Raw genomic sequence first — 45,824 nt, forward strand, 5'->3', positions numbered from 1 at the left:
GGCAGCGCGTGCCGCGCGGGGCCGGCACCGGCGGCGGCTTCGTCGCCGGCGCGGCGCGCCCAGTCGGCGATGGCCGGATGCGCGTCGGCGAGCGTGCGCGTCAGCCCGAACAGGTCCGCGAGGTTCATCGCCTCGTCGAGCAGTGCGCGGCCGCCGCCCCCCGACTGTTCGAGCGCGAATGCGCTGAGCGCCATGATCTCGATGCGCGCCTGCCCCATGCTCATTTCGCGGGCCAGCACCGCGGCTTCGTCGAGCGCCGCGCTCGCGTCGTCCCAGCGGCGCGCGGCGAGCGCCGCGCCTGCATGCGCAGTCGCCTGCAGCAGCACGACGGGGCGTCGCCACAACGGCCCATGCGACGGAAACTCGGCCGCGGCGATCGCGTCGATCCGCTCGACGAGCGCATGGCAGGTCGCCTCGCGATAGCGCGCCGCATGGATGCGCACCTGCTCGGCGAGACTCGCGACCGACAGGCGCGGCAGGCGGCGCGCGACGCCCATTGCATCGAGCGCTTCGAGCAGGTCGATCGCGCGATGCTCGACGCCGCGCAGCAGCGCGATGCGCGCGGCGGTGCGATAGCCGAGCAGCACGGTATCGGGCGTGCCCGCATGTTCGAGCACGTCGAGCCGGTTCGCGAGCAGCGCGGCGGCCTGGTCGACGCGGTCGGCCTCGTACGCGAGCGCCGCGCACATCGCCGCGAGCATGCAGGTGAGCGGATGGCGGCGCCCGAGATCGGCTTCCGCGCGCGCCAGCGCCGGCGACAGCGCATCGTCGGCCAGCCGGACCTGGCCTTCGCGCAGGTAGCTCAGGCCCGTGATCAGCTCGCCCCAACGCGCGACATAGCCGAACCCGGCCGCCGTCTCGCCGCGCGGCGCGGCGTGCTGGAAGCGGCGCGCCTGCGCCGGTTCGCCGACGATGATCGCGCGTGCCGACAGCCGGTTCGCGTGCATTTGCGCGAGCCAGGTCGCCGCCGGCGGCGTGAAGTCGGCCCACGGTTCGAACAGCTCGACGAAGCGGTCGATTTCGTCGGCGTAATACGCGGCCGCGCTGAGGATCAGTGCGCATTCGTAGCGCATCGCCGCGGGCGTGCCGGGATCCGCGAGGATGCCCGCGATCTGGCGCTGTGCCTCGACATGACGCTCGCCGAGCGCCAGCGCCCATGCCACCGCGACGCGCAGCGTCGGACGCTTGTCGAGCTCCGCATCGGGCAGCAGCGCGAGCCAGTCGAGCACGTCGTTGATGCGGCCCTGCTTGATCGCATCCTCCAGACAGCGCTGCGCAAGCGCATATGCGACCTCGAACTGGCCGGCCGCATACGCGTGGCGGGCGGCTTCCTCGGTCATCCCGTGCGCGTCGAGCCAGGCGGCCGCACGTGCATGCAGCGCGCTGCGCTCGGTGTCCGGCCCCGCGGCCAGGCGGTCGCGCAGCGTGTCGCGCACGAGCGGATGCAGCCGGCACCAGTCCGAATCGTCCGACGCAATGAACAGCGGCGTGTCGCGGGCGAGCCGCGCGAGACGGTCGGGCGCGTCCGCGTCGTCGAGCAGCGCGGCGCACAGCGACGGATGCAGGCGATCGGCGACGCTCGTGCGGGTCAGGAACGCGGTGTCGTCGGCCGACAGGTTCGCGAGCAGCAGCTCGACCAGCCGGTCGCGCGTGCCGTCCACGCGGGCGGCGAGCGCGTCGACCGCCTGGCGCGGATCGGCCGAGCGCGCCATCGCGGCCATCGCGAGCTGCAGGCCGAGCGGCCAGCCGTCGACGCGTTCGAACAGCCGCGCGCACGCGTCGGCGTCGACCCGCTGCGCAAAGCGCGCGCCGACCAGCGCAATCGTCTCGTCGAGCGTGAAGCGTAGCCAGTCGGCGCCCGCGAGCGTGCATTGCCCGCCGGCGAGCAGGTCGCCGGCCACATGATCGAGCCCGCGCCGCGCGGCGACAACGACATGCAGGTTTTGCGGCGCGTTGTGCAGCACGTAGGTCAGCGCATCGAGGCCGGCGGGCGGCAGCCGCTCCGCATCGTCGACGATCAGCAGCGCATCGATCGACAGTTGCGCGACCTCGGCCAGCCACGCGGTCACGCCTTCCAGCGCGCGCGCCGCGTCGGCCGCGCCGACCGGGATCAGGCGCCCGAAGCCGGGCCGCGCGCAGCCGGTCCGCACTGCCTGCACGAGCCCCTGCAGCAACCGCGCCGCATCGTCGCGCTCGTCGGCCGACAGCCATACGACCGCGCGGCCGAGCGCGAGGGTTTCGCGGCGCCATTGCGCGAGCAGCGACGTCTTGCCGTAACCGGCCGGCGCCTGCACGAGCGTGACCGGCCGGCCGTCGAACGCGGGCGCGGCGAGGCTCAGCCGCGCGCGGGCCAGCAACTGCGCCGGCACGCGCGGCGCGGTCGTCTTCAGGATCAGTTCGGTGGGAGGCGCGTCGGCGCGATCGGGTGGGTGGGCCATCGGGGCTGCAGTCGGAATCCGGCGGTGCCGTGCGGGCCAGCGTCCGGGGTGGGCGTGGGGGAAGGATCGGCCGAACCGCGCTTGCGCGTCAATCCCCCCCGCGACGAGTGGGGCCGCGCCGGCACCGCGTCGATAGCATGGGTTCCGATGCATGACGAACACCACGAGGAGCCCACCCATGAACATCGTATCGACCGGCACGCGGCGCAGCGCGCTGCTCGTCGGATAAGCGGAGCGGCACGATGTACCGCCATCTGCTCGTGACGGTCGACGGCACGCCCGGCGGCATCGACGCGATCGGCCATGCGCTCGAACTGGCGCGTGCGGTCGGCGCCCGGGTCACGTTCATGCTGACCGGCGCCGCGCCGGACTCGCGTTTATCCGGAGCGCGGCTGCCGGAGCACGGTGCGAAAGTGGAAGCCGCCGCACGGGCGCAGGGGTTGTCCCATGTGATCGCGGGGGCCGGCCATCCGGGGGCCGGCGACGCAGCGCCCGGCGCGCTGGCGGCCGAACTCGGCTGCGACCTGATCGGCGTCGCGGCGCTGCCGCACGATGCCGATGCGGCGGCCTGCGTGCAACGGCAGCATCTGCTCGCGACGAGCGGCGTGCCGGTGCTCGTATGCACGTCGCGGCGATCGCCTGCCGAGGCGCGCGTGATGGCGCGTTGCCTCGATGCGCATCGCGCGGTCGGCGGGTTGCTGCATGCGCTGATGGCGTCCGGCGCGAACGTTGGCGTGGACGTGGATGCGCAGCGGCAAGCGGCCGACATGCAGGATGCGCTGGCGTCGCTCGCCACCCTGCAGCGCGCCCGTGTCGGCACGGCCGCCGAAGCGCGCCTCTTCGCGGCATTGCGCGTCCGCGCGGAGTGTGTCGCGGCCGAACTGGACGAACTCGACCGCCAGCGGCAGCGCGACGCGCAAGCGCTCGATGCGCTCATGCGGATCGCCGCGGACGGGCTGCCGTCGGCCGCGTTCGACACGGCGCTCGCCCGCTATGCGCACGGCGCGTTCGAGCAGATGGGGCGGATGGAAGGCGTGATTTTCCCGGCCGCGCGGCGCTATCTCGGCGACGCGGACTGGGCCGGACTGGATGAATCGCTGGCGGAGGGCGCAGCCGCGACGCCGCCACGCGCGAACGAACCGAACGAACCCGACGATGCGCGACGCGCATCCGACTGACACCCTACGGAGAACAACATGGCACATGCAGTGCGATTCCACGAAACCGGCGGACCCGAGGTCCTGCGCTGGGAAGCAGTCGACGTCGGCGACCCGGGCGCCGGCCAGGTGCGCCTGCGGCACGACGCGGTCGGCCTGAACTTCGCCGACACGTATTTCCGCAGCGGCCTGTATCCGGTGCCGCTGCCTGCCGGCCTCGGTGTCGAGGCAGCCGGGGTGGTCGAGGCCGTCGGCCCCGGCGTGACGAACGTCGCCGTCGGCGACCGCGTGACCTACACGGGCTTCCTGAACACGCTCGGCGCGTACAGCACCGAACGGCTGATCCCCGCCGCGCCGCTCGTGCGGCTGCCGGCCGGCATTTCGTGCGAAACGGCCGCGGCGATGACGATGCGCGGCCTGACGTCGGCCTACCTGCTGCGCCGCATCCACGCGTTCGCGCCGGGCGACACGATCCTGCTGCACGCGGCCGCCGGCGGCGTCGGGCTGATCGTGTCGCAATGGGCGAAGCTGCTCGGGCTCACGGTGATCGGCACGGTATCGAGCGAGCACAAGGCCGGGATCGCCCGCGCGCACGGCTGCGACCATACGATCGACTACAGCCGCGAGGACGTTGCGAAGCGCGTGCGTGAACTGACGGACGGCGCGGGCGTCGACGTCGTGTTCGACAGCGTCGGCAAGGACACCTTCGAAGGCTCGCTCGATTCGCTGAAGCGGCGCGGGCTGATGGTGTGCGTCGGCACCGCGTCGGGCCCGATCCCGCCGTTCGACCCGCAGCGCCTGGCGATGAAGGGCTCGCTGTACCTGACACGTCCAGCGCTGGCCGACTACATCGCCGATCCGGCCGAGAAGAACGACCTGGCCGGCGAACTGTTCGCGCACGTCGCGGCCGGCCGGATCCGGATCGAGATCAACCAACGCTACGCGCTGCAGGACGCCGCGCAGGCGCACCGCGATCTCGAATCGCGCAAGACGACCGGGTCGTCGGTGTTCATCGTCTGAGGAGACGCGCATGCGAGTCGAACCCCTGACCTGCGCGATCGGCGCGGAACTGCTGGACGTGAGCCTCGCCGACGCCGTGCACGACGACGGCCTGTTCGCCGAGATCCGCGCGCAACTGCTCCGGCATCGCGTGCTGTTCCTGCGCGACCAGGACATCACGCGCGCCGAGCACGTCGCGTTCGCGCGGCGCTTCGGCGAGCTCGAGGATCATCCGGTGGCCGGCAGCGATCCCGAGCACCCGGGGCTCGTGCGGATCTACAAGTCGCCCGACCAGCCGAACGACCGCTACGAGAATGCGTGGCACAGCGATGCGAGCTGGCGCGTGGCGCCGCCGTTCGGCTGCGTGCTGCGCTGCGTCGACGGTCCGCCGGTTGGCGGCGACACGATGTGGGCGAACATGGCGCTCGCCTACGAGCGCCTGCCGGAACACGTGAAGCAGCAGATCGACGACTTGCGCGCGCGCCACAGCATCGAGGCGAGCTTCGGCGCGGCGATGCCGATCGACAAGCGCCTCGCGCTGAAGGCGCAGTACCCGGACGCCGAGCACCCGGTCGTGCGCACGCATCCGGAAACGGGCGAGAAGGTGCTGTACGTGAACGCGTTCACCACGCATTTCACGAACTTCCACACGCCCGCGCGCGTGCGCTTTGGGCAGGACGCGAATCCCGGCGCCGGCCAGTTGCTGCAGTACCTGATCAGCCAGGCTTATATCCCCGAATACCAGGTGCGCTGGCGCTGGAGGAAGAACAGCGTCGCGATCTGGGACAACCGCAGCACCCAGCACTACGCGGTGATGGACTACCCGCCGTGCGTGCGCCAGATGGAGCGCGCGGGCATCGTCGGCGATGTGCCGTTCTGAGCGCGCCCGCACCGTAACCGATCTCTGAAAAACCCATGCAACGCGCCGGGCATCCCGCCCGGCGCGGCGGGATACGCGCGCCCGTACGCCCGAAATACAACGATTTCCACTGGAGGACGACATGCAATTTCTCGACGATTCGCTGCACCCGGAAAACCAGGACAAGGTGGTCATCACGGTCGCGCCGTATGGCCCCGAATGGATGCCCGCCGATTTTCCGGAAGACATTCCGGTGACGATGGACGAGCACGTACAGAAGGCCGTCGACTGCTACAACGCGGGGGCGACGGTGCTGCACATGCATGTGCGCGAACTCGACGGCAAGGGCAGCAAGCGGCTGTCGAAGTTCAACGAGCTGCTCGGCCGGTTGCGCGAGGCGGTGCCCGACATGATCCTGCAGGTGGGCGGTTCGATCTCGTTCGCACCGGAAGGCGAGGGGGCGGACGCGAAATGGCTGTCCGACGACACGCGCCACATGCTCGCCGAGCTGACGCCGAAGCCCGACCAGGTGACGATTGCGATCAACACCGTGCAGATGAACATCACCGAGCTGATGAACCGCCAGGATATCGCCGGCACGTCGCTGAACGAAGCCGCGTACTGGGACGCGTATCGCGAGATGACCGTGCCGGCCGGCCCCGGCTGGGTCGACGAACACCTGCGCCGCCTGCAGGCGGCCGGCATCCAGCCGCATTTCCAGCTCACCGGCATGCACGCGCTGGAAACGCTCGAACGGATCATCCGCCGCGGCGTCTATCGCGGCCCGCTGAACGTCACGTGGGTCGGCATCGGCGGCGGCTTCGACGGCCCGAATCCGTACAACTTCATGGAATTCGTGCGGCGCTGCCCGGACGGCGCGTGCATCACGCTCGAATCGCTGATGAAGAACGTGCTGCCGATCAACACGGTCGCGATGGCGCTGGGCCTGCATCCGCGTTGCGGGATCGAGGACACGATCATCGACCAGAAGGGCAACCGGATGACGTCGGTGCAGCAGGTCGAGCAGTGCGCACGGATCGCGCGCGAACTCGGCCGCGACATCGCCACCGGCAAGGAGGCGAAGGCGATCTACCGGATCGGCGTGCAGTACGACGGCATCGACGAGACGCTGGCGCACCTCGGGATGGCGCCGAATCGCCGGCCGGGCCAGGTGAACGTGCCGCTGCGGGCGGCCTGACGCACCGCGCATCCGGGCAGGCGGTCATCACGGCTGCCGCCCGCCGATCGTTGTGGCGTGGCACCCACCCCTGCGCAGCGCGCGGGGGCGGACTCCGGTCAACGGAGCGGGGCCACGCAAGCCGCGCCGGAGCACGACCGCTCCGGTGCCGGAGGAGACACGCATGCTGATCCATCATGTCGAGCCGTCGATGCAGGACGTCGCCGCCGCCGGCCGGCGCGCGCCCGCGTATGCGTGGCTCGTGTTCGGGCTGACCGTTGGCCTGCTGCTGTCGGACTACATGTCGCGGCAGGTGCTCAACGCCGTGTTCCCGCTGCTCAAGCACGCGTGGGCGCTGTCGGACACGCAGCTCGGTTCGCTGTCCGGCGTCGTCGCGCTGCTGGTCGGGCTGCTGACGTTTCCGCTGTCGGTGCTCGCCGACCGCTTCGGGCGCGTGCGCAGCATCGTGCTGATGGCCGCGTTGTGGAGCATCGCGACGCTTGGCTGCGCGCTGTCGACCAACTACACGGAGATGCTGGTCGCGCGCGGCCTCGTCGGGCTCGGCGAGGCCGCGTACGGCAGCGTCGGCGTCGCGCTGATCCTCAGCATCTTTCCGGCACGGCTGCGCGCGACGCTGACCGGCGCGTTCATGGCCGGTGGCGCGTTCGGCTCCGTGTTCGGGATGGCGCTCGGCGGGCTGGTCGGCGCGCATCTCGGCTGGCGCTGGTCGTTCGGCGTGATGGCCGCGCTCGGCATCGTGCTGCTCGTCGCGTATCGCTGCGTCGTGACCGAACGACGGCTCGCCGCCAATCGGATCGAACCGTGCCGGCGCGACGCCAATGCGCCGCGCGACTTGCGCGGCAGCGTGCGCGCGCTGATGTCGGGACTGTTCGCGTCGCGTTCGGTGATCTGCGCGTATCTCGGCAGCGGGCTGCACCTGTTCGTGCCGGGCGCGCTGTTCGCGTGGCTGCCGAGCTACCTGAACCGCTACTACGCGATGGCGCCCGACCGCGCGGCCGTGCTCGCGGCCGGCTTCGTGCTGGTCGCGGGTGTCGGGATGGTCGGCTGCGGGATCGTCACCGACCGCGTCGGCAAGATCGACGGCAAGCGCAAGTGGCTGACCGCGATCGCGTATTGCGTGCTGACGGGCGTCTGCCTCGCGATTGCGTTCCGGCTGCCGCCCGGGCCGCTGCAGCTCGCGCTGATCTGCGCGGGGATGCTGGTCGGTGCGGGCGCATCCGGTGCGTCGGGCGCGATGGTCGCGAACCTGACGCCGGCCGCGATCCACGCGTCGGCATTTGCGACGCTCACCCTCGCGAACAACCTGCTCGGCATGGCGCCGGGCCCGCTGCTGACGGGGTGGGTCGCCGATCGCGCCGGGCTCGTCGGCGCGCTGCAATGGATTCCTGTCGTGCCGCTCATGGCCGCGGTGCTGTTCGCGATCGGACGCGCGAGCTACGTGGCCGATCTCGCACGCGTCGAACGCGACCGGCGCGCGTCCCAACTTTCCTGAACGTTTCGGAGACTGCATGACCCTGACGACCGTACCCACCATCCTGATCGTGCCCGGCTTGCGCGATCACGTGGAAGACCACTGGCAGACGCACCTCGAACGACGCCTGCCGAACGCGCGCTCGGTCGCGCCGCTCGAAGCCGACAAGCTGAGCCGCGCCGCACGCGTCGCGGCGCTCGATGCGGCGCTGGCCGGGATCGACGGCCCCGTGATCCTGGTCGCGCACAGCGCGGGGGTGATGATCACGGTGCACTGGGCACGGCAGGCCACGCGCAAGATCCACGGCGCGCTGCTCGCGGCGCCCGCCGATCTCGAATCGCCGATGCCCGCCGGTTATCCGGCGTCCGATGCGATCGACGCGAACGGCTGGACGCCGATACCGACCGAACGGCTGCCGTTTCCGAGCATCGTCGCCGCGAGCCGCAACGATCCGCTTGCGCGTTTCGAGCGCGTTGAAGCGCTGGCGGCCGGGTGGGGCAGCAAGCTCGTCGATCTGGGGGAGGTCGGGCACCTGAACCCGGCGTCCGGGTATGGCGAGTGGCGGGATGCCGAGGGATTGATCGAAGAGGTGATTGCGCTCGGTGAAGGTAGTTCCAGCTTGAAGGCATGACCTTTCAGCGACGCGTGACAGCGTTGGGCCGTCTTCGGCAGTTTGTCGAGCGCTATGATTGAAAGCAACGTGGCCGCTGCGTCCGAATGGGGACAAGCGGCCGATTGCGATCAATTTTTATAGTGGGATGCTTCATGGTTCCCAAACGAAAGGTGCTGTACGGGGTTACCTTGAAACCCCGCACGATCATCCGTCCTACCAACGAAGTCAAAGCTTCGACTCAAGCCGAGAAAGACGACGTGCTTCGCTCGGCTCGAAAAGTCATATCCGAGCATCGGGATGTGCTGATTGCCTTGAAGAATCGTTGATTCCGGCGAGCGCGATCCCGGTCGGACGCCTGCCGAATCGGTTTCATGTGGGGAAACGTCTTGGAGATATGACGTCACAAGACAAAGCCTCATCCAACGCGGGTCAATCGATCCGCGTCGTTTGGTAACCAAATCGCCATCCGTCAGAAGGGCGTTTGTCAGGGAAAGTCCCGCCCCGCACGCCGTGGTTTTTTGTTGACCGACATCGTATAACGCCGTCATGATTTCCTGAAAAGAAAGGTCCCATCCACCGACCGAAGTGAGGAGACATGAACGCCACCAAGATCGCTCGCCGTGTCCGCCGGATCGCACTCGCCCTGGGCTTCACGCTGTCTGCCACAGCCGCCGTTGCCGCGCCCGTGTCGCTGAACATCGTCGATGTCGCGGGCAACCTGCAGCTCACGCAGAAGGCCATCGAGGCCTTCAAGGACAAGAACCCGAACCTCGTATCGAACGTCACGTTCACGAACGCGCCCGCGCCGCAGTTGCCGGGCAAGATCAAGGCGATGCAGGCGGCGGGGCGCTCTGACATCGACCTCGTGCTGACCGGCACCGACGCACTGGCTGCCGGCATCGAACAGAGCCTGTGGCTGAAGCTGCTGCCCGACGACGCGGCCGCGTTCCCCGGCGTGCTCGACAAATACGCACCCGGCCCGCGCAAGATGCAGGATCTCGCGCAGGGCTACGGCCTCGAAGTCACCTACATGCCGGCCGGCCCGTTGCTCGAATACAACCCGGCGAAAGTCGGTAACCCGCCGAAGACCCCCGATCAGCTCCTCGCATGGTGCAAGGCGCACCCGAACAAGCTGATCTATGCGCGCCCGGCGAACTCGGGCCCCGGCCGCACGTTCCTGATGGGGCTGCCGTACGTGCTCGGCGACAAGAATCCGCAGGATCCGATCAACGGCTGGGACAAGACCTGGGCGTTCCTCAAGGCGCTGAACGACTGCGTGCCGTACTACCCGGGCGGCACGTCGGCCGTGATGAAGGAGCTCGGCGAGGGCACGCGCGACATGACCGTGACCGTCACCGGCTGGGATCTCAACCCGCGCGCGCTCGGCATCGTGCCGGCCGAATTCAGGATCCAGGCGTTCGACAACATGACGTGGGTGAACGACGCGCACTACATGGTGATCCCGAAGGGCGTGCCGAAGGAAAAGCTCGACGTGCTGTTCAAGCTGATGAACTTCCTGCTCGAACCGGCGCAACAGGCGATGACCTACGACGACGGTTACTTCTATCCGGGCCCGGCGGTGAAGGGCGTGACGCTGGAGATGGCGCCCGCGCACAGCCAGGAAGTGGTCCGCAAGTTCGGCCGCCCCGAGTACGCGAAGCTGCTCGCGGATCGCCCGCACGTGCAGCCGCTCAGCGCGCAGGCGATGGTCGCCGCGTTCCAGAAGTGGGATCGCGAGATCGGATCGCAGAAGTCGAAGTGACGCATGGACCGGCGGGCGCCGCGGCGCCCGCGTCGATGGAGTTCGCGCAATGAAGCACAGTTTCGAACGGCTGCGGCTCGATGGCGTGTGCCGCAGCTTCACCAATGCGGAAGGTGCGCAGGTCGCCGCGCTGAACGGGCTCGATCTCGAGATCCGGCGCGGCGAGTTCATCGCGCTGCTCGGCCCGTCGGGCTGCGGCAAGTCGACCGCGCTCAACTGCATCGCGGGGCTGCAGCCGCTCACGCGCGGCGGCATCTGGCTCGACGACACGCGCATCGACGTGCTGCCGCCCGAGCGCCGCGGCTTCGGGATGGTGTTCCAGAACTACGCGCTGTTTCCGCACATGTCGGTGCTCGACAACGTCGGCTTCGGCCTCAAGATGCGCGGCGTGCCGAAACAGGAAACGCGGCGGCGCGCTCAGCAGGCGCTTGAGCTCGTGCAACTCGTCGGTCACGAGGGCAAGCTGCCCGGGCAGCTGTCGGGCGGGCAGCAGCAGCGCGTCGCGATCGCGCGCGCGATCGTGATCGAGCCACCGCTCGTGCTGATGGACGAACCGCTGTCGAACCTCGACACGAAGCTGCGCATCGAGATGCGCGCCGAGATCCGCCGCATCCACACGCAGCTCGAACGCGCGACGATCTACGTGACGCACGACCAGGACGAAGCGTTGTCGATGGCCGACCGCATCGTCGTGATGAAGGAAGGCGTCGTGCAGCAGGTCGCGACGCCGAAGGACGTCTACACGCGCCCGCACAACCTGCATGTCGCGCGTTTCATGGGCTATCGCAACGTGCTGCCGTTCACGCTCGAAGGGATGGCCGGCGACTACGTGACCGTCACAGCCGGTGGCGTTCGCGTCACGGGCGTGCCGATGGCCGGCTTCGACGCGAAGGAGGTCGTGGTCGCGCTGCGCCCCGACGACATCGAGCGCGCGGACGAACGCGGCGACAACACGTTCGACGCGACCGTCGAAACGGTCGAGTACGGCGGCCGCGATTCGCTGATCCGCGCGGTCACGCCGTTCGGCCCGATCTGGGCGCGCGTGGCCGGCGAATTCACGGAAGGCGAGCCGCTGCGGCTGCGCGTTGCGCCGTCGCGCACGCTCGTCTACCCCGGAGCGCCGACATGAGCGGCGTGACCGCCGCGCGGTTCCACCGGGAGGCCGCATGAGCACGCTCGCGTCCGGCACGCCGCGCGACGCGAAAGCCTGGCTCGTCACGCCCGCGCTCGCGTTCATCGTCGCGCTGTTCATCTATCCGTTCGCGTACGGTCTCGTGCTGTCGTTCCAGCCGATGAACGGCGGCGGCGCGCTCGCGAACTACGTGCAGTTCTTCACCGACACGGCGATGTGGCCGACCGTGCTCGTCACGCTGAAGCTCGCGGTGCCGGCGACGCTGCTCAACGTCGGCATCGCGGTGCCCGTCGCGTTCGCGCTGCGCCGCCATTCGCGGTACCAGAAGTTCGTCACGACGCTGCTCGTGATTCCCGTCACGCTCGGCACGGTGCTCGTCGCCGACGGGATGCTCACGTATTTCGGGCCGAACGGCTGGTTCCCGCAGGCGCTGCAGGGGCTGCACCTGTACACCGACGAAGTGCGCCTCACGCACAACTACTGGGGCGTGCTGCTGTCGCTGATCGTGTCGGGCTTTCCGTTCGCGTTCCTGCTGATGCTGTCGTACATCAGCGGCATCGACCCGACGCTCGCGCGCGCAGCGGCGACGCTCGGCGCAAACCCGTGGCAGCAGTTCCGGCAGATCTACCTGCCGCTGCTCGTGCCGGGGCTCACGATGGCCGCGTGCCTGTCGTTCGTGCAGGCATTCTCGGTATTCCCGTCGGCCGTGCTGCTCGGCGCGCCGGCCGGGCCCACGCGCGTGATCTCGATCGCGGCGGCGGAAGCCGCGTTCGAGAGCTACGACTATTCGCTCGCATCGGCGATTGCGATCGTGATGGGCTTCGTGCAGCTGCTGGTGGTCGCGTCGATGCTCGGCGCGCGCCGCTTCTTCTATACGGGCGCGGTGACGGGAGGCAAGGGCTGATGGCGACCGACAACCATGCCGCGCGCACCTGGCCGCCAAAGCACGACGCGCCCGATGCGCCCGGTGAGCGGCCCGTCGACGCGAGGAAACCGCAGAAGATGACAAGCAATCTCGCCGGCCGCGCATGGAAGGCGCTCGTCTGGGGGCTGATGGCGTTCTTCCTGCTGAACGTGATGCTGCTGATCGCGACCGTCGCGGTGAATTCGATCGCGACACGCTGGTTCGGCACGCCGCTGCCGCAGGGCTTCACGCTGCACTGGTATGCGAAGGCGTGGGAGGACTTCCAGCTCGCGAGCGTGCTGTGGGTGACCGTCGAGGTCGTCGGCGCGGTGGTGCTGCTGTCGATCGCGCTCGGCGTGCCGGCCGCGTATGCGCTGGCGCGCGTGCAGTTTCGCGGCAAGCGCTTCGCGCTGCTGGTGTTCCTGCTGCCGCTGATGGTGCCGCCCGTCACGTACGGGATCCCGATGGCCACCGTGATGTACAAGGTCGGGCTCGCGGGCACGCTGCCCGGCGTGATCCTCGCGAACCTCGTGCCGGCGCTGCCGTTCGTGATCCTCGTGATGACGCCGTTCATCGAGCAGATCGATCCGAATCTCGAAGCCGCCGCGCGCATCTTCGGCGCGAACACGTGGCGCTATTTCCGCTACGTGCTGCTGCCGCTGCTCGTGCCCGGCATGCTCGCGGCGGGGCTGCTGGTGCTGGTGCGCACGATCGGGATGTTCGAGCTGACCTTCTTCACCGCGGGGCCGAGCACGCAGACGCTCGTCGTCGCGCTGTATTACGCGGTGTTCTCGACCGGCGTGCGCGCGCCGCAGTCGATCGACGCGATGGCAATGATCTACATGGCCATCACGCTCGTATGGGTCGTGATCGCGCTGCAGTTCGTGAGCCCGACGCAGCTCGTCAGCCGCGTGAAGCAGGAGCGGCAGTAAGCGAGGGCGACACGCGATGCCGCTTGCGCATCCATGCAATTGGTTACAAATGGATACCGCGCACGACACGCGGACGTTGCAGACTACGCGGCGTTCACCCGATAACGGATAGCCATGAAGTTCCACACGCTGCTGACACTCGCCGGTGCATCGACGCTGCTGGCTGCCTGCAACCTGCTCCACGACGGCCCCGGCTCGAGCGACGTCGACGCCGCCGTGCGCCGCGCGCTCGAAGCGGAAAACCACGGCGGCCTGAACGCGCTGTTCGGCCAGCCGCTACCCGTCTCGGCCGATGTCGTGTCGGCGAAGCCCGACGGCGACTGCAAGAAGCTCGGCGATCGCACGTATTCGTGCGACGTCGTGGTCACGTGGCGCAATGCCGACTACAAACCATCGCGCGCGAACCTGACCTTCGTGAAGGCCGCCGACGGCTCGTGGCAGACGTCCGGCGTCGACGCGGCGATCGTGACGGGCACCGCGAAATCGCTGGTCGACGCGATCGGCAAGGCGTGGCCCGGCAATGCGGCGAGCGGGGCGTCGGCGCCGCAGTGACGCAAGCAGGCGGCGGGCGGGTCGTTTCCGTCCCGCGATGCGCGGGCCGCACGGTTCCTTCTGCTCGGCTGACGGCACGCCATCGACCGATTGCCGCGCGCACGTCGCGGCCTGCACCGGGGCGGGGGCGCGTCAGCGCCCGCGACTCGGCTGGCCGGACACGGTTGCCGTTGCCGGCAGCGCCGGACGGCCGGACGCAGCCGACCCACCGGCTTCCGCGCCGATCCCCGACGACTGCGCGATGCGTGCTTCGACCGCCTGGATATCTTCCGGATACTGGCCTTTCAGCGGCTTGTAGCCGGCCTGTTCGACCTGGCGCAACTGCGCGACGACTTCGGCGCGCGTGACAGGGCCATTGGCCGTCTGCGCAAAGGACACGGCGGGTGCCGCGATCGCGGCGGCGAGGGCGAGCAGGGAAAGGGCGGTTTTCATCTTCAGGATCTCCGAACAGGACAAGGGGGCCGGCACGGCGCGGACACCGCGACCGGTCGACTCATCTTGTTCGACCGGTGCTTAAGCGCGGATTAACGGAGAAAAAGGGCACGAGCATCGGATGCGCGCACGATTGAACGCATCCTCGGTATGCGGGCCGGGTTATAGGGAAAACCCTTATTTCGAGATATAATCACGGCCTAAGAGATAGGTCGAACCATGCCTGAACGTTTCCAAACCCTTGAAAAATTTGTGTTTTCCCTCGTCGTGATGTCGGCAGTCGTGTGCTCGGCGTTCCTCGCGTACGAGCGTCACCCCGAGATCAAGATCGCGCTGCACGAAGGCGAAGCACTGATGCGCGAGAGCGCCAAGTACTCGGTCATCTGCTCGCCGTCCAAGGTCGATCCTTGCGTCGAGATGTCCGCTTACTGAAATTTGCGTCGATAGCGGCGCGCTGCTATCGAAACGGACGTTTTCAGCATGCGTCCCGTTCAGTTTCAGACTGGCCCTACAGCGTTGGCGGTCCGGATTCCTTAAAGTAGAACCCATCAGGAATTCAGAAACCGGCCGCAAGATAGGGCGGATGCACGAACCCGTTACGTGCCGAGTCGCTGGCGTAAGCAGCCCCCGAATTCAGCCGGCCCCGCTTCGAGCCATCGAGCGGGGCCGTTCTGTTTGCGCGGTTCAAACACCGTCCGTCACGCCATCCACCACGCACGTCACACCACGTGCCGCGGCGTGCCGCCCACGAACGCGGCGACATTGTCCACGAGCTGATCGGCGAGCGCCTGCATCGCTTCATCGCTCGCCCACGCGACGTGCGGCGTCAGGATGAAGGCCGGATGCGACAGGATCGCGTGGAACGGATGCGCGGCCGGCAATGGCTCCTGCGTGACCACGTCGAACCCCGCGCCGGCGATCTGTCCCGACTGCAATGCGTCGACAAGCGCGCTTTCATCCACGAGGCCGCCGCGCGCGGTATTGATCAGCAACGGCCGGCGCGTCATCCGCGCGAACGCGGCCGCGTCGATCAGGTGCCGTGTCGCGGGCGTGAGCGGGCAGTGCAGCGTGATCACGTCGCTGTCGCGCAGCAGCGTGTCGAGCGGCACGTAGTCATCCCCCGACGCATCGCCGTGCGCCGCGAACCGCACCCGCATGCCGAGCGCTCGCGCGATGCCGGCCACCGCACGCCCGAGCCCGCCGTCGCCGACGATCCCGAGCGTCGAGCCGGCCAGGTCGCGAATCGGATGATCGAAAAAGCAGAACTGCCCGCTGTCGAGCCAGCGCCCCGCGCGCACCGCGTCGCGGTACGCAACGAGACTGCGGCGCAGCGCGAAGATCAGCGCGAACGTGTGCTCGGGCACCGTTCTGACCGCATACCCGCGAATGTTGCTCACGACGATGCCGCGCGCCGCGCACGCGTCGAGATCGACGATGTCGGTGCCCGTCGCGGCGATCGCGATCATCCGCAGGCGCCGCGCATCGGCGAGCGCTGTCGCATCGATCCGCACCTTGTTGGTCACGACGATGTCCGCGTCGCCGATGCGCGCGGCAATCTCGTGCGCGGCCGTCCGGTCGAACGTGCGCAACGCGTGCGGGAACGGGAACGGCTTAAGCGCGGTTTGCGGCGACAGCGTCGCGCGATCGAGAAACACGATCTTCGCGGGAGAGGAAACAGAAAACATGGCGGGTCTCGCTGGCAGGCGCCCGGCGGGCGCGGAACGGATTCGATTCTGCCGGCGGCGCGCGTAGCGTCGTTTGATCGTTGCGCGAGCGCGCTTTCCCGGATGGAAAGGCTGACGCACCGTGGACGTGAAGGGAAGCGATGCACGTCTTTCCGTTTCGGAAAGGCTGGTTGAGCATCGATCGATTTTCGCCGGACGCGAACGCCGTCATGATCGCCGTCATCGACAACGCGATTTCATCGGAGACAGCCATGACACGCCCCCTGGACGGCATCCGCGTGCTGGAACTCGGCCAACTGATCGCCGGGCCGTTCGCGGGCCGGATGCTCGCCGAATTCGGCGCCGACGTACTCAAGGTCGAGCCGCCCGGGCTCGGCGACCCGCTGCGCAAATGGCGGCTGCTGCATGAAGGCACGTCGGTCTGGTGGGCCGCGCAGTCGCGCAACAAGACCTCGCTCACGCTCGACCTGCGTACGCCCGAAGGGCAGGACGTCGTGCGCCGACTCGTCGCCGAGACCGACGTGCTGATCGAGAACTTCCGGCCCGGCACGCTCGAAGGCTGGGGGCTCGGCTGGGACGCGCTGTCCGCGATCAATCCCGGGCTCGTGATGCTGCGTGTGTCGGGCTTCGGGCAGACGGGCCCGTACCGGGACCGTCCCGGCTTCGGCGTGATCGCCGAGGCGATGGGCGGCCTGCGGCACCTGACCGGCGAGCCCGGTCGCACGCCGGTGCGCGTCGGCATCTCGCTCGGTGATTCGCTGTCGGCGCTGCACGGCGTGATCGGCGTGCTGCTCGCGCTGCGGCATCGCGAGCAACAGGGCGGCAAGGGGCAGGTTGTCGACGTCGCGCTGTACGAGTCGGTGTTCAACATGATGGAAAGCCTGCTGCCCGAATACTCGGCGTTCGGCGCCGTGCGCGAGGCGGCCGGCAGCAGCCTGCCCGGCATCGCGCCGACCAATGCGTACCGTTGCCGCGACGGCAAGTACGCGCTGATCGCCGGCAACGGCGACAGCATCTTCCGGCGCCTGATGGACTTGATCGGCCGGCCCGATCTCGGCAACGATCCCGCGCTCGCGCACAACGACGGGCGGGTCGCGCAGGTCGAACGCATCGACGCGGCGATCGGCGAATGGAGCGCGCAGCACGATCTCGACGCGGTGCTGGCCGCGCTGAACGAAGCGCGCATCCCGTCCGGGCGCATCTACGACGTGGCCGACATCGCGGCCGATCCGCATTACCGTGCGCGCGACATGCTCGTCGATGCCGCGCTGCCCGACGGCACGCCGGTGCTCGTGCCCGGCATCGTGCCGAAGCTCGGCGCGACGCCCGGACGCATCGAACACGCGGCGCCCGCGCTCGGCGCGGATACCGACGCGGTACTCGAATCGCTCGGCATCGATGCGGCGACGCGCGGCGACTGGCGCACGCGCGGCGTGATCTGAGAAGCGGAAACAGGAGAAGACAACATGAGCGGGCAACGCAAACGGCTCTACATCCACGAAGTCGCGACACGCGACGGCTTTCAGAACGAAGCGGCGTTCGTCGACACCGACGACAAGATCGCGCTCGTCGACGCGCTGAGCGCGTGCGGCTACGCGAAGATCGAGGTCACGTCGTTCACGTCGCCGAAGGCGATCCCCGCGTTGCGCGACGCGGAGGCCGTGATGCACGGCATCGCGCGCGCACCGGGTGTCGTCTATACGGTGCTCGTGCCGAACGTGCGTGGCGCCGAGCGCGCGCTGTCGTGCGGCGTCAACGAAGTGAATCTCGTGATGTCGATGAGCGAGAGCCACAACCGCGCGAACCTGCGGATGACGCGCGAACAATCGTTCACGCAGCTGCGCGACGTGATCGACGCGGTACGCGGCACGGGTGTCGCGATCAACGTGTCGCTGTCGACCGCGATGGGCTGCCCGATGGAAGGGGATGTCGCAGCCGAAGGCGTGCTCGCGTGGATGCAGCGCTTCGCGGATCTCGGCGTGCACGGCTTCACGCTGTGCGATACGACCGGCATGGCGTTTCCGTCGCAGGTGCGCGACCTGTCGGCACGGGCGCGCGAACGCTTCGCCGCGCTGCAGCTCACGCTGCACTTTCACAACACGCGCGGGATGGCGCTCGCGAACACGCTCGCGGCGCTCGACGCCGGGATCGACCGCTTCGACGCATCGCTCGGCGGGCTCGGCGGCTGCCCGTACGCGCCGGGCGCGACCGGCAACGCATGCACCGAGGAACTCGTGCACATGCTCGAGCTCGACGGCTACGATACGGGCATCGATCTCGCGGCCGTGCTGGCCGCGTCGGCACGGCTGCCCGCGCTGATCGGTCATGACGTGCCGAGCCAGATCCTGAAGGCCGGGCGCCGCTCGGACCTTCATCCGCCGCCGCGCGTGGACGCCGGCGACATGCCCGCGCAACGTGCTTTCTCATGAACGACCCACAGGAGCGAACCTCATGGCGCTGATTGACCACCTCGACCATCTCGTGCTGACCTGCGTCGATCCCGACCGGACGAAGCATTTCTACACCGAGGTGCTGCAGATGCAGCTCGAAACCTTCGGCGCCGGCCGGATCGCGTTCCGCTTCGGCAACCAGAAGATCAACCTGCATGTGCGCGGCGCGGAATTCGAACCGAAAGCGCATGTGCCGGTGCCCGGCGCGCTCGACCTGTGTTTCATCGCGTCGGTGCCGCTCGACGACGTGATTGCGCACCTGAAGCGCGTCGACTGGCCGATCGTCGAAGGGCCCGTCGAACGCACGGGCGCGACGCAGAAGATCCGGTCGGTCTACGTGCGCGATCCCGACCTGAACCTGATCGAGATCTCCGAGCTGATCTGACCGTCGGCGCGCGGCCGTGCCGAATCGTGCGGTCGCGCATGCGGCCCGGGTCGCGTCGATGCGGCCGCATGCCGCGCCGATCTCCCGCCGAAAGCGGACAGCCGGTTTCCGCGCTCGCCGATTCCGGATAGCCGGCCCGTGCCACGCTGCGGATAATGCACGCATCGGCGACTGAGAAGCCGCCTTCGCACCGGACGCGACGCTGGCGTCCGTGCTTCCGCAACCCGACCCAGGCGATTCCCGATGACGATCCTCTATCGCGGCATGGACCGCGCGGCGCTCGACGCCGCCTATCTGAACACGAAGGTGGTAGCCGATTTCCCCGCGTTGCTGGCGTCGATGCAGGCGCGCAGCGCGGCGCTCTATGAAGGTGCGTCCGGCCGGCGCGACCTGCGTTACGGTGCGCAACCCGCACAGCGTTTCGACTGGCTGTCGTGCGGCCAGCCCGATGCGCCGCTGTTCGTGTTCATTCACGGCGGCTACTGGCAGCACTGCGCGAAAGAGGATTTCGCTTACGCGGCAAGCGGGCCGCTCGCACGCGGCTTCGACGTGATACTCGCCGAATACACGCTCGCGCCGGTCGCGACGATGACCGACATCGTCGGCGAGATCGGTGCGCTGCTCGACTACCTGGCGAACGACCCCGACGGCCTCGGTACCGCGAAGCGGCCGATCCACCTGAGCGGCCATTCGGCGGGTGGCCACCTGACGGCCGTGCATCGTGCGCATTCGGCCGTCGTCTCCGCGCTCGCGATCAGTCCGCTCGTCGATCTCGAGCCGATCTCGCTGTGCTGCCTGAACGACAAGCTGCAGCTCAGCGCGCGTGAAGTCGATGCATACAGCCCGCTGCGCCATATCGGACCCGGCGTACCGACGGTCGTTGCGGTCGGCGACGCCGAGCTGCCCGAACTCGTCCGACAGGCACGCGACTACGCGACCGCATGCGAAGCAGCCGGCGAACGGATCGTCCACGTCGGGTTGCCCGGCATGAAGCACTTCGACGTGCTCGACGATCTCGCGAAGCCGGACGGTGCGATGCTCGCCGCCTTGCAGTCGCTCGCGTCGCGCTAGACGTGCCATTTCGCGCTCACACGGCCGGGCGTATGATCGGCGTCAGGCCGCCGCGCTGACGGCAAGCGCCGGCACGGCCTTCCCAGGAACCACGACATGGTGAACCCGCTTCATTTCGATCTGCAGTCGCTGCGCGTGTTCGCGCTCGTCGCCGAGCACGGCAGCCTGACGAAAGCGGCCGAACATGGCCAGCTCACGCTGTCCGCGGTCAGCAAGCGCATCGCCGAGCTCGAAAGCGTGACGGGCAGTGCGTTGTTCGTCCGGCATGCGCGCGGTGTCGAGCTGACGCCCGCGGGACGCGCGCTGCTCGACCATGCGGCGAAGGTGATCGAGCAGGTCAACCGGATGGCGCACGAGATGAGCGACTACGTCGCCGGCGTGCGCGGCCATATCCACGTGTGGACCAACACGTCCGCGATCGTCCAGTTCCTGCCCGCCGATCTCGCCGCGTTCCTCACCGACAATCCGGGTATCAAGGTCAGCCTCGAAGAGCGGCTGAGCCACGAGATCGTCGACGCGCTCGCATCCGGCAAGGCCGATCTCGGCGTGTTCGCCGACAACGTCCCGGCTCCCGGCATCGAACGGCGGCTGTACCGGCGCGACGAACTCGTGCTGCTCGTGCCGCGCACGCACCGGTTCGCGGCACGCGACAGCATTCGCTTCGCGGATACGCTCGACGAGGATTACGTCGGGCTCAGCGACGGCAGCTCGCTGCTCGCGCGCATGACCGACGCCGCGTTCGCGGTCGAGCGTTCGCTGAAGCTGCGAATCCAGGTATCGAATTTCGACGGCGTGAGCCGGATGATCGAGGCGGGGCTCGGCATCGGCATCCTGCCGCGCGATGCGGTGACCGGCGAGCGCGCGGCGCGGCTCGGGGTCGTGAAGCTCGACGATGCGTGGGCGACGAGAACGCTGTGGGTGGGGGTGAAGGCCGGCACCGTGCTGACGACCGATATCGCGAAGCTGTTCGATTTCATGTCGGCACGGTGAGGTGGGGCGACCAGCGGCACGATTGGCCCGGCGCACCGGCCACTGATCGGCCTGCGCCATCTACACGCTGCCGGACACGGAGCCGCGAACCACACCATCCCGTCGCAGAGACATTCCCGCAGGCATCCTCACATCCCGAGCGCCGCGATGACCTTCTTGCCGAATCCCGCGAACCGGTTCACCGGTTCGTTCGCGAAGACGAACCGGATATAGGCGCTGCCGTGTTGCCGCCCCCAGCCCGTCATCGCCGTCGCGCATACGTCCCGTTCGAGTAGCCGCTCCGACATCTGTTCACCCGTGAGACCGAAATCGGACACGCGCAGCAGCATCGACCAGCCGCCTGCAGGCATGCCGAACGGCAGACCGTAAAGCTCGGCGGCAATGGCATCGCGTCGGCGCTGCAGTTCCGCGACGTAATCGGGCAGGTCGATCGTCGAGTGCTCGAGCGCGATGGCGGCGGCCTCCTGCGCGATGCCGACCGGCACGACCACGTTCGCGAGCGACACCGCAACCAGATCGGGGATGAGCGCCTCCGGCGCCACGATCCAGCCCACCCGCCAGCCGATCATCCGCAACTCCTTCGATGCCGAGCCCACCGTGATCGTGCGCTCGGCCATGCCGGGCAGCCGAGCCGGATGAACGACCTTGCGCCCGTCGAACAACAACCGCTCCATCGCGCTGTCGACGATCAGCAGCAGGTCGTGCTGCACGCACAGCCCGGCGACGAAGACCCAGTCCTCCTCGTCGAGCACCGCGCCGGAAGGCATCGACGGGGACATCAACAGCATGGCGCGCGTCTTCGGGCCACACGCGGCGGACATCGCTGCGCGATCGAGTTTCCATTCCGCGCCCGGGTGAAAGCTGAACGGGATCTGCACGGGTGCGCCGCCGGCCAGCCGCACGCGGTTGAGCAGCCCCGCATAGGTCGGGTCGGTCAGAATGACCTCGTCACCGACTTCCAGCACGGCCAGCAGGACGTTCAGAATGCCGGACAGGCCGCCCGCCGCGACGATGACATTGTCGGTCCGGTAGTCCACCCCCGTCTGCACGGTGACGTGCGCCGCCACGCAGGCGCGCAGCCGGTCCTGGCCGACGAACGGTAGATACGAATTCGCGGCATCCTCGCTCGCCGCCGCGCGCGTCCGCGCGAGGACCTCCGCGTGCGGCGGGATATCCGTATCGAGATTCTCCAGCCGGAGCACGTCGCGGCCGGAGTGGTCCGCGATCGAGCCCATGCGGTCAACGCCGATGCCGGCGATCTCCTGAAGTCGGGCGGGGCGGCGGTGGCGCATGTCAGTCTCCCGATCTGTTACTATAGATAATAGATAATCTATTCTGATGGTGGTTGAGATGAGTGGCGATGTCAAGGACGATCGCTCGATCGCGGCGCATATCGCGCAGTCGATTGCCGCCCGGATCGTTTCGGGCGAGCTGGCGCCGGACGAGCGGCTCAAGCAGGACGAGTGGGCCGACGCGTTCAGTACGAGCCATGTCCCGGTCCGCGAGGCGTTCCGTCGGCTCGAGGCACAAGGCCTGGTCATCGCGGAGCCTCGGCGTGGCGTTCGCGTGGCGCCGCTCGATGTCGAGGCGGTCGCCGAGGTCTCCCGAATGCGGGCTGCACTCGAACCGCTCGCGCTCCGGTACGCGATTCCCCGCTACACGGAAGATGACCTGGCACGCGCCGCATCCTTTCTCGAGGCCGGCGCGCCGTCAGGAGACATCGCCGCGCTCGAGCGCATCAATCGAGGCTTTCATCAGGCGATCACCACGCCGTGCGGCATGCCGCGGGTCGTCTCCGTGATCGCGGATCTGCATCAGGCCAGCGCGCGCCATCTGTTTGCCGCGTGGAAATGGCTCGACTGGCGTGCGCGCTCCGACAACGAGCATGCCGAGATATTCGATGCGGCATGCGCCGGCCGGGTCGACGAAGCCTGCGAGCGCCTGGCCGCGCACATCGCAGATGCCGGCCAGGCATTGACTGATGCATTACGACACAAGGCGATCCCGGCGGAGCCGGATGCCTGATACTTGGCCAATCGCGCAACGATGGAGATGCACATGGTGTTTTTTGCCCGCTCCCGGATCGGCGTCACCGCATTCGAAAGTCTGTGGCGCGACAACAAAGCTCACCGCCTGTGGGTGGATGCGGGCGTACTGACTGAAGAAGAGATGGCTGCGCTTCGCTCTGCGGGAATGCCCGTCACGAATTTCAAAGGCCACGCTCGCGCGGGAGACGTCCATGAAATGGCGCAAGCTGTTGCCGTCATTCAAGCGCATCATCCTGCAGAGCCGATCTGGATCGAGGCTGCGTGAAACGCCAAGCCTTGCTCTCACAAGACGTCCGCTGAACGGTTTCACTCAGCGTCGGCCGGTTGCCGTCGCCCGGGCGCGGCGGCAGTCGAGGGCCATGCACCGTTAATCCTGACCTTTCATGATGCGGGGAGCGCGTTCCCGCGCCCCGCATCGAAACACGCTCAAACCGGATTGATCTCGTCCTGACTGCGCCGCGTAGTCAACGGTCCGAGCACACGCAGCGTGACGGCAACGATGCCAAGCGCAACCGAAATCACGCCGAACATCGCACCCGCGCCATAACTGCCGAGCACCGGCAGCAACACGAACGGCAATGCACCGCTGACGATCCGCGACAACGCATAGGTACTCCCGATCGCCGTCGAACGCACACGCGCCGGGAAAATCTCCGCCTGGTACACGTGATACGCGTTGCTGAACACGTTCGACGCGCAGGTCGTCAGGAACCCGAAGCCGACGATCAGCGCGGTATTGCCCGAATACGCGAAGCACAGCCCGAACACGGCGATCGACAGGATCGACACGATCACGAGCGTGCGGCGCTCGATCCAGTTGAGCAGCGGAATCGACAGCAGCGAGCCGACCGGATAGCCGATGAACGACAGCGCGATGAACAGCGTACTGTCCGTCACGTCGAAGCCGCGGCTCTTCACGACCGCGCCGGCCAGCGTGCCGAAGCCGTAGTAGCCGAAGCCCTGGAACAGGTGAAAGATCGCGAGCATCAGGTAGCGTGCGCCGTACGGTTCACGCCGCAGCAGCGCGATACGCTCGCCGAGCCCGAGCGGCCGTTGCGGCTCGACCGGTTCCGCGAACTGCTCGGGCACGCGCACGCCGGTGCCTTCGGCGAAGCGCCGCAATGCCGCATGCGCGTCAGCGGTGCGACCCTGCGCGAGCAGCCAGCGCGGGCTCTCCGGCAGCCGGTGCTGGACGAGCAGCACGTACACGGCGCCGAGGCTGCCGATCGCGAGGATGATGCGCCAGCCGGCCACACCGCCCACCTGCAGCGGGTTCAACCACAGCGCGAGGAACCCGACGAGCGGCACCGCGACATAGGAAGTCGTATAGGCCCACGCGGCGAGCCGCCCGCGCTTTTCCTTCGGCAGGATCTCGGACAGGAAGCTGTCGGCAACCGGATAGATCGCGCCGACGCCGATGCCGGTCAGGAACCGGCACGCGACGAGCATGTCGGCATTGACGGAAAACGCGCCGACCAGCGAGAACGCGCTGTACCACGTGAGCGTCAGCAGGAACGCCTTGCGCCGGCCAATGCGGTCGGCGAGGCTGCCGAGGCACATCGCGCCGACGAACATGCCGATGAATGCCGATGCCAGCAGCAGCTTGAAATCGGTGCTCTGGCGGCTCAGCCCGTATTCGTTCTGCAACGCGGAGCCGATCGTGCTGACGAGGAAGATCTCGTACATGTCGAAGAACAGCCCGATGCCGATCACCCAGACGACGAACCGGTGCAACGCGCCGACCGGCAGGTCGTCCATGAAATCGCCGAGCGTGACGCGGCGCGCGGGGAGGGCCGACGCATCGGCGCCGACGCCGGCGGCAGCGGCCGGCGGGCGGGCGGACGCGGGTCCGCCCGCGTTGCCGCCGAGATCGAGGGAATGGCTGTTCATCGTGTCTCCTGATTATCGATACGCCGTGGCGCGAGGCCCGGCCGTTCGCGACCGGCGCAATGCACCGGATCGCACGACGTGGCGGCAGGCACCGCAAGGCCAGTGAAAGGGCCGGAAAGGCGGGCTGTACCGATCGTCCGACACATGGTGGGCAAATCCGCGGCACGTGATAATTGCGGATGCTTCAAGCGTCCTTTCCCGAGCAGAAAGGGTGCGGCACACGCGGCAGCCGGCATGCGCGCGGCAGGCCCGTGCGGCCTGCGTGGCGCGCGTGAGCACACCGATTCCGGTCGCGCTTGCGCGCAACCGGCAGACCGGGAAAACCATGAGGCCGGTTGGCTGGCCGCCGGCGCGAAAACCACCGGCGGCCAGGCGCTCGTGCTCAGTCAGCCGGCACGAACGCCGTCCCGTAAAACACGCGCACGGGGTTGCCGCGCTCCAGCGCAAAGTGCTGCATCCGCCGCTGCCGGCGCGCATCGGACGCGTGACGGTCGGCTTCCTGCTGCAGCCGCACCTGCAGCAACTGCAGCGCCAGGCGCTTGTTCGCGTGCTGGCTGCGCTCGCTTTCCACGCGCACCGACAGGCCGGTCGCGACATGGGTCGCACGAATCGCGGAACTCGTCTTGTTCACGTGCTGGCCGCCCGGACCGCGTGCGCGCATCGCTTCGAACCGCACGTCGCCATCCGGCAGCGGCTGCGCGTCGGCACAGCGCGTGACGCCGATGAACCAGTTCTTGCGCGGATGGCGCAACCGGTACGGGCTCGCGCAGATCCATTGCAGCGTGCCCGTCCAGCGGTCCGCGAGCGCCTGCGCGGCGGCGCCGTCCAGACCGAGCAGCGCCGAGCGCAGCGTGCCGGGCCGTTCGCCCGGCTGCGCATCGAGCACCGTGACGACGACATGCTGCGCATCGGCTTCCGACTGCAGGCGCCGTAACGCATTGGCAGCGGCGAGCTGGCACTCCAGCGGGCCGTGCGCCGAAGAAATCTGCATCAGCATCGGCCAGCCTCCCCGGACGTCTTGTAGGTCAGCACCGGCGCGAGCCGCGCCAGCTTGCGCAGCAGGCCGGCCGCCTCGAGCGCGTCGACGACGCTGTCGATCGGCTTGTACGCCTGCGGCGCTTCCTCGTACAGCAGTTCGCGATCCTCGCAGATCACGTGGCTGCCGAGCGGCGTGCGCGTGAGCTGCGACGGCGTGAAGCGCCGTTCGAGGCGCCCCTTGCAGTCGCCGCGCGCCCACTTGCGGCCCGCACCGTGCGCCAGCGATGCCAGGCTGGCCGCATCGTCGGGCCGCACCGGCGCGACGAGGTAGCTGTAGTCGCCGCGCGACCCGGGAATGACGACCGGCCCCGCGTCGGCCGGCGTCGCGCCTTTGCGATGCAGCCAGCCCGGCTCGCCGTCGACGGTCGCGCGGCTGACCAGGTTGTGGTTCACGTCGAGCACGCACCGGCCGTCGGTGCGCCAGCGCGCCAGCATGCGTCGTGCGATCAGGTCGCGGTTTGCGACCGCGTAGCGCAACGCCGCATCGTGACGCGCGAGGTACGCCGTGCAGGCGGCAGCCGTGTCGTCGAGGCCGTTGTAGCCGTGCTCGCGCATGTGCTGCTCGAGGATCGACTGGCCGAAGCCGCGCGACCCGCTATGCACGAGCAGCAGCAGGCGATCGGGATCGAGACCGAGCGTCTCGACGGCATCGGTGTCGTACACCGCGTCGATCCGCTGCGCTTCCGCGAAATGATTGCCGCTGCCGATCGTGCCGAGCGACGCCGCGAACGCGTGATCCGCGAACCCGGCGGCCGCAACGAGCGGCTGCCAGCTTGCATCGGGCGTGGCGTCGATCGAGCCGAGCCGGCTCGCGAGCTTCGACGCGCTGACGCGCCGCGCATCGAGCGCGGTTTGCCACAGCGCTATTCCGCAGCCGATATCGCCGCCGATCAGCGCCGGATACAGCTGGCCCGTCGAGAAAAACGCGGCGCCCACCGGGTAGCCGCGTCCGGGGTGAAGATCGGGCATGCCGGCGACGCGCCGCATGCCGGGGAGGGTGGCAGCATGTTCGAGCTGCCGGATGGCCTCACCTTCGATCCAGGTGGTGGCGCAAGCGCACAACGTGATGCGCTCGCCCAGGTATTGCATGGAATTGCCCATGGAGGTTTCCGTTCGATGAAAAAGGAGAACGGCGGGCCATGGCGCAGGCAGCGCAACCATGCGCTGCCCGACATCGGAAGTCGGGAAGAGGGCGGCACGACCGGATCGGAACGACCCGGCTCATCGCCGCGATGGCGATGCGTGGTGCTGCTTGGCGTGAACGATGAAACGAACGGACGCGAAAAACCCGAACTACGACCCGCGACGGGAGGAGTGCTGGCGTGACGTCATGATTTTCTTCTCCTTGCGAGTGAGGGGTTGATCGGAATGGCGGCGACTCTAGCATGCACGCGACGGGCGCAGCAAGCGGGTCGCGCGGCGTTGCGCATCGAATCGCCACCCGATGTGGCGAAAAACATACACATAGGAATCCAGATCATTTCCTCGTCGATGGCGTGCAAGACGCGCTGCAGCAGGCATGCGACGGTTGCAGACAACCGCACCGGATGTACCCAACCACGCTTGACAGCGCAAAAGCCGTTTCGTAGCATCCGCCTGCTTCATCCCTGAACCCTCATCGAACCGGTGATCCAAGTGCCCGCAAACATTCGTCCCTTCGCCTGATACGCCGACGACTGCCGTCCCGGCTGCGTGTCGTCCTGCCCGTTTCCGTCTGCCTTGCTGCGCCGGAACACCGACTGCAGGCACGCGCCCGGACCCGCACTGACACCGCAACGCACACCCCATCGTTCGTTCACGTCGTCGGCTTTTTCCCTGTTTCCGGAGAAAGACCATGACGCTGGATTTTCGCGCCTACGCGCAATCGCTCGACCTCGCCCGCTACCCGCGCACGCCGCACCTCGAAGGCTCACGCCTGCAGGACGGCGACGAAGGTCACGACCACGTTCCCTATCGCACCCTCGCGGGCGCCCGTCTCGTCGTCGAGGAAAAGCTCGACGGTGCGAACACGGGCATCAGCTTCAGCCCGGCGGGCGAACTGCTGCTGCAGTCGCGCGGCCACTATCTGGCCGGCGGCGGCCGCGAGCGGCAGTTCGGTTTCGTGAAGACCTGGGCCGCCGCCCATGCGGGCTGGCTGCTCGACCGCCTTGGCGATCGCTACGTGATGTACGGCGAGACGATGAGCAAGAAGCACGCGGTGTTCTACGACGCGCTGCCGCATCACTTCTTCGAATTCGACGTGTTCGACCGCGCGACGGGCCGCTTCCTGTCGACGCCTGCGCGTCGCGTGCTGCTCGCCGACGGGCCCGTGCTGTCGGTGCCCGTGCTGTACGAAGGCATCGCGCCGGCACGGCTGGCGGACCTGAAGGCGCTGCTCGGCCCGTCACTCGCGAAGACGCCGGACTGGCGTCGTGCGTTCGAGGAAACGGTGCGACGGCAGGGGGTCGATCTCACGCGTGCATGGCAGCAGTGCGACAAGTCGGAGCGCTCCGAAGGGCTCTACGTGAAGGTCGAGACGGATGACACGACGACCGCGCGCCTGAAGTGGGTGCGCCACGATTTCGTGCAGGCCATTCTCGAATCGGCGCGCCACCACTCGGAGCAACCGTTCATCCCGAACCTGCTCGCGCCGGATGTCGACCTGTATGCGCCGCGCCCGACGGTAACGTGGGGATCGCGCCCCGCTGCGCACCCGGACCAATGAATGCGGAACGGCCGTGCGCCGTTTCGAGAGGAGTCTTGATCATGAAGTACGAACACCTGCAGGCACTCGTGCCTGCACCCGGCCGGCAGCCGGACTATCGCGCGTGTCTGGCGGCGTTTCCCGCGCTCGAGCATGCGAAATCGACCCCGCAGGAGCCCGCGCACCACGCCGAAGGCGACGTGTGGACGCATACGATGATGGTGATCGATGCACTGCTCGCGCTGCCCGAGTACCAGGCCGCGTCGCGCGCGGATCAGGAGATCGTGTTCCTGGCAGCGCTGCTGCACGACATCGCCAAGTACAGCACGACGGTCGTCGATCCCGTCACCGGTGCGATCGGCCATCCCGGCCACTCGCGCAAGGGCGCGATCGATGCACGGATCGCGCTGTGGGATGCCGGCGTGCCGTTCGCGGTGCGCGAAGCGATCTGCCGGATGATCGCCGCGCATCAGGTGCCGTTCTTCGCGATGAGCGGGTCGCGCCGTGGCACACCCGAGTTCATCGCACGCGAGCTGTCGTGGCAGGTCAGCCTGCCGCTGCTGTGCCTGCTCGCCGAAGCCGATATGCGCGGGCGCATCTGCAACGACACGCAGCGCGTGCTCGACAACATCGAACTGTTGCGCGAACTGGCGCGGGAAGAGGGCTGCTACGGCCAGCCGCGTGCGTTCGCCGATGCGCACACGGCGCTCAGCTACTTTCGCGGCGCGGACGTGCATCCCGACTATCCGCTGTTTCGCACGGCGGGCTCGCGGGTCGTCGTGATGTCGGGCCTGCCTGCGTCAGGCAAGAACACGTGGGTTGCGCGGCATCATCCGGGTCTGCCGGTCGTGTCGTTCGACGATGCGCGCGATGCATTGGGCCTGCGTCATGGGCAGAACGAGGGCGCCGTCGCGCACCATGCGGTCGACGCCGCGAAGGCGCTGTTGCGCGCGCAAAAACCGTTCGTGTGGAATGCGACGAACCTGTCGCCGCTGATGCGCAAGAAGACGCTCGACCTGCTGTATGCGTACGATGCCGACGTGACGCTCGTCTACCTCGAACAGCCGCGCGCGGAACTGTTGCGTCGCAACGCGCGACGCGACACGTCGCTGACGAACCGCGCGCTCGAGGCGATGCTGCTGCGTTGGGATCTGCCGCTGCCGACCGAAGCGCACGCGGTGCGGTACGAAGCCTGATGCGACAACGTCACGACACGAGCCGGCAGGCCGCAATTCATCGCGGCCTGCCGGCTCGCTTCATTTCAGCGACGGATTCTGCTGCGTCGCGCAAGCGCGCAGCGCGGTGACGAGATCGGTCTTGCCGAGCTTCTCGAACCGGTCGGCCATCTCCATCTGTGCGACCGGATCGCCTTCGCGCGCCGCACGCCAGCGCAGCGACGCGATCATCCCGCTCATGCCCTCGCCGGGCGTTTCGCCGTCGTAGCCCGACATCGCCTGCAGGACATCCGCGAGCTTGTTGTAGCCGGCCGGCACGTGATGAACGAGCAGCCATGCAATTGCCGGCTGCGCGCCTTCCCAATCCTCGTCGTCGAGCGAACTGCTCGCCAGGCGCGCGGCCGCACGCCACGAACCGAGCGATGCGGCCTTCGCGTACGCCTTGTCGGCGTCGGGGCCGCGCGGCGACGGCGCCGCGTCGAACGCGGCCTGCGCTTCGGCCGACGGCGGCGGTAATGCGAGCTTCGTGCATTGGAACGCACCTGCATCGGGTGCATTGCCGGGCAGGTCGGCCCAGCGCACTTGATCCTTCAGTGCGCGATCGAGCGTGGGCCGCACGTCGCTTTCCTTCATCGACGCGAACACCCAGTCGGTACGCACACGGCGTGCGGCGTCCCAGTCGCTTTCGGCGACGGCGTGTTGCGCGAAGGCCAGACAGGTGGCAACGCAACCGATCCGGAACAGGTTTCGGGCAGGGAATGTCATCGCCGATTCCGCCTTAACTCGCCACGATGATGAAGGTGGTGAGCGCGATCGGGAACAGCGCGAGGCCGAGCAGGCCCAACGCGCCATCGGCCGCCATCGCGATCGGCGACAACGCCAGCTTGGCGCCGCGGCCGACAGCCGTCAGCTTGTCCGTCACCGTGACCTCGTACGGACGATTGAACGCCTGCGGGACCGACGAAGGCGTGACGCCGTTCGGCAAATAGCGCTTGCCGCTGATCTTGCCTTCCGACTCCAGGTAGGCACCGTCCTTCTTGAAACCGTCCGCGAGCGCACGCTCGCGCACGTCGGAGCCGGGCGGCGCATCCGAGTAGTCCAGCCTCATCGTGTATTGACCGGTGATCGCGTCGCCGTGCGCCTCGAAATCGTTGAACGCCGTGTGAATCTTGGGGCGATAGGGCGCGTTGAGCACAGTCGCAAGGCTCGGCGGCATCTCGAAGATGTAGTGATACTTCTTGCCGAGCACGACGAGTTGCTTGCCGTCCGCGGTAATCAGGAAGGTCGACAAGGTTTCGTCGTATTTCGAATCCTCCATCCACGCCTTGGTGACGGGGCCGAAATTGGAGCAGCCGGCGAGCATGCCGGACGCCGCCACGGCGGGCAGCGCGAGAAACGTTCTTCTTTTCATGTGTGCTGGTTGGATTTGTTCGTTATTCAGCGGAACCGCTTGAATGTCGGGCGCTGCGTTCGATGAACGCGGCACCCTGACGGCCGATCATGCGGTTTCTTCGCCTGCGCATTGTAGGGCCAAAACGGCAAGCGCAGTACCCCCCGGGCAAAGCCCCGCGCCCGCGTGCGGTAGACTGCACGCTCGCTTGCCCACCGCCCACTACACGACCGCTCGCGCCCGCTGACACGCCATGGATCGAATCGATGCGATGAAGGTGTTCGTCGCCACGCTGGACGAGGGCAGCCTCGCGGGCGCGGGCCGGAAGCTCGGCCGGTCGCCGGCGGCGGTCAGCCGCGCGATCGCGTTCCTTGAAGAACACACGGGCACCGCGCTGCTGTACCGCACGACCCGGACGATCCGGCTCAGCGAGGCCGGCGAGCGCTACGCGGCCGCGTGCCGTCGCATCCTGTCCGATCTCGAGGAAGCCGACATGCTGGTCGCCGACGAACGCTCGGCGCCGCGCGGCCTGCTGACGGTCACCGCGCCGGTCGCCGCGGGCGAGGACGTACTGCGCGCGCTGCTCGACGAATTCATCGAACGCCATCCTGCCGTGTCGATCCGCCTGCAGTTGCTCGACCGTCCCGTCAGCCTGATCGACGAAGGCATGGACGTCGCGCTGCGGATCGCGCACCTGACCGATTCGACGCTGGTCGCGATTCCGGTCGGCGCGGTGCGGCGAGTCGTCGTGGCGTCGCCCGATTACCTCGCGAAGCACCCGGCGATCGAGACACCGGCCGATCTCGCGCAGCACCGGATCATCTCGATGACGCACTTCGGCCTCGACTCGTGGAGCTTTCCGCCGTCGGCACCGTCGGCGCTGCCGCAGGTCGTCCAGTTCGCGCCGCGCTTCATCGTCAATACGATCCGCGGTGCGGTTGCGTCGGCCGTCGCCGGGCACGGCGTCACGCGACTCTTTTCGTATCACGTGGCCGAACCGGTGCGGGACGGCGCGCTGCGGATCGTACTGAGCGACAGCGAACACGCGCCGCTGCCCATCCATCTCGTCACGCCTTACGGACGCCTTGCGGTGCCGAAGGTGCGCGCGTTCGTCGATTTCGCGGCGCCGCGCCTGCGCGAGCACTTTGCGCGGCTGGCAGCCATTACCGACGACGATTGAACCGGGATGCGGAAGAATGGCTTTCGCACGACGGGGATTCACTCGATAATCGGCTCAATCTAGACTTCCTTCAACCAACGGACGCGCATCGCGACCGTTCAGCGAATGGAGGTCAACATGCATCAAGCGCTTCCCGACCAGCGTCGCGCCCGTGCGCTCGGACTGACGCACCGCGCGGTGTCGGGCATCGGCGTCGCCCGTTTCACCTCCGTGCCGTTGCCGGCGATCTTCGCCACACAGCGGTTTCCCGCATCGCCGACCGCGACGGCGAGGGCGCAATGAGCACGATCTCGCATGTACCCACGCCAGCACTGGTCGAGCGGCCCGTCGCCAGCTACGCCGAACGCAACACGCGCTACTGGCGGCGCAATCTCGCCGTGTGCGTGTTCGGGTCGTTCACGACGCTCGTCAGCCTGAGCATGCTGCTGCCGTTCCTGCCGCTATACGTGCGGCAACTCGGCGTCGATGCGCAGTCGGCCGTGATCCAGTGGTCGGGCATCGCGTTCGGCGCGACGTTCCTCGGCACGGCCGTCACCGCGCCGCTGTGGGGCCGCCTCGCGGACCGCTTCGGCCGCAAGCCGATGCTCGTGCGCGCGGCGATCGGCATGGCGATCGTGATGTCGCTGATCGGCGTCGCGCACAACGTGGTCGAACTCGTCGCGCTGCGGCTGCTCGCGGGGCTCGTCGGCGGCTATGCGTCCGCGTCGACCGTGATGGTCGGCACGCAGGCGCCGCGCGAACGCGCGGGCTGGGCGCTGGGCATCCTGTCGACCGGCGCGCTCGCGGGCAACCTCGTCGGGCCGCTCGTCGGCGGGCTGCTGCCGGGCTGGGTCGGCATTCGCGGCACATTCTTCGCCGGTGGCGCGATGATCGCCGTCGCCGCGCTGCTGACGATCTTCGTCGTGAAGGAAGATTTCCACGCAGGCACCGATGCCCGGACGCGCACCGCGAGCGCCGCGGCCGGCACGCCGCACCGCACGAATCGCGCGGCGGTCGCCGCACTGCTGGTGACGGCGATGATGGTGCTGCTCGCGAACATGTCGATCGAACCGATCATCACCGTCTATATCGGCGGGCTCGGCGTGGACGGCGGCCACCTCGCGCGTGTCGCCGGCGTCGTGATGGCATGTTCGGCACTCGGCAGCATGCTGACCGCCGCAAGGCTCGGCGCGCTGGCCGACCGGATCGGCAGCTGGAACGTGATCATCGGCTGCCTGCTGCTGACCGCGCTCGCGATGGTGCCGCAGGCGTTCGTCACGCACTGGTGGCAGCTTGGCGCGCTGCGTGTGCTGATGGGCATGACGCTCGCGGGGTTGCTGCCGTCGATCGGCAAGCTCGTGCGGCAATCGGTCGACGAGCGCGCGACCGGGCAGATGCTCGGCTACCTGCAATCCGCGCAGTTCAGCGGGCAGGTGGTCGGGCCGATAATCGGCGGACAGATCGGTGTCGCGCTGGGGCTGCATTCGGTGTTCTTCGTGACGGGTGCGCTGCTGGCGGCCTGCGCGGGGCTCGCGCATTGGGCGCGCGGCCGATAGCGGCTGGCTGGCGTAGGATGGGCGCAGTAGCGGGTGTCGCACCGGGAAGCGGCAATGACATACACCGTCGCCTCAGTTGAAGACACCGCACCGCACGATTGCACATCGCTTTCGACAGGGCTGTTAAGTGACCGGTCGCGCGCAACGCACGACCAACACGCACCGCCGCGAACCCGACCCACGCGCTTCGGCCCGCATTCGCGCCGACGCATTTCGATGACGGATCTTGCAGGAGGCAAGCGACATGAATCAATCGACCGACAACCGGACACTGTTGCGCACGCTCGGCATGCGCGCCCCGATCGTCCAGGCGCCGATGGCCGGCGTCAGCACGCCGGCGCTGGCGGCCGCCGTGTCGAATGCGGGCGGGCTCGGCTCGCTCGGCGTGGGTGCGACGAACGCCGACGGCGCCCGCAAGATGATCCGCGACACGCGCGCGCTCACCGACCGGCCGTTCAACATCAACGTGTTCTGTCACCAGCCGGCGCACGCCGACGCGGCCATTGAACGGGCGTGGCTCGAATGGCTTGCGCCGGCGTTCCGCGAATATGGCGCGACGCCGCCCGCATCGCTGTCGGAGATCTATACGAGCTTCATCGCCGACGACGCGATGCAGGCGCTGCTCGTCGAAGAAACGCCGGCCGTCGTCAGCTTCCATTTCGGGCTGCCGTCCGCGGACGTGATCGCCGCGCTGAAGCGCGCGGGCATCACGCTGTTCGCGGCCGCGACGAACCTCGACGAGGCACGCCAGATCGCCGCCGCCGGCATCGACGCGATCGTCGCGCAGGGCATCGAAGCGGGCGGGCACCGCGGCGTGTTCGATTCGACTTCGCATGACGATCGCCTCGGCACGTTCGCGCTCACGCGCCTGATCGTGCGCGAATGCGCGCTGCCGGTGATCGCCGCCGGCGGCATCATGGACGGCGACGGCATCGCCGCCGCGCTCGCGCTCGGCGCGCAGGCCGCCCAGCTCGGCACCGCGTTCGTCGCATGCCCGGAGACGTCGATCGACGACGGTTATCGCCGTGCGCTGCTTGGCGACGCGGCCCGCCGCACGACGTTCACGGCCGCGATCTCCGGCCGGATCGCGCGCGGCATCGCGAACCGGCTGACCGCGCTCGGTGACGACCCGCACGCGCCGGCCACGCCCGCGTACCCGATCGCATACGACGCCGGCAAGGCGCTGCATGCGGCCGCGAAGGCGAAGGGTGAATTCGGCTACGGCGCGCAGTGGGCCGGGCAGGCGGCGCCGCTCGTGCGGTCGCTGCCGGCTGCCGAGCTGTTCGCCACGCTCGAACGCGAGACGCGGGCCGCGATCGAACGGATGCAGCACGTGCTGGATTGATCGGAAGATCCGCGGGCGGAGGGCTGCAGGCACGCGTCGGCGATCGGTGAACGCCCCCCGATTGCCGCACGCAATCATCGCGCCCGCCGTCGATTTGCAATGCTCTGTATCTGCACGAAGCGCGGATACATCGCGATACAACGCAGCTTCGAGCGTCCGCTATAAAGCAGGCATGACCTCTTCTGGAGTCCATCATGTCTGCAACCTGGTTCAAAGGGTCCTGCCATTGCGGGGCCGTCAAATTCGAAGTCAGAACGGCCGTCACGCCGGCGACTCGCTGCAACTGCAGCCTGTGCCGCCGGCGCGGCGCGCTGATGAGCCCGATGTTCGCCGCAAGCGAACTGAAGATCGTCGAAGGCGAGGACGCGCTGACGTGCTACCAGTTCAACACACGCACGGCCCGTCACTATTTCTGCAGCCATTGCGGCATCTATCCGTTCCATCAGACACGCAGGGACCCCACATGCTGGCGCGTCAATCTCGGCTGTCTCGACGGCGTCGATCCGTACGCGCTCGATGCGACGGTCGCCGACGGCGCAAGCCTCTCGGTCGTGGAGGACGCATGAAACGCTGGCTGATGATCCTGCTGTTTGCCGCAGGCGGGCTCGCGACCGAAATCGCGCATCCGGTGCAATGCTCGCTGCTGTCGTCCAGCCGCGCGCAGACCGGCAAGCGCCGCAGGGCGGACTGACGGCGCGCCGGTGTATCGAGACCGATTATCATGCTTCCGATAAGATCGCACGCGATATATAATGCGTCCATCTGCGGCCGTTCGCGTCGCTGGAGGAAGTCCATGAAACCGACCGAAGCCCCATCCGCCGCCGCGCCGAAGCTGTCCGAGTTCCTGTGCTTTGCGATCTACTCGACGAATCTCGCATTCGGCAAGGCGTACAAGCCGATCCTCGAGGAACTCGGCCTCACGTATACGCAATACATCACGATCATTGCGCTATGGGAGCAGGACAACCAGACGGTCGGCCAGCTCGGCGAGAAGCTGTTCCTCGAATCCAATACGCTGACGCCGATCCTGAAGAAGCTCGAGGCGATGGGCTACCTGGAGCGGCACCGCGATCCGTCTGACGAGCGCCAGGTGCTCGTCAGCCTGACGAAGAGTGGCCGCCGGGTGCGCGAGCAGGGGCTCGACATGAATCTGGTCGAAGCCACCGGGTTGAAGCCGGACGAATTCGCGAAGATGCAGAAGGCGATCGTCACGCTGCGCGGCAACCTGATCCGCTCGACCGACGAATAGACACCCGAACAACCAGCGGCCGGCACGACCATCGCGCCGGCCGCGTCGTCATGCGTGCCCGTCACCCAGCACCAGCAGGTGCATCTCGCGGCGGACGACAAAACCGAGTGCGAGATAGCGCTCGATCGCCACCTGGTTCGACGTGAGGACGTGCAGGAAAGGCGTATCCGCACGTGCACCGATCTCCGCAATCAACGACCGCATCAGACGGGCCGCCAGCCCTTGCCGCCGAAACGCGGCATCCACGCAGACGGCGCTGATCTCGGTATACCCGTCGACCTGCATCCGCTCGCCGGCCATCGCGACCAGCCTGCCTTCGCTGCGGATGCCGATGTAATGGCCGAGCTCGAACGTGCGCGGGCCGAACGGACCGGGCTGCGCGGCCGTAGTCAGCGCGAGCATCTCCGGCACGTCGGCTTCGGCGAGCGTGACATATCCGGATTCGGGTGCCGGGTCGAGCGTCCCTTGCCAGACCATCTGCAACAGGCCGGCGCGCCGGATCGCCGACAATCCCGCGGGCAGCTCGATCTCGTCCGGCGTGACCAGCGCCGCCGGCCCGTGAGCGGCGATCAGGGTACGCAATGCGTCGAACGACGCCGCGCTCGTGTCCTCGAGCGCGGCAAACGGCGCGATGGCCACCGGAAACCGCCACGCACGATCGTTGCCGAGCGCAAAGCGGCGTTGCCTGCCCGTCAGCGCGTTCCAGACCACACGGTCGAGCGGGTGGGCACTGCCTGTCGCATTTCCGGTCGTTGCATCGGACATCGGCTGCTCCTCGATTGAAGGTGTCGGTGGCACAGCATAGACCGGGATCGGCCGGGCAGGGCGCGGCGCAGCACGCTAACGCTGCCAGCGCTCCGGATCCACCCAGATCGGGAACGACAGGATCACCGCCAGCCCGTTTCCATCGATACCGGCCGCCACTTCGACCGACCCGCCGTGCGACTCGGCAATCCGCGCCACCAGCGACAGGCCGATGCCGCTACCCGGCTGCACCGTCCCCGGTACGCGGTAAAAGCGCTCGAAGATCCGCCCGCGCTCGCCGACCGGAACACCCGGCCCGTCGTCCGCGATCCGCAGCCTGACCCGCGTGCCGTCCGCGTCGGCCGTGACGTCGCACGTAATCTCGACCCGCCCGCCGTCACGGCCGTAACGCAGCGCGTTGTCGATCAGGTTGCGCACCGCAATGGCGATCTCGTCCAGGTCGCCCCAGACGCGCACCGGTTCGACCGCGATCCGCATCGTCTGTCGGCGTGCATGTGCGGCCGAGTCGAAGTCGCTCGCGATCAATGCAACGAGCCGCGACAGTTCGACCGGCCCATGCTGGTCGGCACGCGATCCGGCATCGAGCCGCGCCAGTTCGAGCAATTGCCCGGATAGCCGTGCGCTGCGCTCGACGCCCGTTGCGAGCCGACGCAGTGCTTCGTTCTTGTCCGCCAGACTGTCCGCCTGCAACGCGACCTCCGCCTGGGCCGACAACGCCGCGAGCGGCGTGCGCAACTCGTGCGCCGCATCGCCGATGAAACGACGCTCGGTGTCGACGGCCTGACTCAGCCGCGCGAGCAGGCGATTGAACGATTCGACGAGCGGGCGGAGTTCGCGCGGCAGCGTCACCAGCGGCAACGGCGAGAAATCGAACGCGGCCTTGCGCTGGATCGCCTGCTGGATGTCGCGCACCGGCCCGAACGACCAGCGGATCACCCACCAGATCACGACGCCCAGCATCCCGAGCATCACCGCCGTATTGAACAGGCCGAGTTGCAGCGCATTGTTCGCCTTCTCCTGCCAGGTCGTGGCCGGCCCGCCTGTCTGAACGTGAATCCGGCCCGCCGGATCCGACAGCGAGTACACCCGCCAGGTCTCGTCGTGCGCGACGCCTCGCCCGGTGCTCACGCCGTATCCGTCCCGCAGGTCGGCCTTGAGCGCCGGCCCGGGCGCATCCGCGCTGTGCATCACGTTGCGGCCATCGACCCAGACCTGGAACGCGACGTCGTATTTGCCATACGCCGCTTTCGGCACGACCGCCTGGGCGTTCGCCGCGGGCAGGCGATCGATCGCATCCGGCAACGACAAGAGCAGCAGTTGCGCGGCACTTTCGAGCATGCTGTCGCGCCAGCCGCGCTGTTCACGCCACAGGCCGATGCCGAGAAACGCCCCCCAGCTCGCCCAGAACACGACGACCGCCGCCATCACGGTCGCGAGCAGGCGCACGCGTAACGACTTCATGCCGGGCTCTCCCCGACGCGATAGCCGAAGCCGTGCACCGTCACGATCAGTTCGTCGCCGAGCTTGCGACGCAGTTGATGGATGTACACCGCGATCGTGTTGCTTTCGATTTCGCTGTCGTTGCCGTACACGCGCTCTTCGAGCTGCGTTCGCGTGACGACGCGGCCTTGCCGCTCCATCAGTGCGAGCAGCGTGCGGTACTCGTGAATGCTGAGCGCAACGGGTTCGCCGGCGCGCGTGACTTCCTTGCGCGCCGGATCGACGTGCACGTCGCGGTAGATCAGGCGTTCCGACACGCGGCCCTGGCTGCGGCGCGTCAGCGCGCGCAGCCGTGCGTAGAGCTCGTCGAGCTGGAACGGCTTCACGAGATAGTCGTCGGCGCCCGCGTCGAGGCCACGGATCCGGTCGCTCAGCTGATCGCGCGCGGTCACGATCAATACCGGCGTCGGGTCGTAGTTCGCGCGCATCGCGGCGAGCAGCGTGAAGCCGGACGCGCCCGGCAATTGCAGGTCGAGCAGCACCGCGTCGTAGTCGTGGCCGACGAGCGCGAGCCGTGCGGCCGGCACGTCGGCCGACCAGTCCGCACGCCAGCCGTTCTGCCTGAGGCCCGCGCAAACTGCGTCGGCCAGCATGGCATCGTCTTCTACCAACAGGATATGCATCGGTTTCGCTCCTCGAATGTCGAGGTCGCCAGCCTGACCGACCGCGATTAAAAACTTCTTAAAGACCGGGGGCCACGATGCGGGCCATTCGCCGCATTGCCGGTGCAATGCATCTGGCGTTTTCTCGAGAGGCTCGCGATGACCGTGTCACGTCCTTCAATTCCGTTGCTGCAATGCAATGCGGCACGAGGCTCCACTTTCGCGCCGTCCCGGTGCAGGCGATTCTGGCATGGAAGGCCGCGCGCGTTGTGCACGTTGCGCGCCAGCCGCGCGGGGGCGGTGCGATGAACCAGCTCGCCACGCTCGTCCCGTTCGGCCTCGCGCTCAGCCTGGCCGGCGCCAACAGCATCGCCTGCCTCGTCGGCCTGTCGCTGATCGAACGGCTGATCCCCGTGCTGCCGTCCCACGTGCTCCTCGCGATGATCGGCGTCGCCAGCGCGCAAGGCGCGTGGACGCTACCGGAAGCGATCGTCGTCACGGCGCTCGGCAGCTTCGCGGGCTGCCTGCTGCATTACGCGCTCGGCAACCTGTGGCCGGAAGACAGCGTGCTGGCGCTGCTGCGGCGCATCGCGCCGTTGGGCAGGCTGCAGCCCGCAAGAATGGACGCGCTGATCGACGGCATTCGCGCGCGGCCCACGCGGCTCGCACTCTGGTCGCAACTGGTGCCGTTCGTCCGGCTCGTCGCACCGGCGCTCGCCGGTTTGCTGGAAACGAGTTTCGCGCGATTCGCGTCCGGCGCCGCGGCCGGCATCGCGCTATGGAACACGCTGTTCATCACGGCGGGCTACCTGGCCGCGCAAGCGGCCGCCTAGCCCGACATGCCGTTGACCGATCGATCCCGACTGGAGCCCGTCGATGCGAATCCCCGAATGGATGCTGTTCCTGCGTACCTGGTTGCGCAATCCGCGCCGCGTGGGCGCGCTCGCGCCGTCCGGCCCGGCGCTCGCCGCGCTGATCACCGCCGATATCCCGCGCGACGGCGCCACCGTGATCGAGCTCGGGGCGGGCACCGGCGTGTTCACGCGGGCACTGCTCGCGCGCGGCGTCGCGAGCGACCGGCTGGTGCTGGTCGAAGCCGATCCCGCTTTCGCGAACACGCTGCGGCATCAGTTTCCCGCGCTGCGGATCATGCAGATGGATGCGGCGCAACTCGGGATGACGGGCGACTTCTTCGGCGGGGCGCGTGCCGATGCGATCGTGAGCGGATTGCCGCTCGTCGCGATGCCGGTCGAACAGGCCGTCGCGATCGTTCACTGCGCGTTCGCGCGCCACCTGGCTGCCGATGGTGCGTTCTACCAGTTCACGTATGTGCCGCGCTGCCCGATCCCGGCGTGCTACCTGGAGGCCATGCGCATTCGCGCCGTCCGGGTGGGTGTCGCGTGGATGAACTTCCCGCCCGCCATCGTGTATCGCTTCGAACGCCGGATCGACGTGGTCGGGCGTCAGCGGCCCGGTGCGCGGCCGCTGCTCGATTCGGTTGCGCAAGCAACCACTTTGCACGGCCTCGATATCACCCGATTTCCCCATGCGCCATCACTCAACTCGAGCGTCGCCGGGCCATCGACGGATGGACGTCCATCATCGTGAACGCGCTCGGGCCTGGGGTGCTGTTCGGTCTGCAACGGTTGCGGTCTCTTCTTCCACACTTGCTGGTCGCTAGAATCGGCAGCCACATCGGCGCCGCGCGCTATCGAATTCCGAGCCGATGCAAGCACGTGGCGCATGTCGACCGGCTACGCTGATTTTCCCGGAAGACCGACGAGGAGCGCGCCGTGCTCGCGCGCTCCCGTTTCTCACACGTCGTCCCGCGCTGCCCGCATGTGCGCGACGACTCCGGCGCGTCATGCTCAATGGCCAAAGTAGATCGACCGCTCGGCCGTGCGAACCGCGCTGCGGCTGCCCGACTGCGTCGCACCGCCCGCGTCGCTGCCGTAACCGGACGCTTGCGACTCCACCACAACCGCATCGGTGTCGTGCACCCGGCGCAGCGCCGCCTGGAGATTGTCCGGATAGTTCGGGTCGTTGGGCCGGTTCGGCAGGTAGCCGGCCTTCTGCAATGCGGCCAGTTCCGCACGCACTTGCGCACGCGTCACGGTGCTTTCGCCGGCAAACGCCGGCGCAGCAACGGCGGCCGACACGGCAACGAGCAGGGCGGCGATCAGTTGGGTCTTCATCATTCACCTCGACAAGAAAATGGGGATTCGGGCGTTGCGCACCGTGCGCCGACAACCGGCGCCGTTCGCGGTTTCGTTCAATGACCGAAGTAGATCGAGCGTTCGGCGATCCGCGTCGCGGGCCGGCTGCCCGACTGCGTCGCGGCGACGGCATCGCGGCCGTAGCCGGACGTCGCCACATCGGCCACTGCGGTGTCGTTCGCGTGAATGCGCGCCAGCGCGGCCTGCAGGTCGTCCGGATAGTGCGGATCGTTCGCGCGGCCCGGCCGATAGCCGGCCTGTCCGAGCTGGACGAGCTCGGCACGCACCTGCGCGCGGGACACGACGGCCTCATCGGCGAATGCCGGTGCGGCAGCGGATGCGGAAATGGCCACGAGAAGGGCGGCGATCAATTGGGTTTTCATCATTTACCTCGACAGAACTGGGATAGAAAGGAATCAGGGTTCGCGTATCGGCGGCGCATCGCGCTCAATGACCGAAATACACCGAGCGGTCGGCCACGCTGACCGCATGTCGGCGGCCCGATTGCGTTGCCGCATCGCCGTTGCTGCCGTAGCCGGACGCCTGCTCGTTGCCGGCAACCGCATCGGCGGCATGGATCTGCGTGAGTGCCGCCTGGAGATCATCCGGATAGGTTGCGTCGGTCGCACGATTCAGCGGGTAGCCGGCTTGTTGCAACTGCGCGAGCTCGGCGCGCACCTGCGCACGCGTCACGGTGGATTCGCTGGAGAACGCCGGTGCGGCAACCGAGGCCGAAACAGCGACGAGAAGGGCGGCGATCAGTCGGGTATTCATCATTCACCTCGAAAAGAAAGAAAGGAAATCGGGCATTCGGCAAGGCGGCGTCAGGCCGCCCGATGCATCGGTCAAGCGATACGGATGTCGACGTCGATGTTGCCGCGCGTCGCCTTCGAATACGGGCAGGTCTGGTGCGCGGCATCGACGATGCGCTGCGCGACGTCGCGATCGAGCCCCGGCACGCTCACGTTCAGCCGGGCCTGCAGGAAGTACGCGTTGCCGGCGGTGCCGAGATCCACTTCGGCGTCGACCGCGAGATCGGCCGGCAGCGTCACCTTCGCGGCACGCGCCGCAAGCTGCATCGCGCCGATGAAGCAGGCCGACCAGCCGGCCGCGAACAGTTGCTCCGGGTTGGTGCCGGTGCCGGCGCTGCCCGGCGACGACAACTGGATGTCGAGGCGGCCATCGGAACTGCGCGCCGCGCCGTCGCGGCCGCCCGAAGTCGTATGCGTCTTGCCCGTGTACAGCACTTTTTCGATCTTGCTCATCATTTGCTCCGTCAGTTGACTGGTTTGTTTCAGATGCGATTCGATCGCATGCGATGGAGTTTCGCCGAGACGACTACCCACGTCAAGCGCATTCGATTAGATCGCATGCGATATTTTGTATTTCAATGTATCTGGAACGTGTCCGGCGTTGCCGGACAAGGCTTTGCGGCGATCGATCCCTGATATTCGACACGCAGCGAATCCGGGCAGGGCGGGCGAGAGCGCCCGCGGAAATGGCTGGCCGCCCCGTGGGGCGACCGACACCTCACGCCGGGTCGATCTCGGCGATCACGACGAGGATCACGGCCGCGTCGGCCGGCAACTGGCGCTGGGAGAACGCCGAACGCGCGTGGCCCGCCTTGCCGCCCAGCACGGCGGCGAACAGGTCCGACGCGCCGTCGATCACGGCCGGCTGCCCGAAAAAGCCGTCGGCCGAACTCACGTGCCCCTCGACGCGCACGATCTTGCGCAGCCGCTCGAACCCGCCCAAGTGCCGGCGGATCTGCGCGAGCACGTTCAGCGCCGCGAGCCGGGCCGCATGCTTGCCTTCGTCGACGCTCAACTGCTCGCCGACGCGGCCGGTATAGGCGATCTTGCCGTCGACGAGCGGCAGTTGTCCGGACACGAACAACAGGTTGCCGGCTTCGCTGACGGCCGTATAGCTGCCGAGCGGGTTCGGCGGTTCGGGTAATGCGAGGCCGAGGTCGGCCAGCTTCTGTTCGACGGTCATGTCGTGCTCCTTGCGAGAAAGGGGTTCAGGCGATCGGTGCTGCCTGTCAGTCAATGTAGTCATGCGGCCGAAGCCGGTAAATGTCAGCCGCGCAATTGATTCACGACGCGGTGTAACGAATCTCGCCATGTGCGCCCGCTGGTTTCCCGTGCGAGATTCATGCACACTCGGCGTCATCGCGCGGCACGCGCTGGAGACCGCAGGAATCGCCCCATGCAACGACAATTCGACGATCTGCTGCTCGGCAGCATCGAGCTGTTCTGTCTCGCCGCCGAACTCGGCAGCTTCACGCTGGCGGCCAACGCGGCGAGCGTGACGCCGGCCGCGGTCAGCCGGTCGGTCGCGCGGCTCGAGGAGCGTCTCGGCGTGCGGCTGTTCGTGCGCACGACACGCCAGATCCGCCTGACCGATTCCGGCCGCCGCTATTTCGAGCAATGCCGCGATGCGCTGTCGCAACTCGTCGACGCGGAGCGCGAGGCGACCGGCCAGCAGGCGACGCCCGCCGGCGTGCTGCGGATCAGCATGCCGACGCCATACGGGCACTATCGCGTGCTGCCGCTGCTGCCGGCGTTTCGCGAGCGGTATCCCGACGTGCGCGTCGAAACCCACCTGAGCAACCGCAACATCGACTTCGCGGAGGAAGGCTACGATCTCGCGATCCGCGGCAGCGCGCCGGCCGATTCAAACCTGGTCGCACGCAAGCTGGAGGACGCCGAACTCGTGATCGTCGCGACGCCCGGCTACCTGAAGCGAGCAGGCATGCCGAGCGCCATCGACGACCTGCATGCGCACGAATGCATCCAGTTCGAGCTGCCGAGCAGCGGGCGGCCGATTCCGTGGCTGTTCAACGATGGATCGGAGGGAATCGATGTCGCCACGACCGGCAGCTACAGTACGTCGGGGGACTACATTGCCGGTGTGACGCTCGCGCGCAGCGGTGCGGGCCTGTTCCAGACCTATCGCTTCATCGTCGATCAGGATCTGCGCGCCGGCACGCTCGTGGAAGTGCTGCCCGGCCTGGGCGGCCGGTCGCGGCCGTTCATGCTCTTGTATCCGCATGCGCGCTTTCTGTCGTCGCGCGTGCGCGTGTTCGTCGATTTTCTCGTCGAGCATCTGGCACACGCGCCCGCCAGGCCGGTGGCCGCGACACGCGCCAAACGGGCCGGCGCATCGCGATAGGCGCGCCGGCTCGCGGTTTCAACGCTGCGCGTCAATGCCCGGCGCTCTGGCCGCCGTCGACATGCAGGATCTCGCCCGTGACGAACGGTGCCGAATCCAGGTACAGGATCGCGTCGACGATGTCGCTCATCTCGCCCATGCGGCCGACCGGATGCAGCGACGCGAGCGTCGCATGCGATTCGGGCGCATGCATCGGCGACTTGATGATGCCGGGCGACACCGCATTCACGCGAATGCCGGCCTTTGCATACTCGATCGCGAGCGACTTCGTCGCCGCATTCAATCCGCCTTTCGTCAGCGACGCGAGCACCGACGGCACGTTGCTGTTCGCGTGATCGATCAGGCTCGTCGTGATGCTGACCACGTGGCCGCTGCCGTTTTTCTGCATCGCGGCGATCGCATGCTGCGTGACATGGAAGAAGCCGCTCAGGTTGACGCTCGTGATCTGCGCATAGTCTGCCGCGGTGTACTGCGTGAACGGCTTCGCGATGAACACGCCGGCGTTGTTGACGAGCGTGTCGACGCGGCCGAAGCGTTCGATGGCGGCGTCGACCACGCGTCGTGCGACGGCCGCGTCGCCGATGTCGCCCGCGACGGTGACGAGATCGGGATCGTTCGACGGCCCGATCGAGCGTGACGTTGCGACGACGCGATGGCCGCGGGCCCGGAATGCGTTGACCGTTTCAGCGCCGATGCCTTGCGATGCGCCGGTGACGATGATGACTTTGGATGCGCTCATGATTTGCCTCGATAGGTGAATGGTTCTCGGCGTCAGTGCCGACCGGATCGTTGAATCCGATGAGCCAACTGTAGGCGCGCCGGTCGCGATCTCGAATACCCACCGTGGAGCAACAGTCTTGCGTCGCGGGAACAAATGCGGGGAGGGTGGTGAACTGCGGTCAGGATGTGGGTGCGTGGCGTGGACGGCCTAACAGGCTGTTGAATTTGGGAACGGTGTAAACGGGCTTTGCGAGCGGTGCGTTAGAGATATCGTGTTCATGACC

Annotated in this window: 50 protein-coding genes and 1 pseudogene; 32 read left to right on the forward strand and 19 right to left on the reverse strand. The window is 67.9% G+C overall.

Annotated elements, in window-relative coordinates; translation table 11 throughout:
- Nucleotides 1-2,438: AAA family ATPase (locus BDI24065_RS36845; RefSeq protein ID WP_175035309.1), on the reverse strand; the 2,438-nt coding region annotated here is incomplete at its 3' end.
- Nucleotides 2,439-2,680: 242 nt separating this feature from the next.
- Here BDI24065_RS36845 and BDI24065_RS36850 point away from each other — a divergent pair.
- The 11 genes from BDI24065_RS36850 (at nt 2,681) to BDI24065_RS36900 (ending at nt 14,017) form a co-directional block, all read left to right on the forward strand.
- The gene (locus BDI24065_RS36850) at nt 2,681-3,616 is read left to right on the forward strand and encodes a universal stress protein (RefSeq protein WP_175035310.1); all 936 of its coding nucleotides are present in this window, start codon (nt 2,681-2,683) and stop codon (nt 3,614-3,616) included.
- A gap of 18 nt (nt 3,617-3,634) precedes the next feature.
- On the forward strand, nt 3,635-4,615 hold the full coding sequence (locus BDI24065_RS36855) for a quinone oxidoreductase family protein (RefSeq protein WP_175035311.1): 981 nt from the start codon (nt 3,635-3,637) through the stop codon (nt 4,613-4,615).
- A gap of 10 nt (nt 4,616-4,625) precedes the next feature.
- Nucleotides 4,626-5,474, forward strand: a complete 849-nt coding sequence (locus tag BDI24065_RS36860) for a TauD/TfdA dioxygenase family protein (protein ID WP_175035312.1) — start codon at nt 4,626-4,628, stop codon at nt 5,472-5,474.
- Between the two features lie 121 nt (nt 5,475-5,595).
- Entirely contained in the window at nt 5,596-6,651 is a 1,056-nt protein-coding gene (locus BDI24065_RS36865; RefSeq protein WP_175035313.1) for a 3-keto-5-aminohexanoate cleavage protein, read from the forward strand.
- A gap of 163 nt (nt 6,652-6,814) precedes the next feature.
- Nucleotides 6,815-8,143, forward strand: a complete 1,329-nt coding sequence (locus BDI24065_RS36870) for an MFS transporter (RefSeq protein ID WP_175035314.1) — start codon at nt 6,815-6,817, stop codon at nt 8,141-8,143.
- Between the two features lie 16 nt (nt 8,144-8,159).
- Nucleotides 8,160-8,753, forward strand: a complete 594-nt coding sequence (locus BDI24065_RS36875; protein ID WP_175035315.1) for an RBBP9/YdeN family alpha/beta hydrolase — start codon at nt 8,160-8,162, stop codon at nt 8,751-8,753.
- A 577-nt stretch (nt 8,754-9,330) separates the two neighbouring features.
- Entirely contained in the window at nt 9,331-10,497 is a 1,167-nt protein-coding gene (locus BDI24065_RS36880) for an ABC transporter substrate-binding protein (protein WP_175035316.1), read from the forward strand.
- A gap of 49 nt (nt 10,498-10,546) precedes the next feature.
- Nucleotides 10,547-11,626, forward strand: coding sequence for an ABC transporter ATP-binding protein (locus BDI24065_RS36885; RefSeq protein ID WP_175035317.1), 1,080 nt, complete (start codon nt 10,547-10,549; stop codon nt 11,624-11,626).
- Between the two features lie 37 nt (nt 11,627-11,663).
- Nucleotides 11,664-12,533: an ABC transporter permease gene (locus tag BDI24065_RS36890; RefSeq protein WP_175035318.1), complete on the forward strand. Its 870-nt coding sequence runs from the start codon at nt 11,664-11,666 to the stop codon at nt 12,531-12,533.
- Nucleotides 12,533-13,465 (forward strand): ABC transporter permease, encoded by a 933-nt coding sequence (locus BDI24065_RS36895; RefSeq protein ID WP_175035319.1) that lies wholly within the window; start codon nt 12,533-12,535, stop codon nt 13,463-13,465. Before BDI24065_RS36890 ends, BDI24065_RS36895 begins: the two co-directional genes overlap by 1 nt.
- 114 nt (nt 13,466-13,579) lie before the next feature.
- Nucleotides 13,580-14,017: a hypothetical protein gene (locus BDI24065_RS36900; protein WP_175035320.1), complete on the forward strand. Its 438-nt coding sequence runs from the start codon at nt 13,580-13,582 to the stop codon at nt 14,015-14,017.
- Nucleotides 14,018-14,149: 132 nt separating this feature from the next.
- Here BDI24065_RS36900 and BDI24065_RS36905 read toward each other — a convergent pair whose 3' ends face one another.
- Nucleotides 14,150-14,449 carry a DUF4148 domain-containing protein gene (locus BDI24065_RS36905; RefSeq protein WP_175035321.1) on the reverse strand — a complete coding sequence of 100 codons (300 nt, stop codon included), beginning with the start codon at nt 14,447-14,449 and terminating at the stop codon, nt 14,150-14,152.
- A 219-nt stretch (nt 14,450-14,668) separates the two neighbouring features.
- Between BDI24065_RS36905 and BDI24065_RS36910 the strand changes: the two genes are divergently transcribed.
- Complete coding sequence (locus BDI24065_RS36910) at nt 14,669-14,881, forward strand: hypothetical protein (protein ID WP_006497261.1); 213 nt, start codon at nt 14,669-14,671, stop codon at nt 14,879-14,881.
- Nucleotides 14,882-15,168: 287 nt separating this feature from the next.
- Here BDI24065_RS36910 and BDI24065_RS36915 read toward each other — a convergent pair whose 3' ends face one another.
- Together BDI24065_RS36915 and BDI24065_RS36920 are read right to left on the reverse strand one after the other, a co-directional pair.
- Nucleotides 15,169-16,134 (reverse strand): D-2-hydroxyacid dehydrogenase, encoded by a 966-nt coding sequence (locus BDI24065_RS36915; protein WP_175035322.1) that lies wholly within the window; start codon nt 16,132-16,134, stop codon nt 15,169-15,171.
- Complete coding sequence (locus BDI24065_RS36920) at nt 16,061-16,387, reverse strand: hypothetical protein (protein ID WP_175035323.1); 327 nt, start codon at nt 16,385-16,387, stop codon at nt 16,061-16,063. The genes BDI24065_RS36915 and BDI24065_RS36920 overlap by 74 nt, the downstream gene beginning before the upstream one ends.
- On the opposite strand from BDI24065_RS36920, the gene BDI24065_RS36925 reads away from it, so the two are divergent.
- From BDI24065_RS36925 to BDI24065_RS36945, 5 genes are all read left to right on the forward strand, one after another.
- Nucleotides 16,386-17,576, forward strand: coding sequence for a CaiB/BaiF CoA transferase family protein (locus tag BDI24065_RS36925; RefSeq protein WP_175035324.1), 1,191 nt, complete (start codon nt 16,386-16,388; stop codon nt 17,574-17,576). The two genes, BDI24065_RS36920 and BDI24065_RS36925, sit on opposite strands and share 2 nt — an antisense overlap.
- 24 nt (nt 17,577-17,600) lie before the next feature.
- Complete coding sequence (locus BDI24065_RS36930) at nt 17,601-18,563, forward strand: hydroxymethylglutaryl-CoA lyase (RefSeq protein ID WP_175035325.1); 963 nt, start codon at nt 17,601-17,603, stop codon at nt 18,561-18,563.
- 22 nt (nt 18,564-18,585) lie between these two features.
- Nucleotides 18,586-18,969, forward strand: a complete 384-nt coding sequence (locus BDI24065_RS36935; protein WP_089440118.1) for a VOC family protein — start codon at nt 18,586-18,588, stop codon at nt 18,967-18,969.
- Between the two features lie 243 nt (nt 18,970-19,212).
- On the forward strand, nt 19,213-20,040 hold the full coding sequence (locus tag BDI24065_RS36940; protein WP_175035326.1) for an alpha/beta hydrolase: 828 nt from the start codon (nt 19,213-19,215) through the stop codon (nt 20,038-20,040).
- 96 nt (nt 20,041-20,136) lie between these two features.
- A complete protein-coding gene (locus BDI24065_RS36945; RefSeq protein WP_021159618.1) occupies nt 20,137-21,030 on the forward strand; it encodes a LysR family transcriptional regulator in 894 nt (297 codons plus the stop codon).
- A gap of 128 nt (nt 21,031-21,158) precedes the next feature.
- Here BDI24065_RS36945 and BDI24065_RS36950 read toward each other — a convergent pair whose 3' ends face one another.
- Entirely contained in the window at nt 21,159-22,322 is a 1,164-nt protein-coding gene (locus BDI24065_RS36950) for a pyridoxal phosphate-dependent aminotransferase (protein WP_175035351.1), read from the reverse strand.
- Nucleotides 22,323-22,380: 58 nt separating this feature from the next.
- Between BDI24065_RS36950 and BDI24065_RS36955 the strand changes: the two genes are divergently transcribed.
- Nucleotides 22,381-23,055 carry a GntR family transcriptional regulator gene (locus BDI24065_RS36955; protein ID WP_254609935.1) on the forward strand — a complete coding sequence of 225 codons (675 nt, stop codon included), beginning with the start codon at nt 22,381-22,383 and terminating at the stop codon, nt 23,053-23,055.
- A 33-nt stretch (nt 23,056-23,088) separates the two neighbouring features.
- On the forward strand, nt 23,089-23,343 hold the full coding sequence (locus tag BDI24065_RS36960; protein ID WP_175035328.1) for a hypothetical protein: 255 nt from the start codon (nt 23,089-23,091) through the stop codon (nt 23,341-23,343).
- A 161-nt stretch (nt 23,344-23,504) separates the two neighbouring features.
- Here the strand turns inward: BDI24065_RS36960 and BDI24065_RS36965 are convergent, their stop codons facing one another.
- The 3 genes from BDI24065_RS36965 to BDI24065_RS36975 form a co-directional block, all read right to left on the reverse strand.
- Nucleotides 23,505-24,968 (reverse strand): MFS transporter, encoded by a 1,464-nt coding sequence (locus BDI24065_RS36965; RefSeq protein ID WP_175035329.1) that lies wholly within the window; start codon nt 24,966-24,968, stop codon nt 23,505-23,507.
- Nucleotides 24,969-25,350: 382 nt separating this feature from the next.
- Nucleotides 25,351-25,965: a peptide chain release factor H gene (gene prfH, locus BDI24065_RS36970; protein ID WP_175035330.1), complete on the reverse strand. Its 615-nt coding sequence runs from the start codon at nt 25,963-25,965 to the stop codon at nt 25,351-25,353.
- Nucleotides 25,959-27,107: an RNA ligase RtcB family protein gene (locus tag BDI24065_RS36975; protein ID WP_175035331.1), complete on the reverse strand. Its 1,149-nt coding sequence runs from the start codon at nt 27,105-27,107 to the stop codon at nt 25,959-25,961. Before BDI24065_RS36975 ends, prfH begins: the two co-directional genes overlap by 7 nt.
- Here BDI24065_RS36975 and BDI24065_RS36980 point away from each other — a divergent pair.
- From BDI24065_RS36980 to BDI24065_RS36990, 3 genes are all read left to right on the forward strand, one after another.
- Nucleotides 27,012-27,332, forward strand: a complete 321-nt coding sequence (locus BDI24065_RS36980; protein ID WP_175035308.1) for a hypothetical protein — start codon at nt 27,012-27,014, stop codon at nt 27,330-27,332. The genes BDI24065_RS36975 and BDI24065_RS36980 overlap by 96 nt on opposite strands.
- 508 nt (nt 27,333-27,840) lie before the next feature.
- A complete protein-coding gene (locus BDI24065_RS36985; protein ID WP_175035332.1) occupies nt 27,841-28,710 on the forward strand; it encodes an RNA ligase family protein in 870 nt (289 codons plus the stop codon).
- Nucleotides 28,711-28,751: 41 nt separating this feature from the next.
- Nucleotides 28,752-29,885: an AAA family ATPase gene (locus tag BDI24065_RS36990; RefSeq protein WP_175035333.1), complete on the forward strand. Its 1,134-nt coding sequence runs from the start codon at nt 28,752-28,754 to the stop codon at nt 29,883-29,885.
- Between the two features lie 60 nt (nt 29,886-29,945).
- Here the strand turns inward: BDI24065_RS36990 and BDI24065_RS36995 are convergent, their stop codons facing one another.
- Both BDI24065_RS36995 and BDI24065_RS37000 read right to left on the reverse strand, forming a co-directional pair.
- A complete protein-coding gene (locus tag BDI24065_RS36995) occupies nt 29,946-30,629 on the reverse strand; it encodes a hypothetical protein (protein WP_175035334.1) in 684 nt (227 codons plus the stop codon).
- Between the two features lie 13 nt (nt 30,630-30,642).
- Nucleotides 30,643-31,350, reverse strand: a complete 708-nt coding sequence (locus BDI24065_RS37000) for a 5-formyltetrahydrofolate cyclo-ligase (protein ID WP_254609936.1) — start codon at nt 31,348-31,350, stop codon at nt 30,643-30,645.
- 157 nt (nt 31,351-31,507) lie between these two features.
- On the opposite strand from BDI24065_RS37000, the gene BDI24065_RS37005 reads away from it, so the two are divergent.
- The 7 genes from BDI24065_RS37005 to BDI24065_RS37030 all read left to right on the forward strand — a co-directional run bounded on the left by BDI24065_RS37005 (nt 31,508) and on the right by BDI24065_RS37030 (nt 36,563).
- A complete protein-coding gene (locus BDI24065_RS37005; RefSeq protein ID WP_175035335.1) occupies nt 31,508-32,434 on the forward strand; it encodes a LysR family transcriptional regulator in 927 nt (308 codons plus the stop codon).
- A gap of 117 nt (nt 32,435-32,551) precedes the next feature.
- Entirely contained in the window at nt 32,552-32,716 is a 165-nt protein-coding gene (locus BDI24065_RS37010) for a hypothetical protein (protein WP_175035336.1), read from the forward strand.
- Nucleotides 32,713-33,969: an MFS transporter gene (locus tag BDI24065_RS37015; protein ID WP_175035337.1), complete on the forward strand. Its 1,257-nt coding sequence runs from the start codon at nt 32,713-32,715 to the stop codon at nt 33,967-33,969. Before BDI24065_RS37010 ends, BDI24065_RS37015 begins: the two co-directional genes overlap by 4 nt.
- A gap of 244 nt (nt 33,970-34,213) precedes the next feature.
- The gene (locus BDI24065_RS37020) at nt 34,214-35,314 is read left to right on the forward strand and encodes an NAD(P)H-dependent flavin oxidoreductase (RefSeq protein WP_175035338.1); all 1,101 of its coding nucleotides are present in this window, start codon (nt 34,214-34,216) and stop codon (nt 35,312-35,314) included.
- A gap of 194 nt (nt 35,315-35,508) precedes the next feature.
- Nucleotides 35,509-35,880, forward strand: coding sequence for a GFA family protein (locus tag BDI24065_RS37025; RefSeq protein WP_175035339.1), 372 nt, complete (start codon nt 35,509-35,511; stop codon nt 35,878-35,880).
- Nucleotides 35,877-36,005: a hypothetical protein gene (locus tag BDI24065_RS41435; RefSeq protein WP_302479486.1), complete on the forward strand. Its 129-nt coding sequence runs from the start codon at nt 35,877-35,879 to the stop codon at nt 36,003-36,005. Before BDI24065_RS37025 ends, BDI24065_RS41435 begins: the two co-directional genes overlap by 4 nt.
- Before the next feature lie 102 nt (nt 36,006-36,107).
- Entirely contained in the window at nt 36,108-36,563 is a 456-nt protein-coding gene (locus BDI24065_RS37030; protein WP_175035340.1) for a MarR family winged helix-turn-helix transcriptional regulator, read from the forward strand.
- A gap of 48 nt (nt 36,564-36,611) precedes the next feature.
- Here the strand turns inward: BDI24065_RS37030 and BDI24065_RS37035 are convergent, their stop codons facing one another.
- From BDI24065_RS37035 to BDI24065_RS37045, 3 genes are all read right to left on the reverse strand, one after another.
- Nucleotides 36,612-37,328: a GNAT family N-acetyltransferase gene (locus BDI24065_RS37035; protein ID WP_175035341.1), complete on the reverse strand. Its 717-nt coding sequence runs from the start codon at nt 37,326-37,328 to the stop codon at nt 36,612-36,614.
- Between the two features lie 75 nt (nt 37,329-37,403).
- Nucleotides 37,404-38,789 (reverse strand): ATP-binding protein, encoded by a 1,386-nt coding sequence (locus tag BDI24065_RS37040; RefSeq protein WP_175035342.1) that lies wholly within the window; start codon nt 38,787-38,789, stop codon nt 37,404-37,406.
- The gene (locus tag BDI24065_RS37045) at nt 38,786-39,451 is read right to left on the reverse strand and encodes a response regulator transcription factor (RefSeq protein ID WP_175035343.1); all 666 of its coding nucleotides are present in this window, start codon (nt 39,449-39,451) and stop codon (nt 38,786-38,788) included. The genes BDI24065_RS37040 and BDI24065_RS37045 overlap by 4 nt, the downstream gene beginning before the upstream one ends.
- A gap of 284 nt (nt 39,452-39,735) precedes the next feature.
- Here BDI24065_RS37045 and BDI24065_RS37050 point away from each other — a divergent pair, with 284 nt between their 5' ends.
- Together BDI24065_RS37050 and BDI24065_RS37055 are read left to right on the forward strand one after the other, a co-directional pair.
- Nucleotides 39,736-40,263 carry a DedA family protein gene (locus BDI24065_RS37050; protein ID WP_175035344.1) on the forward strand — a complete coding sequence of 176 codons (528 nt, stop codon included), beginning with the start codon at nt 39,736-39,738 and terminating at the stop codon, nt 40,261-40,263.
- Nucleotides 40,264-40,306: 43 nt separating this feature from the next.
- Nucleotides 40,307-40,915: pseudogene (locus BDI24065_RS37055) on the forward strand (class I SAM-dependent methyltransferase); the annotation flags it as partial.
- Nucleotides 40,916-41,298: 383 nt separating this feature from the next.
- Here the strand turns inward: BDI24065_RS37055 and BDI24065_RS37060 are convergent.
- The 5 genes from BDI24065_RS37060 to BDI24065_RS37080 all read right to left on the reverse strand — a co-directional run bounded on the left by BDI24065_RS37060 (nt 41,299) and on the right by BDI24065_RS37080 (nt 43,641).
- Nucleotides 41,299-41,628 (reverse strand): DUF4148 domain-containing protein, encoded by a 330-nt coding sequence (locus tag BDI24065_RS37060; RefSeq protein WP_175035346.1) that lies wholly within the window; start codon nt 41,626-41,628, stop codon nt 41,299-41,301.
- A gap of 74 nt (nt 41,629-41,702) precedes the next feature.
- A complete protein-coding gene (locus BDI24065_RS37065) occupies nt 41,703-42,032 on the reverse strand; it encodes a DUF4148 domain-containing protein (protein ID WP_175035347.1) in 330 nt (109 codons plus the stop codon).
- A 61-nt stretch (nt 42,033-42,093) separates the two neighbouring features.
- Nucleotides 42,094-42,420, reverse strand: coding sequence for a DUF4148 domain-containing protein (locus BDI24065_RS37070; RefSeq protein WP_175035353.1), 327 nt, complete (start codon nt 42,418-42,420; stop codon nt 42,094-42,096).
- A 71-nt stretch (nt 42,421-42,491) separates the two neighbouring features.
- Entirely contained in the window at nt 42,492-42,911 is a 420-nt protein-coding gene (locus BDI24065_RS37075) for an organic hydroperoxide resistance protein (protein WP_011352035.1), read from the reverse strand.
- Between the two features lie 265 nt (nt 42,912-43,176).
- Nucleotides 43,177-43,641 carry a RidA family protein gene (locus BDI24065_RS37080; RefSeq protein ID WP_175035348.1) on the reverse strand — a complete coding sequence of 155 codons (465 nt, stop codon included), beginning with the start codon at nt 43,639-43,641 and terminating at the stop codon, nt 43,177-43,179.
- Between the two features lie 213 nt (nt 43,642-43,854).
- Here BDI24065_RS37080 and BDI24065_RS37085 point away from each other — a divergent pair, with 213 nt between their 5' ends.
- Nucleotides 43,855-44,820, forward strand: a complete 966-nt coding sequence (locus tag BDI24065_RS37085) for a LysR family transcriptional regulator (RefSeq protein WP_175035349.1) — start codon at nt 43,855-43,857, stop codon at nt 44,818-44,820.
- 31 nt (nt 44,821-44,851) lie between these two features.
- Here the strand turns inward: BDI24065_RS37085 and BDI24065_RS37090 are convergent, their stop codons facing one another.
- A complete protein-coding gene (locus BDI24065_RS37090; protein ID WP_175035350.1) occupies nt 44,852-45,559 on the reverse strand; it encodes an SDR family NAD(P)-dependent oxidoreductase in 708 nt (235 codons plus the stop codon).
- Nucleotides 45,560-45,824 lie beyond the last annotated feature (265 nt).

The sequence above is a fragment of the Burkholderia lata genome, from assembly GCF_902499025.1.
GTDB lineage: Bacteria > Pseudomonadota > Gammaproteobacteria > Burkholderiales > Burkholderiaceae > Burkholderia > Burkholderia lata_C.

Bases quoted from the DNA above. Each gene is read 5' to 3' on its own strand.
- BDI24065_RS36925 (WP_175035324.1), top strand. From the start codon at position 16,386: ATGACACGCCCCCTGGACGGCATCCGCGTGCTGGAACTCGGCCAACTG.
- BDI24065_RS36910 (WP_006497261.1), top strand. From the start codon at position 14,669: ATGCCTGAACGTTTCCAAACCCTTGAAAAATTTGTGTTTTCCCTCGTC.
- BDI24065_RS36915 (WP_175035322.1), bottom strand. From the start codon at position 16,134: ATGTTTTCTGTTTCCTCTCCCGCGAAGATCGTGTTTCTCGATCGCGCG.
- BDI24065_RS36900 (WP_175035320.1), top strand. From the start codon at position 13,580: ATGAAGTTCCACACGCTGCTGACACTCGCCGGTGCATCGACGCTGCTG.
- BDI24065_RS36880 (WP_175035316.1), top strand. From the start codon at position 9,331: ATGAACGCCACCAAGATCGCTCGCCGTGTCCGCCGGATCGCACTCGCC.
- BDI24065_RS37005 (WP_175035335.1), top strand. From the start codon at position 31,508: ATGGATCGAATCGATGCGATGAAGGTGTTCGTCGCCACGCTGGACGAG.
- BDI24065_RS36860 (WP_175035312.1), top strand. From the start codon at position 4,626: ATGCGAGTCGAACCCCTGACCTGCGCGATCGGCGCGGAACTGCTGGAC.
- BDI24065_RS36955 (WP_254609935.1), top strand. From the start codon at position 22,381: ATGAGTGGCGATGTCAAGGACGATCGCTCGATCGCGGCGCATATCGCG.
- BDI24065_RS36945 (WP_021159618.1), top strand. From the start codon at position 20,137: ATGGTGAACCCGCTTCATTTCGATCTGCAGTCGCTGCGCGTGTTCGCG.
- BDI24065_RS37070 (WP_175035353.1), bottom strand. From the start codon at position 42,420: ATGAATACCCGACTGATCGCCGCCCTTCTCGTCGCTGTTTCGGCCTCG.
- BDI24065_RS36855 (WP_175035311.1), top strand. From the start codon at position 3,635: ATGGCACATGCAGTGCGATTCCACGAAACCGGCGGACCCGAGGTCCTG.
- BDI24065_RS36995 (WP_175035334.1), bottom strand. From the start codon at position 30,629: ATGACATTCCCTGCCCGAAACCTGTTCCGGATCGGTTGCGTTGCCACC.
- BDI24065_RS37010 (WP_175035336.1), top strand. From the start codon at position 32,552: ATGCATCAAGCGCTTCCCGACCAGCGTCGCGCCCGTGCGCTCGGACTG.
- BDI24065_RS37030 (WP_175035340.1), top strand. From the start codon at position 36,108: ATGAAACCGACCGAAGCCCCATCCGCCGCCGCGCCGAAGCTGTCCGAG.
- BDI24065_RS36890 (WP_175035318.1), top strand. From the start codon at position 11,664: ATGAGCACGCTCGCGTCCGGCACGCCGCGCGACGCGAAAGCCTGGCTC.
- BDI24065_RS36975 (WP_175035331.1), bottom strand. From the start codon at position 27,107: ATGGGCAATTCCATGCAATACCTGGGCGAGCGCATCACGTTGTGCGCT.
- BDI24065_RS36885 (WP_175035317.1), top strand. From the start codon at position 10,547: ATGAAGCACAGTTTCGAACGGCTGCGGCTCGATGGCGTGTGCCGCAGC.
- BDI24065_RS36870 (WP_175035314.1), top strand. From the start codon at position 6,815: ATGCTGATCCATCATGTCGAGCCGTCGATGCAGGACGTCGCCGCCGCC.
- BDI24065_RS36850 (WP_175035310.1), top strand. From the start codon at position 2,681: ATGTACCGCCATCTGCTCGTGACGGTCGACGGCACGCCCGGCGGCATC.
- BDI24065_RS37035 (WP_175035341.1), bottom strand. From the start codon at position 37,328: ATGTCCGATGCAACGACCGGAAATGCGACAGGCAGTGCCCACCCGCTC.
- BDI24065_RS37085 (WP_175035349.1), top strand. From the start codon at position 43,855: ATGCAACGACAATTCGACGATCTGCTGCTCGGCAGCATCGAGCTGTTC.
- BDI24065_RS37025 (WP_175035339.1), top strand. From the start codon at position 35,509: ATGTCTGCAACCTGGTTCAAAGGGTCCTGCCATTGCGGGGCCGTCAAA.
- BDI24065_RS36950 (WP_175035351.1), bottom strand. From the start codon at position 22,322: ATGCGCCACCGCCGCCCCGCCCGACTTCAGGAGATCGCCGGCATCGGC.
- BDI24065_RS37065 (WP_175035347.1), bottom strand. From the start codon at position 42,032: ATGATGAAAACCCAATTGATCGCCGCCCTTCTCGTGGCCATTTCCGCA.
- BDI24065_RS36865 (WP_175035313.1), top strand. From the start codon at position 5,596: ATGCAATTTCTCGACGATTCGCTGCACCCGGAAAACCAGGACAAGGTG.
- BDI24065_RS41435 (WP_302479486.1), top strand. From the start codon at position 35,877: ATGAAACGCTGGCTGATGATCCTGCTGTTTGCCGCAGGCGGGCTCGCG.
- BDI24065_RS37045 (WP_175035343.1), bottom strand. From the start codon at position 39,451: ATGCATATCCTGTTGGTAGAAGACGATGCCATGCTGGCCGACGCAGTT.
- BDI24065_RS37040 (WP_175035342.1), bottom strand. From the start codon at position 38,789: ATGAAGTCGTTACGCGTGCGCCTGCTCGCGACCGTGATGGCGGCGGTC.
- BDI24065_RS37090 (WP_175035350.1), bottom strand. From the start codon at position 45,559: ATGAGCGCATCCAAAGTCATCATCGTCACCGGCGCATCGCAAGGCATC.
- BDI24065_RS37050 (WP_175035344.1), top strand. From the start codon at position 39,736: ATGAACCAGCTCGCCACGCTCGTCCCGTTCGGCCTCGCGCTCAGCCTG.
- BDI24065_RS36960 (WP_175035328.1), top strand. From the start codon at position 23,089: ATGGTGTTTTTTGCCCGCTCCCGGATCGGCGTCACCGCATTCGAAAGT.
- prfH (WP_175035330.1), bottom strand. From the start codon at position 25,965: ATGCTGATGCAGATTTCTTCGGCGCACGGCCCGCTGGAGTGCCAGCTC.
- BDI24065_RS36990 (WP_175035333.1), top strand. From the start codon at position 28,752: ATGAAGTACGAACACCTGCAGGCACTCGTGCCTGCACCCGGCCGGCAG.
- BDI24065_RS36930 (WP_175035325.1), top strand. From the start codon at position 17,601: ATGAGCGGGCAACGCAAACGGCTCTACATCCACGAAGTCGCGACACGC.
- BDI24065_RS36980 (WP_175035308.1), top strand. From the start codon at position 27,012: ATGTTCGAGCTGCCGGATGGCCTCACCTTCGATCCAGGTGGTGGCGCA.
- BDI24065_RS36895 (WP_175035319.1), top strand. From the start codon at position 12,533: ATGGCGACCGACAACCATGCCGCGCGCACCTGGCCGCCAAAGCACGAC.
- BDI24065_RS37075 (WP_011352035.1), bottom strand. From the start codon at position 42,911: ATGAGCAAGATCGAAAAAGTGCTGTACACGGGCAAGACGCATACGACT.
- BDI24065_RS37015 (WP_175035337.1), top strand. From the start codon at position 32,713: ATGAGCACGATCTCGCATGTACCCACGCCAGCACTGGTCGAGCGGCCC.
- BDI24065_RS36965 (WP_175035329.1), bottom strand. From the start codon at position 24,968: ATGAACAGCCATTCCCTCGATCTCGGCGGCAACGCGGGCGGACCCGCG.
- BDI24065_RS36935 (WP_089440118.1), top strand. From the start codon at position 18,586: ATGGCGCTGATTGACCACCTCGACCATCTCGTGCTGACCTGCGTCGAT.
- BDI24065_RS37080 (WP_175035348.1), bottom strand. From the start codon at position 43,641: ATGACCGTCGAACAGAAGCTGGCCGACCTCGGCCTCGCATTACCCGAA.
- BDI24065_RS37060 (WP_175035346.1), bottom strand. From the start codon at position 41,628: ATGATGAAGACCCAACTGATCGCCGCCCTGCTCGTTGCCGTGTCGGCC.
- BDI24065_RS36940 (WP_175035326.1), top strand. From the start codon at position 19,213: ATGACGATCCTCTATCGCGGCATGGACCGCGCGGCGCTCGACGCCGCC.
- BDI24065_RS36920 (WP_175035323.1), bottom strand. From the start codon at position 16,387: ATGGCTGTCTCCGATGAAATCGCGTTGTCGATGACGGCGATCATGACG.
- BDI24065_RS36875 (WP_175035315.1), top strand. From the start codon at position 8,160: ATGACCCTGACGACCGTACCCACCATCCTGATCGTGCCCGGCTTGCGC.
- BDI24065_RS37020 (WP_175035338.1), top strand. From the start codon at position 34,214: ATGAATCAATCGACCGACAACCGGACACTGTTGCGCACGCTCGGCATG.
- BDI24065_RS36985 (WP_175035332.1), top strand. From the start codon at position 27,841: ATGACGCTGGATTTTCGCGCCTACGCGCAATCGCTCGACCTCGCCCGC.
- BDI24065_RS36905 (WP_175035321.1), bottom strand. From the start codon at position 14,449: ATGAAAACCGCCCTTTCCCTGCTCGCCCTCGCCGCCGCGATCGCGGCA.